The sequence below is a fragment of the Paenibacillus sp. alder61 genome, from assembly GCF_020179875.1.
GTDB classification, from domain to species: Bacteria; Bacillota; Bacilli; order Paenibacillales; family Paenibacillaceae; genus Fontibacillus; species Fontibacillus faecis.
Genome location: NZ_JAIUDG010000003.1, coordinates 115,344 through 173,014, shown reverse-complemented (window position 1 = coordinate 173,014; position 57,671 = coordinate 115,344). Strand labels below are relative to the sequence as shown.

49 protein-coding genes (2 of these 49 cut by a window edge) are annotated in these 57,671 nt (G+C 48.0%); 39 read left to right on the top strand and 10 right to left on the bottom strand.

The annotated features are described in order from the left end of the window. From LBW89_RS04305 to LBW89_RS04290, 4 genes are all read left to right on the top strand, one after another. A protein-coding gene (locus tag LBW89_RS04305; protein WP_225038605.1) for an S-layer homology domain-containing protein crosses the window boundary here: on the top strand, positions 1-112 show its 3' end. Its footprint begins 1,964 nt before the window's first position; the window shows 112 of its 2,076 coding nt (coding positions 1,965-2,076); its start codon lies off the left edge, out of view; the stop codon is at positions 110-112. A 37-nt stretch (positions 113-149) separates the two neighbouring features. Next, positions 150-7,172: an RHS repeat-associated core domain-containing protein gene (locus LBW89_RS04300; protein ID WP_225038604.1), complete on the top strand. Its 7,023-nt coding sequence runs from the start codon at positions 150-152 to the stop codon at positions 7,170-7,172. Between the two features lie 142 nt (positions 7,173-7,314). Further along, positions 7,315-7,839, top strand: a complete 525-nt coding sequence (locus LBW89_RS04295; RefSeq protein WP_225038603.1) for a hypothetical protein — start codon at positions 7,315-7,317, stop codon at positions 7,837-7,839. Positions 7,840-8,236: 397 nt separating this feature from the next. Beyond that, complete coding sequence (locus tag LBW89_RS04290) at positions 8,237-8,578, top strand: DUF3969 family protein (protein ID WP_225038602.1); 342 nt, start codon at positions 8,237-8,239, stop codon at positions 8,576-8,578. Between the two features lie 1,106 nt (positions 8,579-9,684). Here LBW89_RS04290 and LBW89_RS04285 read toward each other — a convergent pair. Beyond that, complete coding sequence (locus tag LBW89_RS04285) at positions 9,685-10,881, bottom strand: acyltransferase family protein (protein ID WP_225038601.1); 1,197 nt, start codon at positions 10,879-10,881, stop codon at positions 9,685-9,687. Positions 10,882-11,773: 892 nt separating this feature from the next. On the opposite strand from LBW89_RS04285, the gene LBW89_RS04280 reads away from it, so the two are divergent. From LBW89_RS04280 to LBW89_RS04265, 4 genes are all read left to right on the top strand, one after another. Next, the gene (locus LBW89_RS04280) at positions 11,774-13,354 is read left to right on the top strand and encodes a limonene hydroxylase (RefSeq protein ID WP_225038600.1); all 1,581 of its coding nucleotides are present in this window, start codon (positions 11,774-11,776) and stop codon (positions 13,352-13,354) included. 218 nt (positions 13,355-13,572) lie between these two features. Then, the gene (locus LBW89_RS04275) at positions 13,573-14,811 is read left to right on the top strand and encodes an RtcB family protein (RefSeq protein WP_225038599.1); all 1,239 of its coding nucleotides are present in this window, start codon (positions 13,573-13,575) and stop codon (positions 14,809-14,811) included. A 152-nt stretch (positions 14,812-14,963) separates the two neighbouring features. After that, the gene (locus LBW89_RS04270; RefSeq protein ID WP_225038598.1) at positions 14,964-15,374 is read left to right on the top strand and encodes a DUF1259 domain-containing protein; all 411 of its coding nucleotides are present in this window, start codon (positions 14,964-14,966) and stop codon (positions 15,372-15,374) included. A 59-nt stretch (positions 15,375-15,433) separates the two neighbouring features. Continuing rightward, on the top strand, positions 15,434-15,853 hold the full coding sequence (locus LBW89_RS04265; RefSeq protein ID WP_148454851.1) for a DUF1259 domain-containing protein: 420 nt from the start codon (positions 15,434-15,436) through the stop codon (positions 15,851-15,853). 218 nt (positions 15,854-16,071) lie between these two features. On the opposite strand, the gene LBW89_RS04260 is transcribed toward LBW89_RS04265, so the two are convergent. Beyond that, positions 16,072-16,965 (bottom strand): AraC family transcriptional regulator, encoded by an 894-nt coding sequence (locus LBW89_RS04260; protein WP_225038597.1) that lies wholly within the window; start codon positions 16,963-16,965, stop codon positions 16,072-16,074. Positions 16,966-17,174: 209 nt separating this feature from the next. Here LBW89_RS04260 and LBW89_RS04255 point away from each other — a divergent pair, with 209 nt between their 5' ends. Genes LBW89_RS04255 through LBW89_RS04225 form a run of 7 tightly spaced genes read left to right on the top strand, consistent with a single transcriptional unit; the run spans position 17,175 to position 23,733 of the window. Further along, positions 17,175-18,359, top strand: a complete 1,185-nt coding sequence (locus LBW89_RS04255; RefSeq protein ID WP_225038596.1) for an acyl-CoA dehydrogenase family protein — start codon at positions 17,175-17,177, stop codon at positions 18,357-18,359. Further along, positions 18,352-19,314, top strand: coding sequence for a methionine ABC transporter ATP-binding protein (locus LBW89_RS04250; protein WP_225038595.1), 963 nt, complete (start codon positions 18,352-18,354; stop codon positions 19,312-19,314). Before LBW89_RS04255 ends, LBW89_RS04250 begins: the two co-directional genes overlap by 8 nt. Before the next feature lies 1 nt (position 19,315). After that, positions 19,316-19,978: a methionine ABC transporter permease gene (locus tag LBW89_RS04245; protein WP_225038594.1), complete on the top strand. Its 663-nt coding sequence runs from the start codon at positions 19,316-19,318 to the stop codon at positions 19,976-19,978. Between the two features lie 41 nt (positions 19,979-20,019). Beyond that, positions 20,020-20,889: a MetQ/NlpA family ABC transporter substrate-binding protein gene (locus LBW89_RS04240; RefSeq protein ID WP_225038593.1), complete on the top strand. Its 870-nt coding sequence runs from the start codon at positions 20,020-20,022 to the stop codon at positions 20,887-20,889. A 47-nt stretch (positions 20,890-20,936) separates the two neighbouring features. Continuing rightward, positions 20,937-21,296: a tautomerase family protein gene (locus LBW89_RS04235; RefSeq protein WP_225038592.1), complete on the top strand. Its 360-nt coding sequence runs from the start codon at positions 20,937-20,939 to the stop codon at positions 21,294-21,296. A gap of 17 nt (positions 21,297-21,313) precedes the next feature. Then, on the top strand, positions 21,314-22,318 hold the full coding sequence (locus tag LBW89_RS04230; protein WP_225038591.1) for an aldo/keto reductase: 1,005 nt from the start codon (positions 21,314-21,316) through the stop codon (positions 22,316-22,318). Beyond that, on the top strand, positions 22,315-23,733 hold the full coding sequence (locus tag LBW89_RS04225; RefSeq protein ID WP_225038590.1) for a Sapep family Mn(2+)-dependent dipeptidase: 1,419 nt from the start codon (positions 22,315-22,317) through the stop codon (positions 23,731-23,733). Before LBW89_RS04230 ends, LBW89_RS04225 begins: the two co-directional genes overlap by 4 nt. A 119-nt stretch (positions 23,734-23,852) precedes the next feature. On the opposite strand, the gene LBW89_RS04220 is transcribed toward LBW89_RS04225, so the two are convergent. Beyond that, positions 23,853-24,401 carry a hypothetical protein gene (locus LBW89_RS04220; protein WP_225038589.1) on the bottom strand — a complete coding sequence of 183 codons (549 nt, stop codon included), beginning with the start codon at positions 24,399-24,401 and terminating at the stop codon, positions 23,853-23,855. Between the two features lie 455 nt (positions 24,402-24,856). Between LBW89_RS04220 and LBW89_RS04215 the strand changes: the two genes are divergently transcribed. The 9 genes from LBW89_RS04215 (at position 24,857) to LBW89_RS04175 (ending at position 38,196) form a co-directional block, all read left to right on the top strand. Next, positions 24,857-25,726, top strand: a complete 870-nt coding sequence (locus tag LBW89_RS04215) for a phosphorothioated DNA-binding restriction endonuclease (RefSeq protein ID WP_225038588.1) — start codon at positions 24,857-24,859, stop codon at positions 25,724-25,726. A 1,305-nt stretch (positions 25,727-27,031) separates the two neighbouring features. After that, a complete protein-coding gene (locus LBW89_RS04210) occupies positions 27,032-29,638 on the top strand; it encodes a DrmE family protein (RefSeq protein WP_225038587.1) in 2,607 nt (868 codons plus the stop codon). A 19-nt stretch (positions 29,639-29,657) separates the two neighbouring features. Then, positions 29,658-33,260: a helicase-related protein gene (locus LBW89_RS04205; RefSeq protein WP_225038586.1), complete on the top strand. Its 3,603-nt coding sequence runs from the start codon at positions 29,658-29,660 to the stop codon at positions 33,258-33,260. 7 nt (positions 33,261-33,267) lie between these two features. Continuing rightward, entirely contained in the window at positions 33,268-35,151 is a 1,884-nt protein-coding gene (drmB, locus tag LBW89_RS04200; protein ID WP_225038585.1) for a DUF1998 domain-containing protein, read from the top strand. Between the two features lie 13 nt (positions 35,152-35,164). Continuing rightward, positions 35,165-36,202, top strand: coding sequence for a DNA cytosine methyltransferase (locus tag LBW89_RS04195; RefSeq protein ID WP_225038584.1), 1,038 nt, complete (start codon positions 35,165-35,167; stop codon positions 36,200-36,202). 222 nt (positions 36,203-36,424) lie between these two features. Beyond that, positions 36,425-36,700, top strand: a complete 276-nt coding sequence (locus tag LBW89_RS04190; RefSeq protein WP_225038583.1) for a DUF6809 family protein — start codon at positions 36,425-36,427, stop codon at positions 36,698-36,700. 247 nt (positions 36,701-36,947) lie between these two features. Continuing rightward, on the top strand, positions 36,948-37,424 hold the full coding sequence (locus LBW89_RS04185; protein WP_225038582.1) for a DUF2975 domain-containing protein: 477 nt from the start codon (positions 36,948-36,950) through the stop codon (positions 37,422-37,424). A gap of 9 nt (positions 37,425-37,433) precedes the next feature. Then, positions 37,434-37,709, top strand: coding sequence for a helix-turn-helix domain-containing protein (locus LBW89_RS04180; protein ID WP_225038581.1), 276 nt, complete (start codon positions 37,434-37,436; stop codon positions 37,707-37,709). Next, positions 37,672-38,196 (top strand): hypothetical protein, encoded by a 525-nt coding sequence (locus LBW89_RS04175; RefSeq protein WP_225038580.1) that lies wholly within the window; start codon positions 37,672-37,674, stop codon positions 38,194-38,196. The genes LBW89_RS04180 and LBW89_RS04175 overlap by 38 nt, the downstream gene beginning before the upstream one ends. A 100-nt stretch (positions 38,197-38,296) precedes the next feature. Here LBW89_RS04175 and LBW89_RS04170 read toward each other — a convergent pair whose 3' ends face one another. Continuing rightward, positions 38,297-38,668 (bottom strand): hypothetical protein, encoded by a 372-nt coding sequence (locus LBW89_RS04170; RefSeq protein WP_225038579.1) that lies wholly within the window; start codon positions 38,666-38,668, stop codon positions 38,297-38,299. A gap of 191 nt (positions 38,669-38,859) precedes the next feature. Between LBW89_RS04170 and LBW89_RS04165 the strand changes: the two genes are divergently transcribed. The 11 genes from LBW89_RS04165 (at position 38,860) to LBW89_RS04115 (ending at position 48,898) form a co-directional block, all read left to right on the top strand. Continuing rightward, positions 38,860-39,441 (top strand): TetR/AcrR family transcriptional regulator, encoded by a 582-nt coding sequence (locus LBW89_RS04165; RefSeq protein WP_225038578.1) that lies wholly within the window; start codon positions 38,860-38,862, stop codon positions 39,439-39,441. Between the two features lies 1 nt (position 39,442). Next, the gene (locus LBW89_RS04160; RefSeq protein WP_225038577.1) at positions 39,443-40,183 is read left to right on the top strand and encodes a CPBP family intramembrane glutamic endopeptidase; all 741 of its coding nucleotides are present in this window, start codon (positions 39,443-39,445) and stop codon (positions 40,181-40,183) included. Positions 40,184-40,259: 76 nt separating this feature from the next. Further along, positions 40,260-41,102, top strand: coding sequence for an aldo/keto reductase (locus LBW89_RS04155; protein WP_225038576.1), 843 nt, complete (start codon positions 40,260-40,262; stop codon positions 41,100-41,102). Positions 41,103-41,447: 345 nt separating this feature from the next. Continuing rightward, positions 41,448-41,999, top strand: a complete 552-nt coding sequence (locus tag LBW89_RS04150) for a DUF6199 family natural product biosynthesis protein (protein ID WP_225038575.1) — start codon at positions 41,448-41,450, stop codon at positions 41,997-41,999. A 53-nt stretch (positions 42,000-42,052) separates the two neighbouring features. After that, complete coding sequence (locus tag LBW89_RS04145; protein ID WP_225038574.1) at positions 42,053-43,135, top strand: SGNH/GDSL hydrolase family protein; 1,083 nt, start codon at positions 42,053-42,055, stop codon at positions 43,133-43,135. Between the two features lie 188 nt (positions 43,136-43,323). Next, complete coding sequence (locus tag LBW89_RS04140; RefSeq protein ID WP_225038573.1) at positions 43,324-45,573, top strand: hypothetical protein; 2,250 nt, start codon at positions 43,324-43,326, stop codon at positions 45,571-45,573. Between the two features lie 15 nt (positions 45,574-45,588). Then, on the top strand, positions 45,589-46,026 hold the full coding sequence (locus LBW89_RS04135; RefSeq protein WP_225038572.1) for a hypothetical protein: 438 nt from the start codon (positions 45,589-45,591) through the stop codon (positions 46,024-46,026). Positions 46,027-46,085: 59 nt separating this feature from the next. After that, entirely contained in the window at positions 46,086-46,403 is a 318-nt protein-coding gene (locus LBW89_RS04130; protein WP_225038571.1) for a hypothetical protein, read from the top strand. A gap of 119 nt (positions 46,404-46,522) precedes the next feature. After that, on the top strand, positions 46,523-46,861 hold the full coding sequence (locus LBW89_RS04125) for a hypothetical protein (protein WP_225038570.1): 339 nt from the start codon (positions 46,523-46,525) through the stop codon (positions 46,859-46,861). A 746-nt stretch (positions 46,862-47,607) separates the two neighbouring features. Continuing rightward, the gene (locus tag LBW89_RS04120; RefSeq protein ID WP_225038569.1) at positions 47,608-48,018 is read left to right on the top strand and encodes a hypothetical protein; all 411 of its coding nucleotides are present in this window, start codon (positions 47,608-47,610) and stop codon (positions 48,016-48,018) included. 379 nt (positions 48,019-48,397) lie between these two features. Further along, positions 48,398-48,898, top strand: a complete 501-nt coding sequence (locus LBW89_RS04115; RefSeq protein WP_225038568.1) for a hypothetical protein — start codon at positions 48,398-48,400, stop codon at positions 48,896-48,898. A gap of 195 nt (positions 48,899-49,093) precedes the next feature. Here LBW89_RS04115 and LBW89_RS04110 read toward each other — a convergent pair whose 3' ends face one another. After that, entirely contained in the window at positions 49,094-50,527 is a 1,434-nt protein-coding gene (locus LBW89_RS04110; protein WP_225038567.1) for a hypothetical protein, read from the bottom strand. A 55-nt stretch (positions 50,528-50,582) separates the two neighbouring features. Further along, a complete protein-coding gene (locus LBW89_RS04105; RefSeq protein ID WP_225038566.1) occupies positions 50,583-51,137 on the bottom strand; it encodes a histidine phosphatase family protein in 555 nt (184 codons plus the stop codon). A 170-nt stretch (positions 51,138-51,307) separates the two neighbouring features. Here LBW89_RS04105 and LBW89_RS04100 point away from each other — a divergent pair, with 170 nt between their 5' ends. Continuing rightward, positions 51,308-52,396, top strand: coding sequence for a hypothetical protein (locus tag LBW89_RS04100; protein ID WP_225038565.1), 1,089 nt, complete (start codon positions 51,308-51,310; stop codon positions 52,394-52,396). A gap of 97 nt (positions 52,397-52,493) precedes the next feature. Continuing rightward, a complete protein-coding gene (gene hemH, locus LBW89_RS04095) occupies positions 52,494-53,510 on the top strand; it encodes a ferrochelatase (RefSeq protein WP_225038564.1) in 1,017 nt (338 codons plus the stop codon). Between the two features lie 93 nt (positions 53,511-53,603). Here hemH and LBW89_RS04090 read toward each other — a convergent pair whose 3' ends face one another. Both LBW89_RS04090 and LBW89_RS04085 read right to left on the bottom strand, forming a co-directional pair. Beyond that, a complete protein-coding gene (locus LBW89_RS04090; protein ID WP_225038563.1) occupies positions 53,604-53,987 on the bottom strand; it encodes a RidA family protein in 384 nt (127 codons plus the stop codon). A gap of 256 nt (positions 53,988-54,243) precedes the next feature. Continuing rightward, positions 54,244-54,909, bottom strand: a complete 666-nt coding sequence (locus LBW89_RS04085) for a DUF2306 domain-containing protein (RefSeq protein ID WP_148454937.1) — start codon at positions 54,907-54,909, stop codon at positions 54,244-54,246. Between the two features lie 320 nt (positions 54,910-55,229). On the opposite strand from LBW89_RS04085, the gene LBW89_RS04080 reads away from it, so the two are divergent. Beyond that, complete coding sequence (locus LBW89_RS04080) at positions 55,230-55,346, top strand: putative holin-like toxin (RefSeq protein ID WP_148454939.1); 117 nt, start codon at positions 55,230-55,232, stop codon at positions 55,344-55,346. 172 nt (positions 55,347-55,518) lie between these two features. Here the strand turns inward: LBW89_RS04080 and LBW89_RS04075 are convergent, their stop codons facing one another. Further along, on the bottom strand, positions 55,519-55,896 hold the full coding sequence (locus LBW89_RS04075) for a DUF1634 domain-containing protein (protein WP_148454941.1): 378 nt from the start codon (positions 55,894-55,896) through the stop codon (positions 55,519-55,521). A gap of 1 nt (position 55,897) precedes the next feature. Continuing rightward, positions 55,898-56,740: a sulfite exporter TauE/SafE family protein gene (locus LBW89_RS04070; protein ID WP_412066987.1), complete on the bottom strand. Its 843-nt coding sequence runs from the start codon at positions 56,738-56,740 to the stop codon at positions 55,898-55,900. A gap of 365 nt (positions 56,741-57,105) precedes the next feature. Between LBW89_RS04070 and LBW89_RS04065 the strand changes: the two genes are divergently transcribed. Further along, positions 57,106-57,671: the 5' portion of an acetoacetate decarboxylase family protein gene (locus tag LBW89_RS04065; RefSeq protein ID WP_225038562.1), read on the top strand. It continues 253 nt past the right edge of the window; 566 of the gene's 819 nt are visible here — the first part of the coding sequence; the start codon lies at positions 57,106-57,108; its stop codon lies off the right edge, out of view.

Sequence of the window (57,671 nt, the reverse complement as noted above, 5' to 3'; positions counted from 1 at the left end):
GTTGCGGCTCGTTGAGGGCAGCGGCGACGCCATAAACGCCCGCGCCACCACCACGAGAGCGGAAGCCGCCGTGGTCATCTATAGATTGCTGGAGCGAATCGGACAATTGTAATTTCATAGATTTTTATGGAATGGAGAGATACAGGTCAATGAATGTAGCGAAGAACTTATTTCAATCATGGCGCGCAGTCCGAGCCAAAGCCGTGCTGATGAGCATGCTGGTCCTCGTACTGCTGGTGACCTCGGTTCCATGGGTTCCGGGCTTGAACATCCCAACGGCGAGCGCTTCGACCAACCTGCGCATCTCGCCGAGCGAGATCAACACGGACCTGGGCGAAAAGACCGTCATCAGCTTCAGCTTCAGCGCCGCGGATAGCGGTAAGGTGGAGCATGAAGTCAACATTAATTTGTGTACGCCCGGCACCAACGGAGGGCCGCCGAAACTCGGTCAGTTGATTGCGAGCGGCAAATACCGCACCAAGAATGCGCAAGGCGAGTATATCGTGCACGAAGTGGAGTGGGACGGGAAAATCGGGGGTGTCCCCCTGCCGGAAGGAAAATACTATATCGCCGTATCTCCGGCCGACTATAACGGAATCGGCGTGTATTACGGTCAGATCGGCAGTTTCGAGATCGTGAACGGCACCCGGCCGAAGCCGCCGGCTTCGATCATGCTGGAAGCGGGCGCTTCCGGATCGACGGTGGTCAAGGGGACGGCCGAAGCCGGAGCAACGGTCAGCCTGGAAATGCGCGACGCAAGCGGCAAGCTGGTGGACAGCCAGACCGGAATTGCGGTGAATGGGCAGGGGCAGTGGAGCAAGGCGGTGAATCTGCCCGCCGGTCAACTGCTTCAAATCGCCGCCCGCAGCCACCGGGGCGGACAAGATTCCAGCTATTCCGAGATCAAGGAAGTGCTGCGCTACACGGTGCCGGGTTTCCCGGTCACCTGGCGGGCACTGGCCGGTTATTACTACAAGGCGGATTCCTCGGCTTCCGTTCATGCCAAAGTACAGGAGATAGCGGCCTGGAACGGGCTGGGTTCCATTAAAGAGGACGACAACGTGTCCGGTTCGTCGATCCTGCTGATTAATCCGCAAACGGCCGGGCAAATCACCCAGGCGGATTTGGCGCAGTTTACGGCTGAAGCGATCCAAAAGCGGCTGCGCATCGTCAATCCATCCTGGAGCGGAGTGGTGGAGCCGGCGCGCGGGGATTTTGCCTATTCCACCGATGTGCTTGAATTGCAGGCGCTCATGCCGCTGAGCTTCGGCTTATCTTATCTAAGCCGTGACCCGTACACCGGGGCGAGCGGCTTGGGCTGGCACCATTCCTATGAATGGCGCCTCACGCCGATCGATGGGAAGCAAGAGTTGATGCAGCCGGACGGAGCGCGCTTTGAATTTGTTCCGTTGGCGGGCGGCAAGTATTTAACTCCGGCGGGAACGGACTGGATTTTGGAGCAAAACGGAAGCGGACATGTCCTCAAGACGCCGCAGGGCCTCAGCTACCAGTTTGACAGTAACGGACTGCTGGCTTCCATTCGGGATTTGAACGGCAATGAGATTACACTGGTGTATCAAAATGAGCTTTTGCAAAACGTGACCACGGACGGAGCGTTCCTCACATTAAGCTATAACGGAATCGGCCAATTGGACTCGGTCACCGATCCTACGGGCCGGAAGCTGGGATACGGGTATGACGGCGCCGGGGATCTGGTTTCTTTTACCGATGTGGACGGTTCGGTGACGAAGTTCGGCTATGACGGGAACCATCATGTGGTGTCGGTATCGGACCCCGCCCAAACGGCGGTCATGAGCGTGACATATGACCCGCATCAACGGGTGACGAGCCTTACCGATTTCTATGGCGCGACGGAGACGGCGGAATACAGCGGGAAAGTCGCTCCGGTGGTGCGCGAAGAGGAGGAGCCGCAGCAGCCGACCGGTCCGGTGTCGATCAACCCGAACAACGGGCGGGATATTCCCGAATCGGACATCGTGATTTTGTCGGGAACAATGCATAATTTGCGCAATGCGCCTCCTTATAAAATCGTAGAGGGTTTGAAGCCTGCCATTACGAGCTACCTGGATGGTTTGGCGGCAGGCATACAGAACAAGGCGGATGCGTTTGAAGCGGCGGCGGGCTCGGGAACCGCAGGGGACATCGACGCCGTGAAGAAGAAAATTTCCGCCGCAAGCGGCGGAAGCGGTCCGGTGATCGTCCGGGCAGGGCAGCTGAATGTGGAAGAAAGCGTGACTTTCGGCAGCTCGAGCAAGCCGGTGATTTTGATCGCGGACGGAATCAACACGAATCAGGATATCACCGTCACCATTTACGGTACGCTGATTTTGAAGCAGGGGCTTAACGCCAATACCAAGCTGAAGCTGAACGCTTATCAAGTGGGCGGGGCTTACGGAAACATTTGGGCGAACGGTACGATTCACTTGAACAATGATTCGGCGTTAAAAGTCGACGATACGCTGTATGCGGGAGTTTTGACGTATAACAGCGGCCAGTTGACGGTTGACGCACAGACCGTGATCGTCCGGGGCGACTTGTCGATCAATACGAAAGTCATCATGAACATCGCCAAGGAGATGACGCTGGGCGGAATTGTCTCCAACAACCAGCTTGCCGATTTGAACATCCCGGGCGGCGATTTGTTCGTCCGCGACAATGTCCATGTCAACAATCAAATGTCCGTCGCCGCGGGCGGGGTGTTCGCCATCGGCGGCGATATGGTGCCTAACCAGACGCCGAAAGTTCGCGTCGGCGTCGGGAGCGGCAAGACGATTTTGACATATCCTGAAACGCCGTCTATGGACGCAGCGGACGGGATGAGTCATGCGAAGGCTAAAGGCGCAAGTATAGGGGCTGTCGCGCCTGCCGGTGTTTCGGCCGCACTCTTGACGGTCGGCGAAACGAAGCGTACGGATGCGCTCGGCCATGCGACGACTTACGTATGGGGAGACCGGTTTCTGCTGTCCGATTTGCGGCTGCCGGACGGTTCCAACTGGCAGTATGAGTATGACGCGGGTCACCGCCTTGCCGCCGTGACCGACGGCAACGGCTATAAGACCACGGCAAACTACGATGCCCGGGGCAACAAGGTGCTGGTCGCCGACGGAAACCGGCAGTCTACGGTGATCCGGTATAATGATTTGAACCTGCCGGTGGAGGTTGCGGATCCGCTTGGCCAAGCCGTGAAGTATACCTATGATGCGTCAGGCAATATGACCGCTGAAGAGGATGCGCTCGGTAATCGTGTCGAGATCGACAGAGATAACCGTGGCGTGCCGACGCAAGTGACGGACAAGCGCGGGAAGACAACCCGGTATACGCTTGACGCGGCCGGATTTGTGGAATCGGTGACGGATCCGTCCGGGTATGTTTTGGAGATCGAGCGAGACGAGCTTCACCGCGTTACGTCAACCCGGGATAGTGAAGGAACGATTGAGGAAGTCACTTATGACGCTAAAGATCGGCTCCAGTCCAGCAAGGACGCGCTGCAGCAACGGGCGGAATGGACGTATGATCACAACGGTAATCTTTTGACTTACAAGGATGAGGCCGGTTCGGAAACGTCCTATGGCTATGAGGTATACCGAATGGCGTCGGTAACCAACCCGCTCGGTCATCTTAGCGAAAACGTGTACGATGCGACCGGAAATGTCGTGGAGGAGAGCGACGGGAACGGCGGTGTCAACCGTTATGAATACGACGGCATGGGCCGGGTCGCCAAAATGACGGATGCCGACGGCAACAGCACTGCCTACACGTATGACGGCAATGGTAATGTGGCCGCCATCACGGATGCCGAAGGCAATACGACGGAGTACACGTATAATCCGCTTGGCCAGGTTTTAACGATCAAGGATGAACTTGGAGCGGTAAAACAGTATAAATACGACGCGGCAGGAAGGCTTATCAAAGAAACCGATGCGCTTGGCAACAGCACTTGGTACAACTATGATGCAGCCGGCCGAATGATCGAGAAGACGGATGCTTTGGGTTACATCACCCAATATGCGTATGACGCCGCCGGGAATCGGGTGGAGACCACGCTGCCGGACGGCAGTACCTGGACGACCCAATATGATGAGCGCGGGTTTGAAAGCGGCACGGTCGATCCTTTGTCCCGTGCAACCTCCGCCGTACGAGACGGCCGCGGGCGGTTAACCTCGTACACGGACGCTGAAGGAAACGCTACGTCTTACGAGTATGACGCGCTTGACCGTACGACCTTGATCCGCAATGCGCTGGGGTATGAAACCAAATATACTTACAACGCGCTCGGACAAGTGGCGGAACTGACGGATGCCAAAGGACAAACGACGAAATTCAGCTATGACGCTTTGGGGCGGCTGACCGAAGTTGCAGACGCGGCAGGCGGCACATCGTCCTATACTTACGATGCGCTGGGCAACCTGCTGACCAAGACGAACCCGCTGGGCGCGGTTACAAGCTACAGTTACAATAAACGTGGATTGGTGGAAAGCACGGTTAACCCGCTGCAGGAAGCTACGTCCATGACTTATGACGGCAACGGCAGCGTAAAATCGGTCATCGCTCCCGACCATACGACAACACAGTACGAGTATGACCGCCGGAACCGGTTAACCGAAATCCGGTACGGGGACGGTCAGCAAGTCACATTCGGCTATGACCTTGCCAATCGCCGTTTGACGATGGATGACACTACAGGCCAGACCCGGTATAACTACGATGCGTTGGGCCGTCTGACGGAAATGATTGACCCGCGCGGCCGCAACGTCCGCTATGAGTGGACGACAACAGGCCAGCGCAGCCGAATCATTTACCCGGACAACACCTCCGTGGTCTATGACTATGACAAGGCGGGCCAGATCACCCAGGTTACGGACGGCCAAGGCCGGAAGACCGGCTATGGCTATAACTTAAACGGCCAGATCACCAGCCGGACCTTGCCGGGCGGGGAGACGAGCAGCTATCAATACGATCCGCTCGGCCAACTGGTCGGAATCGAGCACCGCAACGCCGGAGGACAACTGCTGGAGCAACTCAAATATGTGTATGATCCGGCAGGCAACATCACCCGCAAGGAACGGCAGGAGCAAGGCAAAGATGAAGACCGGCCGCAGGATGAGCCAAAGCCGGCGGACATTGAGGATTACACGTACGATGCTTTGAACCGGTTAATCGAAGTTCAGAATAGGAACGGTTCGACCGTATCTTACACCTATGACGCGGCAGGCAACCGTCTTAAGAAGACGCAGACTGTTCAGGGCGTGCCGCAAGTGGAGAGTTATACGTACGACCTGGCCAACAAACTGACCCGCTGGGAAAAAGGGACCGACTACAAAGACTACACGTATGACTTGCGCGGCAACCTGCTGCAAGTAGAGGGCGTCGATAGCGCCGCGGCGATGATGCGCCTCGCCTCTAAGAGTGTGCAGCAGGATGTTTATGGTAATGGTGACACCAACCCGCTGCTCCCGGCGGATGCTACGGGAAAACCGGACGTGTTGGATACTGTAAATCCATTGGCGGACGCGTTTGTTGACCCGTTCGCAGTAAGCGATACGAACCGGGCTGATTTGAATCCGGACGGGACAAGCCCGGTACATCCTAATCAGGCGGACTCTTATCCGAAGTTGTTGGATCCAACCCCTATCGATCCTGCTTCTATCGATCCGTCGCTGGTGGATCCGACACAGGCCGACTCGACTGAGATGGATCCGGCTCCTTTGGAACCCGATCAGTCCGGCGTAACGGACCAAGTCTACGGACCGGATGTTTTTGACCCGATGACGGCTGCCGCGCTTGCAGGACCCGGCGTACTGGAGACGTATACGTGGGATGCGGCAAACCGCTTGATCGGTCACATCAACCCGGCGGGCGACCAGTCGGCATACCGGTATGACGGGGACAACAACCGGGTATACATGGGCATATCCGTCGGAACCGGCAGCCGGCAAGACCGTTATCCATCCGGCCATCCGGCAGGATCGCGTGGCGGCTGGGAACCGCAATTCAAGAAGCAGCAGAGCGAAGTCTATTTCACCTACGACTTGACCAGTCCATGGCCGGAGCCTTTGTATGCAACAGATACCAGCGGCACGAAATGGGAGCAATCTTACGTTTACGGAGCAGCCGGGGAACGGCTCAGCATGAGCTATCTGCCGAGTGCGGACGGCAAAACCGACTGGGAGCCAACTCCTGGGGCAAGTGGAGCCGCACCGAACACGGCGCCTGAAACTTTGTACTATCTGAACGATATGCTGGGCAGCCCGCTAGCCTTGCTGAACCGAAGTGGAGAGGTAGCGCTTCGCTATCATTACGACGAGTTCGGCACACCGAAAGAACCGGAGAAGTTCGACCTGAACTATCCGGGACCGGACAACCTGTTCGGCTACACGGGGCTCGGCTATGATGCCGCGGGCGGTCTTTCTTTCGCGCGGGCGAGATATTTTAACCCGAGTCTTGGACGGTTTGTGAGTCAGGATACGTATGAAGGGGATATAAACAATCCGCAGAGCCTGAATTTGTATACGTATGTGGAGAATAATCCGCTGAGGTATATTGATCCGAGTGGACATAAGGTTTGGTTGATTCATGGTACTTTTTCAGATGGAGATACGTGGACTCCGGATTTTGTGAAGTATGTGGAGGGTCTGTTTAATGAATCAAGTGACAAGCTAGAATGGTCAGGAAAGAATAGTAAAGGTGCCCGTTCTGATGCGGCTGAATACTTCGTAAACACAGTATATGAATGGCATAAGAAACATCCTAATGAACCTATTAGACTGGTTGGTCATAGTCATGGAGGAAACGTAGCAATTTTGTTGTCCAACTTGTTGGCTAAGAAGGGAATGAAAGTGGAAACCTTAATTACTGTCGCAACTCCTGTAAGGGAATATAAACTCAAAACAGAGGTAGGGCAACATATTCATATGTATAATAATAGGGATATTGTCCAAGGCGATTTGGGAGGAAGTTGGTGGTGGGCAGGATCTACATTCACAAGGAAATTTAAGGGTGCAGATAATGTGCGTGCAAAAGATGGCGAGACTGGCACGAAAATTCAAGCTCATTCGACCATGCACAGCAATGTAGACATTTGGAAAAAATACATTGAGCCGATATTACAATTAGACGATCGTTCGCATTCGGGTGGTAGAGGATCATTTTAGTTGAGATAATGAAAGTTCAAACAATCCAAAGGGGGAGAATATGCAAATATGGTTACGGCTTCTGCTAATAATGCTAATTATTTTTAGTGCCTCATCATTTGTTTGGTTTCTTCTAGGTTCTACGGCATATTTTCAACGAGGGATGGATATTAAAGGAACTACCTATTTGTGGGGGGCAGGTATTCCAGTTCTATTGTTCGTTATATTATTTACTACACTACTTATCAAAGGATGGGCTCCAACGAGTGGAATAGACTATGTTGGAATTTGTGTAGGGCTAGTATTAACAACACTAATTTCTGCTGCTCTGATTCAAAGCGTTAACACCCACGGTTGGGCAACCGAAAAGATAAGGGGTGACTCATTAAAGATTACAGCTGATGAAAAATATGAATATCAAATTGAATTGATTAATTTATTTCAAAGGAACAGTAGTGCACGACTCCATCTAAAGGATGTTGGCTCGGGAAAGGAACTTTACATCCCAATTGATATTCAGACACGTCAGATTGTGGGGCTTAGGGTTAGTGAGGTTAATCACTGGGTGAAACTTGAACCAACGGACCATCCATCCCAGTATATTCTGTATACTACAAAAGATCTTGGCATAACTGAAGAAAAGTTCATAATCGACATCACTGCAGGAACATCGAGTAGGGCGAATTAAGCAAAATTATTCTAACCACCGGCGCCCTGATATGCTCCCCATACGGTAGACAAGTGAGATATTAAAACTGTTACTGTAAGGGGAGTATTTTATGCCGACAGTCCATATAGTTAAATTACATGATGGGGAGCGAACTACAGAAGTTAGAATAAACAAGGGACACGGTTACCAACCATCACGGATTTAATGAACTGGCTAGAAATTGAAGGCTTCGTGTTTTCGATTCCATATAACGGCAATGGTTACAGAGTGATAGCACAAGATGAGAGTGGAAAGAAATATAAAGGGAAGGGCGGCACTTTACCGTATGCCTTAACTTCAATCATTGAAAAATTGCTACTAAATCGAAAGGCATAATAGGGGACCAAGACTTCAAGGTCTTTTTAGGAGGGGTGCATTGAGTTTACATATTGAATTGAAGCATTCGGACGAAATTCAGAAGTTTCTATGTATTTTAAATCTTGGCATGCTTGATTCCTTGCTTGAAGGGGCATTAACGTTTGAGGATGCATATGCGTATCTATACCGTCCTTATGTAGCACAACTTCTAAAACAAAATAATGCCAACAGGGAAATAATTGAAATGTTTGAAGAATTATGTATGTTGGAGGACATCCGAGATCTAGCTCCCGAAAAGCTACAAGATGCACTAAAACTGAAAAAGAGAGAAACATTAGATTTACTTAAAGGTTTGTCCAGTATATCCCCGAAGTATTGGCTCAACAAATTCGACGATTGATTAAATAGACCTTTGGGCTTTGTCTTGGGATTTCACGTAGTTAAAAAAAGGCCAGATAGAGTGAATACGCAGCAAAAGAAACTGAAGGTGTACTCAGTGGATTGGGGGACTGATAGATATAGACTTTTCTTATCGAGTAACAAAATATGACCCTAATAACCGAAATAATATTGGAAACTATTGTGGCGATGATTGGACTTCAATATCGGATGTTGGGAAAGTCTATCAGGGGAAGTTATTCACTATTGAGGAGTATCTTCGTGTTGAGAATCTGTACGTTGGGGCTATAAAAAAATATATGGAATATAATGATATTCCGTACCTAGAAATTGAATCATTAGACAAGTGGGAGGATTGTCTAGAAACGGGACGATTTTCAGATTATTATACTGCCGAAATGGAAAACGTATATGTAACTATTCGAGAAGGTGATATTGTTAAGTCACCTAACATCGAGCATCTTATTCGGTTAATACTAAGGGAGAACATTTGGTGTAAGTTCAAATATTCTTCTGATTTTTATCTTCATTTTGGGTACGATTATTATATGTACCTTGGTGGTTCTAGGGATTGTACAAAGGTTATTAAAGATATTGCTAACATCGGTTTGTATGTTGAACCCTACGAGTCACCGTATTGGGATGAAGAATAATTCACTTTCCGTGAGGTTGCTATTCCTCAAGGCATTTTTCAAACGTTGACGAATGATTCAGGCCAGCCTCAAGGTCTTTCTCGGACGGCAGCAAAAAGCTAGATTTACGAACGCTTAAGATTTTTACGGGAGTTGAAGTATTAATTATCAATAGCTGCACCCAAGAGCTGAATCTGACCGAGATCGGAGGGTTAACCTCCGTCAAGCACATCGATTTTATTTTTTCCGAAGCTGGAGTCCTTGCATATCTCAGGGATGAAGAAGGATTATGGTTTGCAATTAAAACAGTTAAATCCTGATGTTCGGATCACAAGCAGATCGTTTGAGCTTTAGTTCAATAACCTTCTGGAAGCTTGTATTCAAAAGACAAGTGATCTATGCAAAGAGACCTTGAAGAACGATTCTTCAAGGTCTCTTTTTTTATCCATCGGCAACGATCTAAACTACCTTCACTTCACTGTGCCAAGTTACGAAATTCGTTCCCTTCCTCTATCGGCCTACTACGAGGTTTCCGCTTGAACAAACGGCTGCTCCATCTACTTAGAAGCTTAACCGTGGTGTCATCTATATAGCGATACATGAGGTGACTTACACCGAAGATGACGATCAGCGTCACTGACATCACAATAGCCAGATCGGCTCCGTAGGACAAGCTGCTGGATAATCGCATGAACAGATAACTTCCAAAAGAACAAATGATAGTAAAGTGTACGAGATACATCGAGAATGATATTTTGCCCAAATAGGCAAATGGTTTGCTGCCGAACAGGGCCTGCATCCATTTTGAATTGAGCGCGGCCAGCAGGATGAAGAACGATCCGACGACATGATAGAATACAAAAAACGAGAATCCCGATGCGTTCCAGACCAGGATGGAATAAACCGTATCGTCAGGAGCGACGTAAGGATAGGATCCTACGTAAATGCCCGCGACGACCAGCAGCAGATTGACCCAAGGACGGTTGATCAGCTCGAGCCAATTGCGGCCGCTATTATGCAGATCGCTAAGCAGTAAGCCTAGGACGAACCCCAGATAATAAGAGTCCAGGAAGAAGTAAATCAAAATCGGATAGGCGATATAACGAATCCAGTGCTTACCCATCAGGAGCAGGAAGCCGAAAATCAGAAACGACCCGAATAACTCGTACGTCATCGTCCAAAGGACCGGATTATATTGACTCCCGTATGTGAAGAACGTATGGAAAAGCCCTTCTTTGAGCATGGCCCAAATGTTAGGGTCGGCGGCAAAAGGATCGCGCATGGAAGACTGCGTGATTGGTTTGATACTGTTGAAATAACCGAATCCGAAACGCATTAGAGCAAAGGCGAATATAACGGAAACAAATGCCGGAATCGCTAACCGAAGGTACCTTCGGACAGCGCTGGAGTAGATAATCGAGTTCTCCTTGTCCCGAAAAAAACGATAACTTAGCACATACCCGCTTAAGATAAAGAACAATGTCACCGAAAAATTTCCATTAAACAGCAGGTTGATCGGCGTTTTGGCAGCCGGTGCTTCAAAAGCGAAATGCATGATATCCGCGTTACCTTCAAAAACGGAAGGCAAGAAGACTTGGAAGAAGTGGGAAAGCACCACAATAAACGCGGCCGCTCCCCGGATTCCTTCCAAATAAATAACTTTTTGTTTCAAAAGATGGTCCACCTCTTTCATGCCAGTAGGGCACTGCCACTGCCGCTTGGCGGCTGACGAATAACGTAATAACCCCAGTCTACATGCTAGCATATTTCGAGAACAATCGACAAAATTGTGTTTACTGACCAGCGTGATGATATGCAATTAAATGTTTGGTTTGAATTAAAGGGAATTCTTCCCGTTAATTTGGTACGAATGCGGCTGCAGAGGCGAATTAGCTGGAAAATCTCCCGTTAATTTGCCTGGAAATTGTGTATATCGGCATAGGGCCGCGAAATAGATGGAGTTTTTCCAGCTAAATTTGATCCAAAAGCCAAAGGCGGGATATTAACAGGAAATTTTCCCGTTAATTAATTTGTAGACTCCGGCGGTGGGACTTTATATCTACAATTAGTTCAACCTATATAGCTTGATTTCTCTAGCTTTTGATAAGTGCCAGTCTGTAAACCACAAATGTAATCAGGGCGTAGACCATACCATAGATTATCCAAGCATCCACATTCACTTTAAGGGTCTGAAAGTCAGTAGCTATGAAAATAAGAGGCAGCAACAAAGCGATAATTAACCCCAAATAGATTATTCCACGGAAGCGCGCAGAACATGCTCCGATCAAGATGGCCAGAATAGGACAGATTAGGAATGATGGCAAAAGGGGATTCAGCCCCGGAAACAACCAATAGATCGTGGTAATCCCTCCTACTAAAAGGTGTTTAATCCAAGTATACCATTTTGCGAACCCCTTATCGGCATAATGAAGATCCCCTTCGTAATACTTTCACCATGTTCCTTCCGACCGGATTAAGCGATGATAGGATCTGTGAGAAACACGGACTTATGGGCTGGGCTTTCGGTTCATGCTAAATCAGGTTATAAAAAAGGTGATGCAAACATGGTGATTTTCTTGGATAAAGCGGTTCGTCCTCTGTGGGAGGGCAAGACTTCCATCTATTCGTACATTCGAAAGCAGGGGGAGGCCGTGGATGGCTCTCTGCCGGATGATGAGGAGTTTTGGGCAGGCAGCAAATTCAGATGGGTAGCCGGTGGCCTGGATGGAGCTTTGGGGCATCATGCCATGCCGAGTGAAAAGAAGGAGAAGGCGCAGGAACTGGCCCGGCGGCTGGCGAAACATTCCCGAAAGCCGAAAAACGCCACCCGCAAGCTGCTGTATGCGGAGCTGGTGGGGACGGATATCCGCGGTATGATCGACGATATTTTGGCGGAGGTGCGCCAGATGCCAGGGATCCGGCCGGGTGCCGTATTTGATGAGGCGGTCTGGCTGGCGGAGCATGGGGCGCATCGGAACGCCGTTAAATTCGGCATCGCTTTGCTGGGTCTTTTTCAGAACGAAGATGTGAAGGATCTGCTCCTGACGTTGGGAAGACACGATGAATTTACGCTATATGCCGCGGTGGCGATCCAAAATGGTATGGAGGACAGCAACGAGGTTCTTTTTGAGCTGGCTAAGCAGGTTCATGGCTGGGGAAAAATCCACCTAGTGGAGCGGTTGGAGCCGGCAAGCGAGGAAATCCGGGACTGGCTGCTGCGCCAGGGCTGCCAAAACAGCGTCATGAACGAATATTTGGCCTGCATTTGCGCCCGGAACGGCGGGCTGCATGAGGCGCTCGCGGCCGATCGGGTCGATGCCGCCTTGTTCGACGGGGCGACCGACATCATCGAAGCGTTGCTGAGCGGCGGGCCGGCGGAGGACATCGATGATTATGAGCATGCGCCGCAGGTGCTGTCCGACTATGTCAGACTGGCCCGGGAGATGAGTACCACCGTGCGGCATTTGTCCGTTATGCTCGGGATTTGCGACTTTTTGGCGTTGGCGGACGAGGAGGACAAGTGGGCGGCGCGGATGTCGGCGGGATGGACCGGAGGGCTGCGTGCGGACCTTCGGGAGGCGGCTCAATCCATTGCGGCCGACAGCAAGTGGGCGAGCCTTGTGATCGAAGCCGTCCGTTCTGGCGGCACGTCGGAACGTTATTATGGGGCCGCTTGTGCGGAGAAGCTGGGGATCGAGGTTTGGGATGTTTTTTATGAGCAGCTTGCCGCAAATCCCTTGCAGGACTATCATTTCTATCAACTGATGAAATCGGAGGATCCGGAGCGGATTCGGAAGCTGGTCGAGTTCGCGGTCCAACACCTCCCCCTCGAGCAAATCGCCACGGGGCCGGCCGACGAGATGGGGCTGGGCGAGAAATATGCGGCCCACAGCTGTCTCGATCATATTTTGCAGCGTTTGGACCAGTATGAGGGACTCGGCGGAGAATTGATTCTTACCGGACTGAACAGCCCCGTGGTCCGAAACCGGAACATGGCGCTTCGGGCGCTGGAGGGTTGGAGCGTGGCTTCCTGGGGAGAGCGGCTGGTGGAGGCCGTGATTCACTTGTCACAGACGGAACCTGACGACTCGGTCAAGGAAAGTCTGCATCAGCTGCGGGAGGCCAAAGGGATCTATATAAGTTGAACTTAAGAATTACCAATAGGCAAGAGTGTGAAATGATTCTGGAGAAGCGGAGCGTTCGCCTTTGTGACCGGATTTCTACCTTATAAATTTAATTAGGAAAACCGGGAGCAACAGCGATCGGAAGAACATTTCACACGGCTGCCGTACGGGTAAATCAATAGTTCAACTTATATAGAATCGGGGAATGCACTCGTATTATTTTCACATTATTGTAGGAGTTGAAAGAGCGAACGGCTTATTTAGAGATCGACGGCGTGCGGGTCTGGGGAAATCCGGACGCCGGGGCGCTGGCTCAAGCGAAAACGTGCGCGGCAACCGGCCACGTGGTTCAAACGTTGCTGATGGCGGATCATCATAAAGGGTACAGTCAGCCGATCGGCGGGGTGGTGGTCTATGACGGGCAAATCTCCCCTTCCGGCGTTGGCTATGATATTGCGTGCGGAAATAAGGCGGTGCGAACGAATTTGTTCGCCAAAGACATCCAGCCGACATTGTCGAAACTGATGGATGAAATCGCCCGGAAAATTTCCTTCGGGATGGGGCGTGTGAATCAGGAGAGGGTGGACCATCCGCTTTTTGATGACCCCGATTGGGCGGTGTACAAGGCGATTGGCAAGCAGGAGCACGACAAGTTGAAGGGGTTGGCGCAAAGCCAGCTCGGCACGGTCGGCAGCGGCAACCATTTCGTGGACTTGCTGGAGGAAAAGGGGACCGGACGCTTGTGGATCGCCAATCATTTTGGGAGCCGGGGGTTCGGACATAAAACGGCAAGCGGCTTCATCAACCTGGCCGCCGGGAGAGAGTTCCTCGCCAGCGCGCCGGGCGAGAAAATGGATCAGCCGCCGGTGCTGCTGGATTTGAGCAGTGAAGTCGGCGATATGTATTATCGGGCGATGAAGCTGGCCGGACGGTACGCTTACGCGGGAAGGGACTATGTGATCGGGCAAGTGTTGGCCATCCTGGGAGCGGAAGCGGACCTGGAAGTGCATAACCATCACAACTATGCCTGGAAAGAGACGCATCACGGAAAAGAAGTTGTCGTCGTCCGTAAAGGAGCGACCCCGTCCGCGCCCGGTCAAATGGGCTTCATCGGCGGCAGCATGGGCGATATCTCGGTAATCGTGAAGGGGAAAGACAGCCTGGAGAACCGGGACGCCTACTACAGCACCGTGCACGGAGCGGGACGAATCATGAGCCGGACCCAGGCGGCCGGCAAAATGAACTGGAAGACGCGCACCCGCAGCGGCGGCCAAATCAGCACCGAGCAAATGCTGGCGGCCGTCCGGGATTTCGGCGTGGAGCTGCGCGGCGCGGGCACGGACGAGAGCCCTTTTGTATACCGCAAGCTCCAGGAAGTGCTGGACGCGCACGCGGAAACGATCGAGGTGATGCACGTGCTGAAACCGATCGGCGTTTGCATGGCCGGAGCGGATGAGTTTGATCCGTATAAGGATTGAGGGGTTTTCCTCAGCCTAGAAGACCACATCCTCATGAGGGTGTGGTCTTTTTTGGGTCCGCCCGATTTTATTGCGATTTACTGGGTATCCGCCTTGTTCCCTTTTCCGCTTTAGTCATAGGATGTTGTGAAATCGATTAAAGGAGGATTTACATGGCAAAGGTAAGCCCGCAATTTAAACGGCTGTGCGCCCAATTCGGTAAGATCCTGGGAGGCGAGTCCGAAATTGAAGAAGGCCCGGTTTGTTTTGTCACGCGGATGACGAATCTGAGCGAGACGATTCTGGGTAGAAGAACGCGTTCCCCTTTGGTTCAAATGCAAATGTTTTCGTTCGAGTCGCTCGATAAGTCGGGCCGCGCGCTTTGTTTGGGCGAGACGGCCGTGCATCAGAATCAGGTGAATCGCCTGATTTCGAATCTCTGCAAACGGGGGATCAAGGTAACCGCCCTTCATAATCACTGGCTGAACGAAAATCCGCGCTTAATGTATATGCACTGGGAAGCCATTGAGAATCCCGTCGTGTTTGCCAGAAAAACCAAGGAATCGATCTCATTTCTGGGCTGATGCGGACCGGTAGTGCAGTTGCATTTTAATACTACGACTTGAAAGGATGAACCCCACTGATGGAACAAGTGAAAGCAAGCCCTCGTTTCAGAAGACTATGTAACCAATTCTCCACGATTTTAGGCGGAACGGAACATGAAATCACCAAAGGCCCGGTTTGTTTTGTAAGCCGAAACAGAAAAATAAATGCGACCATTCTGGGGAGAAAAACCACGTCCCCCTTGATCCGTTATCAGCTGTTCTCGTTCGAATCGCTGGACAGTTCAGGCCGCGCGCTTTGTTTAGGGGAAACGGCCCTTTTCCAGGATCAGGTCAACCGTTTGCTGACGAATCTTCGCAATAACGGAATTAAAGTAACGGCGGTTCACAACCACTGGCTGTTCGAGAAACCGCGGCTCATGTATGTCCACTGGGAGTCGATCGATAAACCGCTTGATTTCGCCAAAAAAGTAAAGCGTTCTATTGCTTTCTTGGGTTAGCATGGAGGTCCAAATGTAGGATAGCGTGAATGCGCGACGGCGAATTGTGGAGTTGGCCTACCACGAGTCGCCTACATAGGTGGTCGGTGTTTATTTGTGCGGATCGAATGACGGACATAAAGAAGAAGACCGAGGACCGGGCAGTCTTCGGCCTGGGTATGCCGTGTTAATCCGCAGGGTGGGTTTGTTTATGCGTCGTTTATTTTTCTAGCGCAGGTTCATTTTGTATTTCGCAATACATGCCAGTTCGCGGCGGCGCGATATTCGGCGGGGGAAATGCCGGTATTTTTCTTGAAAGCTTTTGAAAATGAGAAAATATCGACATACCCGACGGACGGAGCGATGGCGGCAAGGCTTAAATCCGTAGTTTCGAGCAGTTTTTTTGCGGCATTGATCCGGATGTTCTGCAAGTATTTTAACGGCGTGATTCCATAGGCTGTTTTGAATTTTCTTGAAAAATAAGAACGCTCGATCCCCACATACCTCGCGATGGTTTCGATGCTTATATCCTCCGAATAATGCAGTTCCATGTGTTCCCGCCCCCGCTCCAGCCATTCGTCCGAGCAGTCGATATTGCGGATTTCGTCCGGAACATGCCGGGACAGCGAGCGGAACAGCTGAAGGAAGGTGCTTAAGCGCATCAGATCCCGGTCGCGATCTCCCGTGTTTTCCGCTTGTACGATGAGTTCGCGAAGATGCGATAGCGCTGACGAGGTGTATCCGTTGACCTTGAAAGGCGTGCAGCGTTTGATCCCGATTCTTTCCAGCAATTGAACCGACTGCGATCCCTCGAAGGTCAGGCGTATATAGTGCATGGGATCGCACTCGAAACTGAAATATTCATGGGGGACTTGGGGGAACACGCCGAATAAATCGTTCTCTTTTAGCTGGTATTTTTTACCCTTTTGGATAAATATCCCTTTGCCGTCCAGGATGAAAATCAGGTTGTAATGCGGCTCGATGCGCGGACTCTTGAAAGCGGGACGACGGAACTTGGCTTCGCTGATCCCGATCCTGATCGGCCAGGCGCCGCTCGATTTTTCGAAGGATGTCGGAGTAAAGAAATACTTATTTGGTACATTGAGGATAGGTTCATCACCTTTTGTCGACATATGAAATACACCTCCCGAGTGAGATTCAAGTATGACTTTTGCCTTATTATAAGATGAACTTTCGCTTAAAACCAAGTAAATATATATGAATAATAAAAATAAGTCACATTTGGACAATGCGTGAATCGCTTTTGGACATTCAATTTCGGAATCCCGGCTGTTATAGTTTTAAAAAAAGTTTAACCAACGCATACAAGGGGGTGCAGCCAATGCCGTTAGAACGGCAGCAACTGGGAACCACAGACAAACAGCAGGAATGGCTTGCCCGATTGGATGCCATATTGGAACAGCACGCGGCGGGGACTGAAAAGGCGGATGCCGAAAACGACTTGAATTACGGGTTGATCTCCGATTTGAAAAGAATCGGTTACCCGGCCTTGGCGGTGCCGTCCGATTTTGGGGGCGGGGGCATTTCTTTGACCGATTTCCTCGCGTTCCAGGAGCGCATCGCGCAAGCCGATGGCGCTACAGCGCTGGCGATCGGTTGGCATATGAGCACCGTGCTGCAGTTGGGAGCCGTTCGCCCCTGGAGGGCAGCGGATTTTGAAGCGCTGTGCGGGGAGATCCTTGGCAGCGGCGCTTTGATCAACCGGGCCGACTCGGAAGGGGCAACCGGAAGCCCTTCGCGCGGCGGAGTTCCGCAAACTACGGCACAGCGCACGCCGGACGGATATATCATTACCGGGACGAAGCGGTTTACTTCGCTTGCGCCCGTTCTGGATTATTTCATCGTCTCGGCCTTCGAACCGGAAACGGGAGGAGTATCCGATTTTCTGATCCCGAAAGGGACGCAGGGATTGTCCATTGACCGAACCTGGAATACGGTCGGCATGAGGGGGACGGGCAGTCACGATTTGGTGCTGCGGGATGTGAACGTGCCGTTTGCCGCGAAGGTCATTGAAAGGAACCATTCCAGGGTGTTCCAGCCTAATCCGTACATTTTGTTTATTCCGGCGGTATATCTGGGGATTGCCGAAGCGGCACGAGATGAAGCCGTGCGGTTTGCCCGAAGCTATCAGCCGAACAGCTTGAAGCATCCGATCGCGAGTCTTCCGAATATTCAGCAAACGTTGGGGCAGATCGAGCTGGAAATTTTGTCGGCCAGACACTTTTTATATTCGGTCGCCAGGCAATACGAGAATCAGGAGTTTGATTCCGTACAGGGGTGGGACGGTGATTTTGGCGCCGCCAAAATATTGGTGGTCCAGAACACGCTGTCGGTCGTTGACAAAGCGATGCGGATCGTCGGCATCCACGGCTTGTCGTTATCGCATCCGCTGCAACGGATGTACCGCGACGTCCGGTTCGGGCTTCATAATCCGCCGATGGAGGACGCGGTTCTAAGACAACTCGCCGTTCGGGTACTCGAAGGCAAGGGGAATGTCCATGATTGAAATTAAAAATCTATCCAAAACGTATGACGGAAAGCCGCCGGTGCTTCAGGGCATCCAACTCCGGATCGAAGCCGGAGATATTTACGGCCTGGTCGGCATCAGCGGGGCCGGTAAGTCCACTCTGCTGCGGTGTATCAACGGCCTTGAGGGGTTTGACTCCGGCTCGGTGACGGTCGACGGCACCGATATTCAAGCGTTGAACAAGAAGCAGCTACGGCTGCTTCGAAGCCGGATCGGCATGGTCTTTCAACAATTCAGCTTGCTGGAGCGAAAGACCGTGTATGAAAATATACGGTTTCCGGTCAAATGCCTGCACTATAAAGTCAAAGACTTGGACCAAAAAATTCGCGAGGTCCTGGAATTGGTGGAGCTTTCGGATAAGATTCACGCGCTTCCGCGAAGTTTGAGCGGAGGGCAGAAGCAAAGGGTAGCGATTGCGCGCGCCTTGATCACGAATCCGAAAATTCTGCTGTGCGACGAGGCTACCTCCGCGCTGGATCCGAACATCACGCAGTCGATTTTGGCCTTATTGCGAAAAATCAATCAGGAGCTCGGCATTACGATCGTCGTCGTTACGCACCAGATGTCCGTCGTGAAGCAGATCTGTAACCGAATGGGGGTACTGAGCGAAGGAAAGTTGAAGGTGGCCGGCGACGTGCAGGATATTTTCCTGAACAAACGGGACATGCTGGATGATTTTATGGGCGAAGAGAGCAACGGCAGCCGCTCGGAGCGGCAAACCCATCTGGAAATCATTCAGCGGGTTGGCGAAAACGAGGATATCCTCTCGGATCTTGCGATTCAGTCGGGAGTGAAATTTGAGGTGGTTTGGGGAGGCCTCAACAAGTACCGCGATACGGTGGCCGGATCATTTACAATCCGGGTCAGCGATGAAGACTTCCCTGTCGTCGAGCGGCACTTGCACAATCGCGGCGTGGAATGGAGGAAGATATAGGATGTATGAGTATGACTGGCAGACCATGCTGATGAAAATCATATTGCCGGGCCTGCGCGAAACGATCTTCATGCTGGTGGGTTCGTTCGTCGCCAGCGTCATTTTCGGATTTCTTCTGTCGCTGGTCCTGATCACGACCGATCCGAAAGGACTTCGCCCGAACCGGGCCATTTATGAGACGATCAGCGTCGTGATCAACGTCCTCCGTTCCATTCCGTTCGTCATTCTTATCATCGCCATCATCCCTCTGACGCGTCTGATCTGCGGTACGTCGATCGGGATCGGGCCCGCTATTTTTTCCATTGCCGTAGCGGGGTCGCCCTTGATCGCCAGATTGTTCGAAAACTGCTTCAAGGAAATCAATCCGAGTTTGGTCGAGGCCGCGAAATCGTTCGGCGCTTCGGACTGGCAGATTACGTACCATGTGATCGTGAAGGAGTCCATTCCGCTTGTCGTCTCGCAAATGACGTTTGCCGTCGTTTCGATCCTGGGATTTACGGCGATCGCCGGAACGGTCGGATCGGGCGGATTGGGGGCTGTCGCGTTAACCTACGGCTACCAAAACTTCAACGATCAGATCATGTACAGCACCTTGTTGATTCTGATTCTGATCGTCGAAATTTTGCAAATTTCAGGAAATGTACTCTATAAGAAAATCAAATGAATGGATCTCCAACTACAACACGATGGAAAGGAATCGACCCGATGAAAAAACATACAACGATTATTCTGCTTGTCACAGCTTTGATATGGAGCGCTGTTCTGACCGGCTGCTCCAATAGCGGCACAAAGAACGCGGCGGCGTCTTCTTCCGGTGAAGCTTCCTCCGGCCAGGAATCGAATAAGCCGGATCACAAGAAAATCGTCATTGGCCTCCTTGCGCGAGAGCAGCCGGATGTTCAATTTGTGGCCGACAAGCTGAAGGCGGAGGGGTATGACATCGAAACAAAGGTATTTAACGACAACATCGCCCTGAATACGGCTACCGAGGATGGCAGCTTGGACGCCAACTTTTTTCAGAATAAGCCTTACTTGAAAAGCTTCAACGAGAGCAAAAACACGCACCTGGCGGCGTATGGCCCGGAAATCTTCACTACGCCTGTCCTGTTCGTCTCGAAGAAATATAAATCCATCGATGAGCTTCCTGAGGGAGCCAAGGTAGGTATCGCCAACGATTCGGTGAACCGGGCAAGGGAACTGCAATTGCTTGATGCCAATGGGCTCATCAAATTGAAAGAGGGCGTCGACCTGCCGACCCTGCTGGACATTGAGGAGAATCCGAAAAAGCTGAATTTTGTGGAAACGGACCCTCGAAACCGCGTCGGTATTTTCCCGGACCTGGATGCGATGACGGCGCCTGCGATTACGGTCTATCAAATGAACGATCCGGAAGTGGTGAAGTTGTTCGAGGAAACGAAGGAAGTCTACAGCAATTACGGCGGCGTTGTTTTCGTCGTGAAAGAAGGATATGAGAATACGGAGTGGCTGGACAAAACGATTGCCCTCATGACGTCGCAAGAATACGCCGACTGGCTGCTGGAAACCTATCACGGGGTTAAGCAACCACTGAACTAATAGACGTGCACGCATCATCCAACAATAACACTCAGGAGGAATATAAAATGGCAACTGTAATTGGCGTTTCCAACACGGAATTGGCAGGAGAGCAGCTGGAACAATTTATCGAGGTGATCGGCAACGCCGTAACCACTTCGCTGGGGCTCCCGGATCATTTGAAGAGCGTGTCGCTTCATCAGCTTCCCAAGGCCTACGCTACGAAAAGGTCGTACGAGGAAATCACCTTCTTCGTGTATACGGCTCCCAAACCGGTTGAAGCGAAGCGGGCGCTGGTCCAAAATATTCAGGCGGCGGCGGACGCGTTTTTTTCGGGGAGTTCTTATACGACGATCGTCATCGTTAAAGAACATGCTGACGAAAACGTCGGCGTGGGCGGTGTTCTCCGATTGGACAAGCAGGCTTAAGGAAGGGGGCGTTTCGATTGGAATATAGGGAGATTGGGCGTTCCGGCATCAAGGCTTCCGCGGTCACCTTGGGAGCATGGGGGATAGGCGGAGGTTTTCAGTTTCCGGATACCGACGACAACGAGTCGATCCGCACGATACACGCCGCGCTGGACGCGGGAGTCAATATTATCGATACGGCGCCAGTTTACGGTTTTGGGCATAGCGAGGAAGTTGTAGGCAAAGCGATCCGGGGAAGACGCGACCGGACCATCCTCTCGACCAAATGCGGGTTATGGTGGGGCGATGAGGAAGGAAGTTATCGTTTTACTTGGGACGGCCACCGGGTAAAACGCAATCTCAGTCCCCGCACCATCCGCGTGGAGGTGGAAGAGAGTTTAAGACGGCTGAATACCGACTATATCGATATCTATTATACGCATAATCCGGCGGTCGAGCCGTTTCTGACGCCGATCGAAGAAACGATTGGAGTCTTGACGGATTTGAAAAAGGAAGGCAAGATCCGGGCGATCGGGGCTTCCAACTGCGAGCCGCATCACATCAACAGTTATTTGGAGCTCGGTGAAATCTCTATGGTACAGCGGCGCTACCACATGCTGTCGCGTGAAGTGGAGGCGGAAATCCTGCCGCTTTGCCAAGCCAACGGCATCGGCTTTCACGCCTATTCCCCGCTGGCCAATGGGCTGCTAACAGGGAAATACGACAGGAATTATAAGGCACCGGAAGGCAGCTCCCGCGCAGGCGATCCCTTGTGGGGACCGGAACTGTACCCCGCCGTGTTGGAATTTGTGGACGGTTTGGAGGATATCGTCACGGGGCTGAATTGCAGCCGTACCAGCCTGGCGGTCGCCTATTTGCTGGCCAAAGGGGAGCATATTAACGTTATTTTCGGAGCCCGCAAAGAAAAGCACCTTCAGGATCATCTACGCGGTGCCGAGCTCAAGCTGTCCGGCGAACTCGTGACGGAAATCGACCGCCGCATCGACGCCTTCTACGCCCATGCACAGGGGATCGCAAGATGACCGGGCCCCATGAAGCCGTTACCGACGCCCTCGTGGACGAGTGGATTCTTGCTCATCAGGCGGAGATGCTGGAAGCGATGAAACGTTTGGTGCGCATCCGTAGTGTGGGGGAAGGCTTCTTCCCCGAACAAGCCCATCCGTTCGGCGAAGGCTGTGCGCAGGCGGTGGATCTGGCGCGCGAACTGATCACGCTGGCCGGCCTTCAGGCCAAAGAGCATGACTATTACGGTATTTCCGCAGTTTATCCGGGGAATAGCGAGCGTACGATCAGTTTTTTCTCCCATCTCGACGTTGTGCCGGAAGGCAGCGGCTGGTCTTTTGACCCCTATGATCCGTTCGTAAAGGATGGATACCTGTTCGGCCGAGGCGCTGCGGACAATAAAGGGGCCGTGATCGGCGTGCTTTATGCCTTGAAATTTCTGCGAGACCATAACCTCCGGCTGAACCATACGGTAACCGCGTTTTTTGGGTGCAACGAAGAGTCCGGCATGCGCGATGTCGAGCATTATTTGCGGTCGGATACGCCTTCCTTTTCGGCGGTGTCCGATGGTTTCTTCCCGCTGGGGAACGGGGAAAAAGGCATATTGACCGCGGACTTTGTCGCGGATGTATCCGGCAGCAATTTGCTGTCGTTCACGGCCGGCGAATTATCGAATGTCGTTCCCCATTCGGCTTCGGCGGTCATCCAGGGCTTCCCGGCTTTGGAGGTGCAGGCCGCGCTCGGCGATGACTTTGCGGTCACGGAATCCGCGGACGGACTTTTAGTCCGGACGGAGGGGATAGGAGGGCATGCGGCTTTTCCGGAAGGGACGATCAACCCGATCCCCAAGCTGGCGAAGGCGCTGCTGGAATGCGGGTTGTTGACGGGGAAGGCCAGGACGGCGGCCGCCTTTATCGCCTCCGCCTTTGCCGACTATTACGGCCACGGACTTCATGTGGATGCCGAAGACGAAGTATCGGGGAAAACGACGCATACGACAGGCCTTGTCCGTTTAACGGAGGGCAAACTGGTCGTTAACGTCAACCTCCGGTATCCGGTGTCGGCCAATGCTCAGACGTTGATCGATCGTATGCGGGAGAAAGGGGCGGCGTATGGATTTTCGTTAGCGAATATCGAGGATAACCCGCCTTTCTATATTCCCGAAACGGACCCGATCGTTCGCAGCCTCGCCGATTTGGCCAATCAACGGCTGAAGACCGACCTGCCGACCTATGTCATGGGAGGCGCCACGCACGCGCGCAAACTCCCCCATGCCGTCTCGTTCGGCCCCAGCCGCTCCGATATCGGAAATCCCTTCCCCGCCGGAAGAGGGAGGCCCCATCAGCCGGATGAAGCCCTGCGGTTGCAGGATATTTGGGACGGTATCAAGATCTATATCGATGCTGTGCTTTTGTTGGATAAGATGGTCGATTGAATGAAGAGAGCCCTTTCCGCGCGGTTGGGTAACCGGTGGGAAGGGCTTTTTTTGCTGATGGGGAGGAAGTAGTGGGCCTCATGTTGGGAACAAGCAGGAGTACAATGAAAGTACATGCATCATTCCAAAACAACCGTTCGGTCACCATGTAAGGTATGGAAAATAACCGTAGTTTCATTAACCCAAGTAGGACTTTTAACATTAAGCACTTCAAGATCACCCTTCTCCCGAGAATCCCGAATCATGATTTCAAAATCCATGCCATCCAGTTTCTTGACGATCAACCCCATGAAAGAGCTTTTGTAAAATTCATAATAATAGGTGGTTTCCCCTAAAGTAGCCGATCGGTGAGCAATCGTAAGCCTTTCTTGGCCTAGTGGAGAGCGAATAGAATCATGCTGCCAAGACACTACAGAATTCAAGATAAAAATCCAAACGAAATATATACCCAGCACAAAAGCAAGGATGGAAGGCAAAATATACATCCACCACTTACCGAAACGAAGGGCAATATACATTAAAAAGCCTACATTTAATAGCAGCGGAATAAAATACCCCGTTCCTTTAAATAAAATAAATTCATAACTATGGGAATACACCAAATATAAAAGAATATCGAAAACTACTAAAAATACAGCGGCAATCAACAGGTAGTGATTTTTCCTCATAAGTTGGCGTTCCCTTTAGAAGCAGCCCCAAAATACCTCATACCAAACAGTCTCCTATTCTCCCTTGGAGGAAATATTATACATTGATTATAACGTGCCTTGTTTATTTTTGTTGCTCACTGGAGAGGAAGACGAGGGAGATGGGCCAGGGACGTGAGGTCTTTGGCCCTTTATATGCTGCACATTCGAACAAAAAGTGGGGGGAACTAGAAATTTCGCCGAATTCTGCTTAACGAAATGAAGGAGGCCGCATTAAGCGATCAAGATGACAGCAATGAGAAGTGTAAAGTATTTTAACATAATGTAATTTATTTTATTTATAACCGTTCGTGTTGTTGTTCGAAAATGACCCACAGTATGACGAAAATGCTCTATTTATTTATAATTGAAATCGGAACTACGCAGGAGAGACTCTCAATGAGGCGGTTAATTTAGAATATATGAGGGAGAAATCAATGGAAGCGTCTGAATTAATAGAAAAATTATCCAACCTATCGATTTGGAAGAAGAATGGGCAGCGGGCCCCGCATAAGCCTTTATTGATTCTTCTTGCGTTCGCTCAGTTGCAGCAAAATAATAGGAGTTTGTTATATGAACTTGTCCGAGGGAAACTGAAGAGGCTGCTGATCGAATTCGGTCCGTCTAGGAAGTCATATCATCCTGAAGAGCCTTTCGTTCGGCTAACTACTGACGGGATTTGGAGATTATCCGAGACCATTGATAAAAGGCATTTTTCGGACAAAAAGCTTGTAAAGGACCGAGTTGAGGGTGGATTTAATCAAGAGGTGCTGTCACTTCTTCAAAACAATGATTCTCTCATTCAGGAATTATCTGAACTACTATTGAATGAACATTTTCCGGAGACAATCCATCAGGACATTCTTGATGAAATTGGACTTGATTTTCCTGTAAAGAAAAAGCGGAAGCGTGACCCTGATTTTAGAAATAGGATATTAAAAGCTTACGAGTACAGCTGTGCAGTTTGCGGCTTTAATGTCAGACTGGGGCATAATTTAGTGGCTGTTGACGCGGCTCACATTCAATGGCATCAAGCCGGCGGACCCGATACGGAGGAGAATGGGATAGCACTATGTTCTTTGCATCATAAATTGTTTGACCGCGGTGTTTTTACCATAACGGAGGAGCGGGAGCTACTCGTGGCAGAACAGGCCTACGGAACGCATGGGTTTGAGGAGTGGCTCATGCGTTTTCACGGTAAAAAGGTACGTTCTCCAATAAATCCGCTATACATACCGGAAGAAAAATATATCAGTTGGCATGTTCGTGAGGTATTTAGAGGGCCAGCAAGGTACCGTGTTATATGAGGAGCATAATAAGGGATAAGAAAGATTTAATCTGGGAAGCAGTATTTGATGAGGGGTGAGATATTGCTATATATCGATAAGCAATGTTTGGCGAGATTAAATAAAGCGGGTTATGTTAAACCTTACCAAGGTAATGGTCCTTCCCCTTTCCCACTATGATTTTTATGACTTCAATGGGATTGAGTGGTCTTTAGGTGGTCAACTGACGAATGAAGGTACTATTCTAACCCCACGAGAAGTTTATGAACGAGGGACGTTACTACCAATTATTACAGATTTAATGAATTGGCTAGAAGTTGAAGGATTTAAGTTCTCCATTACATATAACGTAACGGCAATGGTTACAGAGTGATAGCACAAGATAAAAGTGGTAAGGAGTATAAAGGTAAGGGGGGACTTTACCATATGCCTTAACTTCAATCGTCGAAAAATTATTACTAAGTAGAATGACATAATTAGGGGGATCTTGTGGGCAAAAGCCTTCAAGGTCTTTTCTTTACCTCCATTGCCTAAGTTGTCGTCTTTATGTTATACAAATCAGGCAGGATTTTCCTGAAATTTGTCGAATATAAACCTTTAGCACTAGATCTCTGGGCATGGGGAAATGTTTAGCAATGCGAGTCTCATCAAGTCTGGCTGTTTCGAGACGTCCTTAGTCTATCGTGGTCTCAAGGTTGAAGATTATGATTGGGGAGATCAGAGAGGTTTGAAAGGGGAACGGTATTCTTGCAGCCACTGCATCGCAAACACCGCCAACTCTTTTATCATAACATGTCCTAAGAGGCTGGTATTTGATTATGGATTATGCCCATTCCAAACGTGTCCCTCACCGAAAGCTGTTACCCAAGTCAGAGTGGCATTTGCTTGATCGTTATCACCAAGATACTGAGGATCGGCAGCCGAATTTTCCGTCTATTGCGGTTACTCCAGCCTTGGACGAATAAAAAACCACGACTACGGCAAAGCAAAGCCGTAGTCCAGATGAGATTGTATGGTGCGCTCACGCCTTTTGATCACAAGGCGGCCGGACATTGCTAGTATACCGACTAATCTTATTCCTTATGGACTAATGTTGTTCCTATGCCATTTTTATCCATCATGGGAGTCTGCCTAATCATATATCTGTCTTAAGTAACGAGACCTTTGGGGTTTATTTCCTATAAAAGTTCGTTTGGTGTGATAGTATGTCTACAAAAAGAGGAGTTATTTGTAATTTGAAGTGAAGTAGAAAGTTTCAACGTTGTTTGGTTACGTCTCACTGAATATTTCTTTAGGGCTTTAAATAGTAAAATGGAGTTGATTAACATGTCTGAAATTGGTTCAATCCTTAGATCTGCTTACGATAAAACTTCGTTTATTTTAGATGAAAAGTACCTGAAAAAAAATGAGTTTATATCACACTATATAGAAGTGATAATAGGTTTGCTTTCAAATTCTAATAGAGAGAGAGGAGTTGTATTACATCAAGGCACAAGAGTCCCCCTTTATTTTGCAATTGTTCTTGCTGGGTTTAAAGCATATTTATCTGACGATAGTGATAACACTGCTTTCCTAGATGACCTTAATATAGGCGATTTAGTCTTATATGAGAACAAAAGGGGGATCTATCAGGGGAGAGATCCTAATGGAAATATTATTATTGTAAATAAAGATAGGGGTGGCATTTCAACTACTAATTATGTTCCCATAACTCTAGCAAATAAAGTACAGCCCTATTATGGTGATGGGAAGGTTTTAGACGGTCGTGGCATTAAGAGACAACGAAATGTTTCAGGGATTATTTCAGAGTTGTTTGGAATTAAAAAACAGGAGATTAAGAGTGTTATAAATAAAGGGGTTGTAATAGTTTGTGATAGATTTGAAGCTGATGAGATATTTGGGAAAATGGGCATCCTTATAAATGGAAAACAAGTTAAAATGTGCGAATTGTTCCCAGCTGCATACATTACAACGAATGAAGTATACCATTATCCAGGTAATGTTGCAAAGGCCGATCCTGTAATTCGTTTTGTAAACAAAATTTCATTGGCTAGGGAATTGGTACTGGAGGATAAAGGTATTTGCACGCTTATCGTTTCCGATTTAAGGTATTTTTTTAATAGTACATCCGAACTTGCTAGTATATATGAACGCAGTTCACTAAAGAGTATTATCTTGCTTGGAGAGATATGTAAAGGGGTAGGCTCACAGGTTATTAATGAGTTAGATAATCTAAAGCCTTTTATCTGGACCAGGGACGTATTAGCAAATTATGAAAATGGATATATTCAGGAAGAATATATTCATGATGAGAGTAAGCAATTACAACGAATAATAAACAATCACATTAATCTTGAACAAGAAGTTATTCAAATTGAGGGACCTTTTTCAGCTGAGGAATTTCTCCAATCTAAGAAAAACTTGCTACAACTATCTAAGCAACCTGACGAAAGCGGATTACTAGTTAATATAGTGAAAAGGGCCTATTGGTTGATTAATCTCCTCGAAAGATCTTTTTTTCCTATTTCTGTTATGGAGCAAATGATTTCCGAAGGTCAAATAAATGCACCGTCACCAAACTCAGAATTTGTTGGACTAGAATTGAGCCAAAAACAATATCTTGGAACAAATATAGCACCTCAATTAAAAATTATCATAGAAGAAATTAGTCGTAAAATGTCCGAGATGAATTATAAAAATCCAAAGTTTGATTATTTGCTTGAAAAAATAATTAACAGTAAGTTTGATCAAAAAAAAATATCAATTATTTGCGCAAAAGCATACTACCAAAGGATTTTTATTGAAGCTGCACCTTGGCATCTAAGAGACATTATTCAAAAAATTGATTTTTTTACTCCTAATAAATATGATTCATCAAAACTTTATCATAATGTTTATGTTGTTGGGGTATGGGACTGGTCGCGCTTAAATCCGCTCTTAATTAGTAATACTAGATCAGTATCATTTATATTATATGCTAATGAACTCAATAGATATCATCAAGCTGATAAGCACACAAAAAATAGACTTGCTGAACTCAACAGCAAGAATTCAGTGCTTAGAGATAATTCAGGTAGCTCAGTTTATAACTATGAAATTCTGGCAAACTCCGATTCCGAGTTTGAAGAAAAATATATTGAAGATCAATTGCAGACATTAACTGAAGCCTTTTCTTTATCCATTTTTAGTGAGGAGTATGCAACCTCTTCAAGTACAGTCGGGCAGTCGTCAGAAATAGTAAAAATAGCCTTTTTAGAAACTGGAGAGAAAATACTCTTTACGAGGTTTTATACAGCATATATTTATAATATTGATAGACAATTAGTACAAGAGACGGATGTTAACTCATTAAATGAAGGGGACTTATTAGTTTTTACTAGTTACGATAGTGGTACACGGGATATTGTCGAAAAAATAATGGATATTATTCTGGAGAGCGATAGTTGCAGCGAGAAGTTTAGAGAAGCTTATCGAAAATCTAAACAGTGGAAAATCTTACTTAGAGAATATATTAATAAAAGACATGTAAGCTACAAGCAGTTGTCAGACATAATGGAAAAACTAGGGGCAACAAAACATGAAGTTACTCTTAGAGCATGGTTAGATGAAGAGAGTCATATTATTGGGCCGAGAGACATCGACTCGTACAGAATTATAGCAAAAATATTACAGGATCCTGAGATGCTATCGAGTCCCGAGACCTTTTTCCAATCAAGCAGAGAGGTAAGATCTATGAGGGTAAGAGTTTTAAAATATCTTGGAAAAAATATTATAAAAACGCATAACAAAAAAGAAGATGTTTATGATGAAATATTAAGTTTGTTACCAATTGATCTTACAAAAATGTCTAGAATAGTTCAAATAGAAAAAATCATTGATACAGAAAATCTACTAGTACCATCTCATTTGGCTAATAGACCAGTCCAAATCTAAAATTAGGGAGTTGTCATCTATGGAAGAATTGTTAACAACGAGGACTCAGTTAATAAACGAACTAAGGAAAGAAATATTGGGGCCAGGTTCTGAATATTCAATTCCTTATGAAGATTATGAAATTATAACCGATTTACCCGAGACTAGGTATAGTGTAGGTGTACTGTTTCCGCAAAAAAATCTAATAAATGCTGAGAATAGTAATGAATTTGTACCTAAAATACCCAAGCAATTTGAAATTGATCAAGACAATGATATTCCGGTAATTCCTGTTTTTGATGAAGATATTAAAGAAGAACAGAGTTACTTTGGAAATGTTGCTGATGAGTCGGATAATTCTTTGGATGAAGATATAAGTTTATCGATGCAAAACATGCCTTCTTCAATGGGAATTACCTTTTTTGTAGAAAGTCATGTAAAGGAAATGATCGTTAACATATCTTTTGGAACTTATAGAAATGCAGTATTAGAAGATTGCAAGATTCCATTCTACCCGGAAGGTGGAGATCAATATGTCCTTCCGAATAAAGTGAATTTTTTAGTTGAATATGATCGTGACAACAAATTACTCATACTAAAAAACCGATTGACCCCAAAGGAAGTTACTCAAATAAAACAGAGTGAAGAGATTCATGATGAATATCTAATTGATTGCCTTTACAGATTAAGCGACCAATTTACCAAGGGGTTTGTTAGGGTCCCACATAGTTTACCTGTTACAATTGATTTTTCAGACAATGGGTATTTTGAAACAAATAAGTTGGATAATGAAGAAATTAAATGTGTAGCTCTTAGAAAGGTTACCCCTGACGGAATACAAGCAATAACTATTTTATTAGTTAACATGAATACGGGCGGGTATAACGGCACTAATTCTTTCTTTCAACCCAAGATTCTCATTGATTCTAAAATAAACAAGGGGCTCAAATTTGAATGTTACTCCAACCGTGAGTATTCCGACAACGGCGATTTGGAGGAAAAGGGATTAGATCTTCTGTATCGCAATAAAAAGGTATATGCAACCGGACATGGAGTATCTACTGATTGGAAGGTAACTGACACTGGTGAAGGGGAGATTTGGTCCGATTTTATGCCAATTTATGAAGTGCCTCAAATGGATTTTAATATAAAGGATACAAGGGTCGATTCCAGTACATTCTCAATGAAGTTTTTATCAGATTTAGATAAAACGGAAAAATCAAAGAAAATTAGTTTAATGAAAAATCTAGTTGAAGCCTACTCTTCTTGGATAACAGAAATTGAAAAAACGGGCTTATCACTTGACAAAAGGTATAGAGAGGCAGTGATACACCATATTAAGGAATGTAGAGAATCTTGCGAACGAATGTATTATGGTCTGGAGTTATTGGGGAAAAGTGATGCAGTTTATAATGCATTCCAACTAGCTAACAGGGCTATGTTTATGCAACGAATCCACTCCGCTTTTCAGAGAGAAGATCATTACCCTAACGATGAAAAATTACATAATAAATTGACCGAATTAAATTATTATAATGAGGACGATAAAAATCACAAATGGCGTCCATTTCAGTTGGCCTTTCTTTTAATGAGTTTAAGGTCTATTGTAGAAGAAAATTGTTCCGAAAGAGATTTAATTGATTTGATTTGGTTTCCTACAGGTGGAGGGAAGACTGAAGCTTATTTAGGACTTACCGCATTTACAATCTTCTATCGACGCCTCATTCATCTTTCAAGTTCTGCCGGGACTACGGTTATAATGAGATACACTTTAAGGCTTCTGGCAGCCCAACAATTTTTGCGGGCTAGTACTCTTATTTGTGCTTGTGAATCAATTAGAAAAGACTGTTATGGTAATAAATCCCAGTATCCAATGTATAAGCTCGGCAATGAAAAAATTACTATTGGCCTTTGGATTGGAGGTTCTCATACTCCAAATAAAAATGAAGATGCTAAAAAGTGTCTTAATGAACTTCTCAAAGCCAATAGCAGTAATCTTCGAGAAGTAAAAGATAAGCATAATAAATTTCAATTATTAAAATGTCCTTGGTGTGGTACTAAACTTGTTAAAGATCATGATAAAACTGGAAAGAATTTAATTGGCAGTTGGGGTTATTTAATGAAAGATAAGAAACGGTTTTTAATGTTCTGCCCACAGGAAGGTTGTGAATTTGAAGCAACGCTACCAATTCAAGTTGTGGACGAGGAGCTATACGAAAATCCACCGACTCTACTATTCGGTACAGTAGATAAGTTTGCAATGTTACCTTGGAAAAGTAACGCTGGAAGTTTTTTTGCTTCAACAGATAAGAACAGAACACCTGAATTGATTATTCAAGATGAACTACATTTAATTTCCGGACCATTAGGAACAATGGTTGGGTTATACGAAACAGCAATAGATGCTTTGAATAGCGCAAAAGGTGTGAGGCCTAAAATTATTGCATCCACGGCTACGATACGTCGAGCTAAAGATCAATGCTCTAATTTATTTAATCGCGATGTCAAACAGTTCCCTTCTCCGGGAATTAATTCAGATGATTCTTTTTTTGCTCGAGAAGCTAATATCAAAGAGAAGCCTGGGCGAATTTATATTGGAATAATGCCCTCCGGAAAGACTAAAGCGATGATGGAAGTTAGATCAATCGCCGCGATACTCCAGCGTGTTCATATGATGAATGTTCCTTATGAAGTTAAGGACAAATATTGGACGTTGGCTGTTTACTTTAATAGTCTACGTGACTTAAGTAAATGCTCAACGCTAGTCGATGATGACGTCAAAGACTTCATAAGAAGGACTGCACAGCGCTTTGGAAACAGGAAATTAGCTAGACCCACTGGAGCGGCATATGAATTAACAAGTAGAATCTCAACATCTCAATTGAACGAAACCCTTGAGAAGCTTGAACAAGTTGTTTATAGCGAAGAAAACCAAAAAGATAAGAAATATCCAATAAACGTATTACTTGCGACAAATATGATTTCGGTGGGTGTTGACGTTGCTAGATTAAATATAATGTTACTTGTTGGGCAGCCGAAATTAACAAGTGAATACATCCAGGCTTCTAGTCGTATTGGAAGAACTCACCCTGGGGCGGCATTTGTATTATACGATGGTGCTAAAAGTAGAGATAGATCACACTATGAGCAATTTAGAAGTTACCATGAATCGTTCTATAAATTTGTAGAACCAACAGGTGCAACTCCCTTCTCAAAACCCGCTCGTGATCGAGCCCTCCATGCGGTTATGGTGACCTTAATGAGACATAAATATAATCTCACCTCTGATAATGCGGCTGCTTATTTTCAAAGGGACGACAAAGCTATAAATGAGATCGAAGAATTTATAATTTCACGAGTCAATGAGATAAGAAGCCGGGCCGAGATTCATTTAAGGGATGAGAGCAGTGTTATTTTTGAGGAAATGGAAGAATTTTGGGATGAATGGGAAGACCGTATTAGTCGATCTGTAGGTAATAACTTTTATTATGGGGATAGATATTTATTGCAGGACCCTCCATCAGATACAAAGAGGCTACTAAAAGCGTTTGGAAATAATAGTTCGGATTTTGCTAAAGAAACTCTTACATCAATGCGGAATGTTGATAAGAATGTTACAGCAGGTTTAATTATTTGGGAGTGATAATTATATGTCAAAACTTGGGAAGCAAAGGGATATACAGAGATTGAATTTGATTACTCATAGCATTAGGAGCGCACAAGCGATCCTACAATATGGTGTTGGTGCAATGGTTGACTTTCCAGACCAAACTTTAATGACAGCAGCTCCTGAATTCTGGGAAACAAAAGTTATTCGAATTCATGATGAAAGGTTAGAGAAAGCGTTAAATGTAGATTACTTTGGCATGCCGGGAGGCCAAAGCAAATATGATTGGGGAATTGCTTATTCCCGGTTCCCAGAGTGGTATTTTTGCCCAAAATGTCGAATATTTAAACCGTTGAAACTTTGGGTTAAGGAGTATCTTAAAAAAGCTACTTCCAAACAAAAAGAATTTGATCCATACATGAAAAAGCCACGTTGCATGGAATGTAGACAAGGATTGATTCCCAGTCGTATTGTAGTGGCTTGTAACAAAGGGCATATTGATGACTTTCCTTGGGTGCTTTGGGCACACGGAAAAAAGGAAAGTGGAATTTGCAATAACCCCATCTTAACATTTGAAACAGGTGCAACAGCTTCTGCCGGGTTAGAAGGAATAAATATTAGATGCAAAAACTGCAATTCTCGTGCTACCTTAAAGGGTGCATTTGATAAAGATGCACTTGAGAAGATAGGTTTTATATGTACAGGAAAGATGCCATGGAAAAATCATTCTGTTGATTGTGCAGATTCCCCTAGAGCTATGCAACGAGGGGCCTCTTCCTTATATTATCCAAAGGTTGTAAGTTCACTTGTAATTCCTCCGTATTCAGAAAGAATAAATGAGCGTATTGTTAATTCTGTTGGTTATAATGATGTACTAAGGATAATAAGTGATTATGAAGAAGATGAAAGAATAGACAGAATTAATAAGCGAATAGAAAAGTGGGCGGAAGACATAGCGAGAGAACTTTCTGCTGACATTACTGTGGTTAAGAATATATTGTCAAGACGTCTGCTTAATGTTGGTGAAGGAGAAATACCTAATGCAAACGGAATGAGGTACCGCATTGAAGAATTTGAAGCACTTTCAGGAAAAATATCAAGTAATGATCTAAATGGTAATGATTTTGTAAGGGAAGAGACCGATATAGACATGTATTCTATACCTTATATTAAAGGTATATCTCTTATTCACAAAATTAGAGAGGTACGGGCATTAACAGGGTTTACACGATTAGCCCCCCCAGATGCTCATGCACCTGAAGAAAATATTCGTGGCTTTGTCTCTTCTAAAGAACCGGAAACAAGATGGTACCCTGGTTACGAAGTTCGTGGAGAAGGAATTTTTATTGAATTCGACAATTCCGAGATAAAGAAATGGATTGAAGGAAAAAATAAAGAAAAGATTAGTCAGCGGGCACGAATTATTAATAGTCATTACCAGTCTTCATACCAAGGGGATATAACAAGTAGGGATGTTACACCTAAGTTTATTTTACTACACACAATATCCCACTTACTTATTAGACAATTGAGCTTTGAATGCGGATATACAGCCGCATCTTTGAGAGAGAGGCTTTATTGCGGTGAAGAAGATGATGGGCTCGAAATGTCAGGAATTCTTATTTATACTGCAAGTGGAGATTCTGAAGGTACGCTTGGTGGACTAGTTAGGCAAGGATACTGGGATTGTTTTCCTCGAATATTTAGAAAAGCAATCGAATTTGGAGAAATATGTTCTAACGACCCGGTGTGTATAAATAGTAAAGGGCAAGGCAGGGATGCATTAAATCTAGCCGCGTGTCACTCTTGTGGTCTACTGCCAGAAACAAGTTGCGAAGAATTTAATGTCTTCTTAGATCGTGCTCTTGTTGTGGGGACGTTTGAAGAAAGGGATTTAGGACTTTATAGTAATTGGTTGAATGGTTAAGATGGGTGAGTTGATGAAAATGAATAAAAACTTTACTGCAATAGATTTATTTGCAGGATGCGGGGGCCTATCCGAAGGACTTCGTCAAGCGGGGTTTAATGTAATTGCAGCTGTTGAAATTAATAAATACGCAGCAGAGACATATGCTGCTAATCATAAAGAAACTTTGGTATTTGATGAAGATATTCGTAAGTTCAATTTGAAACAGATTAATGAGATGTTAAATGGGGAAACGCTATATCTTTTAGCTGGATGCCCTCCTTGTCAAGGCTTTTCCTCTATGAGAAGACTTAACCGTAAGGAACCAGTTGATGACCCTAGGAATGATCTAATTTTGGAGTATTTAAGGTTTGTGAAGGAACTCATGCCACTTACTCTAATGATGGAGAATGTCCCTTCAATAATAAATTATGATCTATTTAAGTATGTTGTAAAAGAGCTTAAGGCTAGGGGGTACAATATTGATTTTGAAGTTGTGAATGTTTCGAAATACGGTGTTCCCCAAAGAAGAAAGAGATTTGTTATGGTGGGTTCACGCATTGGGGAAATAAAAGTATCACCGGGGAACGATGAAAGAAGAACAGTAAGAGACGTAATTGGTGACTTGGAGAGTGCATATAATTCTTCTGATCCAGTACACAGAATTTTTCCTAAGCATAATACCAGGATAGAAGAGTTGATTAGTAAAATTCCCAAGAATGGTGGCAGTAGAACAGATCTTCCTGAAGAGTTTGTTCTTGAGTGCCACAAGAGGGAAAATGTGGGTTTTAGGGATGTATATGGAAGACTTAGGTGGGATGATGTTTCCTCTACAATTACAGGTGGATGCCTGAATCCATCAAAAGGGAGGTTTCTTCACCCTGAAGAGAATAGATGTATTTCAGCTAGAGAAGCTTCTCTATTACAAACGTTTCCCTCTGATTATATATTCCCACTACATATTCCTAAAGCGTCATTGGCTCTAATGATTGGAAATGCATTGCCGCCAATGTTTAGTAAAATTCAAAGTTCGAATATATTCACTCATATAGAAGAATATTTTAGACCTTAAGAGTAAAAGTGATTTACCAGATAGGATCCAAACAGTATGCCTCTATAACTATTAACAAATGTATCGGTTCTGTTTAAAAGACATAGACTCAGTTTTCATCAAAAAATTTGTAATAAGCACCCACGAGGTGCTTTTTTACTTGTTAACTCTAACTATACGCATACACGTACCACACCCTCACCCCACCTTTGTTACTATAAAAAGAAAACGGAGGTGCTTCCCATGCCAATCCTCGAATCCCTATACTACGGCAACTTAATCCCCCATGAAACGGCCGTCCCCCAAGATCCGAAGTATCGCCAATTGGGCCGGCAAATATCCGAGTCCATGGAGGCTTGGGAGGAAAAACTATCCGACGAGGACTTCAAGGAACTCGAGGCGTTGCTCGATCTGTACCAACAGATTCAGGGGATGGAGCTGGCGGCTTCTTTTTCGCAGGGATTTAGGATCGGGGCGGCGATGGTGTTTGAGGTGTATGCGGAGAGGATGGATACATAGTCGAAAAAGACCCCGTTCGCGAAAAAGAGGACGGCTTCATCCAACGACGGGGCGAAACCAGCCCGAGGCCCTTCTATTAAAATTGAAAAATGCACCCCTTAGGTTCTCTCGTTGCCATCTAAAGGGTGTATTTTTATTGCCTTTTAAGGTATATCGTTATTTATTTAACGTTAATTAATAACTATTTATTGAAAAACGATAAATTCTGTGTATAATCAAATTATCGTAATTTCAAGCGAGGTGCTTTTTGGTGAAGCGAGAAACGCTGTTTTTAAAGGCCGTTGTGGTTCTGATCGGACTTCCGGTTCTTGCGTTGTGCATATTGGTGCTGCCTAGGATCGTGGGCGGGGCGGCGCAGTATTTTTCCCCTTATTGGGTGTATCCGGTGTTTATCTTGATCTACGTCTCGGTGATCCCGTTCTACTTCGCTTTGTTCCAGGCGTTCCGGCTACTCGGCTATATTGACCGGAATCAGGCTTTCTCGGAGCTGGCGGTCAGCACTTTGAAAAATATCAAATACTGCGCGTTCGCCATCAGCATTCTGTTTGCGGGAAGCGAGCCTTTTCTCTATTTGATGGCCGAGAAAGACGACGCGCCGGGGCTGATTGTGATCGGGCTGGTCATTACTTTTGCCTCGTTCGTGATTGCGGTCTTTGCGGCGGTGCTGCAGAAGCTGTTGAAGAACGCCCTTGATATCAAAGCCGAAAATGACCTCACGGTCTGAGGTGGGCCCATGGCGATTGTAATCAATCTGGACGTCATGCTGGCTAAACGGAAAATGAGCGTAACGGAGCTGTCGGAACGGGTCGGAATCACGATGGTGAACCTTTCGATCCTGAAGAACGGCAAGGCCAAGGCGATCCGCTTTTCCACGTTGGAGGCGATTTGTCAGGCTTTGGATTGTCAGCCCGGCGATATTTTGGAATACCGAGGTGAGGATGTTGAGCGGAGAACCCAGGATCTATCTCCTTTTGACGGATACGGGGACGATGTTAAACCGGATGATTAAGTCTTATACCGGACAACCTTATAATCATGCCTCCATCGCGTTTGATGCCGAATTGAGCGAGGTTTACAGCTTTGGGAGGAAGACGGCCAACAACCCCTTTATAGGGGGATTCGTCCGGGAGAATCTTCGCTCCGTCCTGTTTTGGCAGGCGGAATGCGCGATCTACGCTTTAACCGTAAGACGCAGCGAGTATTGGAGAATGTATCGATATATTGAGGGAATTGCCGCGCAAAAAGAGCGCTACCGCTACAATTTCATCGGATTATTTGGCGTGATGCTGCAAAGGCCGATCCCGAGGAAGCACGCTTTCTTCTGCTCCCAGTTCGTGGCCTCTGTGCTGAAGGAGGGGGAGGTCCTTCCTTCCGGCAAGGACCCTGCGTTGGTTGAACCCGCCGAGCTGCCCCATTTTGCCGATTTTCAATTGATCTATGAAGGAAGGGTGCAGGATTATCAGGTGAGTCTTGAGAAGAGGTATGCTTATTCTTGAAGGGTCGGGAGATTTCCTCCGGCTGCAAACAGACCCCGGCCAAACTCGCCGGCCCCATTGGTGGGGAGTAACGAAAGCCAACAACTCCAGTGCTGGAGTGTCAAGGGTTCTGGAAATCACTTCTTATCTCCTGAACTTCTTTCTCCGTAAGTTGCTGGGCATGATAGATCGCTTCAAGCTGTTTTTCTATGTTTTTCAATTGGAGCTGGGTCTCCAGGTGGGTTTTTTGGGCAGCTTTTTGCGCTTTGGTGTTATCCACTAATACGCAAATGGTAACGCCCGCACTGAAGATCGTCAGGCCCCGGGCTAATTGATCCACATCCAGTTGGTTTAATGACATCAGGCAGTCGGCAACCCCGGCCCCGATCAGGATTCCTCCGATGATCATCACCGTGTTCAAAACCCACTTTTTCTCCGTTAACGTGTTCATATCCGATTTACCGCTTATCCAGTTTGATAGCTTGCGCCTCATGGTGTGCTCCTTCCTCGCTTTCGTGAAAACTCCATCAGAAGACATTCGACAAAAAGAGACACTTTTCCTTTGCGGCACGATCAGACAATGTAAGGCTCGGGTTCATTCCAAAAAGCTGTTGATTAAATAACGCGCATAATATAACATACGTTATACAACAATAGTTACTTATTTACGAGGAGGAATTTCTTATGCCCCCCAAGCCGAAGGTAACGCGGGACATCGTTTTGGAAGCGGCACTAGGGCTGTTGCGCGAAGAGGGGATGGATGCCATCAACGCGCGCAACGTCGCGAAGAAGCTGGGCACTTCCACACAGCCGATCTTCAGCCATTTTGCTTCGATGGAGGAATTGAGGGAAGCGATCTGCGCTTATGCCGAACACCTTTACAACACGGCGATGCTGGAGGCGATGCAGGGCGGCGGGAACGGGTTTTTGGAGATGGGCCTCGCTTATATCCGGTTTGCGCGCACGGAAAAAAAGCTGTTCCAGCTTCTGTTCATGTCCAGCCGGCTTCAACAGGAGAAGGTGTCCGATATTGCGGGCTCCACCGAGGGCGACGACCAGGTGATTGCGATGATCGGAAGCATGACCGGCCTATCGGCGGATCAAGCGCGCAAATTATATTCCGGGATCTGGTTCACAACGCATGGCATTGCCTCACTGGTCGCAACCAATGGCAGCACGATGGACGACACGGAGGCGCGAGCCGTATTGGGCAGCGTATTTAAAGGTTTGTTAGCTGTACTCCAAAAAGAAGGCGAGGCGCTTTAACATGTCCACGAATTTTATTCGCAAGCATCCTTACATCGCCGTACTCATCGCGGCATTGATCTGCACCTTTCTGACCGCTGTCGGCTCCGCGGCGGCTCAAATGGCCGAATTGGCGGAGATTCCCGCGCATCTCGTCATGACGGCGTCCGTGAGCCTCTCCGCTTTGGCGGGAATGTGGTTGCTGCGCCGTTCCGGACTTTCGGCTAAAGAGGCCGGTTTCCGCAGCCCTGCTTCCGGCACGGTGCGCTCCATTTGGTTTTGCGTGCCGCTGCTGCTAATGGAGGTGATTCCGTTTGTGGCTTACGGCCCCGCGTTTACCCGTCCTGGGGCGGAATACGCGGCGCTGGCTCTGTTCACCATCGTGGTGGGCTTTAACGAAGAGCTTTATTTTCGGGGGCTGGCTTTCTCCTTCCTGGCGAAAAAAAGCCGCAAGCAAGCCGTGATCGGCTCGGCTGTCATCTTTGGCGTGCTGCATGCAGCAAACGCCCTGAGCGGAACAAATCCGGCCGAAGTGCTGCTGCAGATCGCCTTTGCTTTTTTCGCGGGTCTTGTGCTTGCCCTCATCGTCAGTATTACCCGCAGCCTTTGGATCGGCATTGTGTGGCATACGGTACATAATTTTCTCTCCTTCAGCACGGAAGTGGCCTTCGACCGGACGGCGCTGGCCGTGTTGTCGGCCCAGGTCTTGATTTTGCTGATCTTCACGATCGGTTTATGGAAACGCGGAACGGAGGCGGCCTGAACGGGTAATAACTCTTGAACATCATTTATAATAGAAGGAGTTAAGATTCCATTACTTCTGTAAGGAGGCTGTTCAAATGAATCGGAAGATCCCGGAACATACGCTGAACGATGGCTTAAAGGTCCCCGCGATCGGGCTCGGCACGTATAGCCTGAAGGGGGAAGAGGGCGTGAAAGCGATGGCCGCCGCGATGGATGCGGGGTATCGGTTGATTGACTCGGCTTTTAACTATGAGAACGAGGGGGCTGTCGGGAAGGCGATCCAGCGGAGTTCCGTTCCCCGGGATGAGCTGCTGATTTGTTCCAAGCTGCCGGGACGCCGCCACGCCTACAAAGAGGCGCTCGCGACCATCGAGGAATCGCTGTACCGGGCCGGCCTGGATTACTATGACCTCTATCTGATCCATTGGCCTAATCCCAAGACGGATCGGTACGTGGAAGCTTGGCAGGCGATGATCGAGGCCCGCAAGCGCGGCTATATCCGATCGATCGGGGTCAGCAACTTCCTTCCCGAGCATTTGGAGCGCCTGATTCAAGAAACCGGCGTAACGCCGAGCATGAATCAGGTGGAGCTGCATCCGTTCTTCGACCAGGCCGATCAGCGGCGGAAGCATGCCGAGCTTGGCATCGTGACGGAATCCTGGAGCCCGCTCGGGCGCGGGAATGATATTGTGGAGCACGAGAAAATCGTCCGGATCGGACAAGCCCACGGAAAAACGGGGGCCCAGGTGATTTTGCGCTGGCACACCCAGCTTGGGGCGATTCCGATCCCGAAATCGGGCTCCCTGGAGCATCAGCAGGCGAATCTCGATATTTTCGATTTCGAGCTGTCGGCGGAAGAGATGGACGCCATCTCGTCCTTCAGCCGCGAAGACGGACGGTTATGGGGACAGGATCCGAGCGAGTACGAGGAGTTTTGATCCTAGGACTAACTAAACTCGAAAGAGTATGAGAATTCCTTGATGGAGAGGATCCGGAAGAATTTTTCCGGGTCCTTCTTTGGATGTTATGATGAAAAAGGGTTTGGTTCGAATTAACGGGAATTCTTCCCGTTAATTGGGTACGTATGCGCTTGCAGAGGCGAATTAGCTGGAAAACCTCCCGTTATTTCGCCTGAAATTGGGTATATCGGCAATAGGGCCGCGAAATAGATGGAGTTTTTCCAGTTAAATTTGATCGAGGGGCCAAGAGCGGTACATTAACGGGAAATTTTCCCGTTAATGATGCGGACTCCGACGGCGGGACTTTATAGGGGGAGTGCTTATATGGCAGGATTTTTTGGATTTTTGTTCATTATAATGGGGCTTATAGCCGCAATACGGCCTTATTCCGTATGGTATCTGCAACTTGGATGGAAGTTTAAAGACGCGGAGCCCAGTGATTTAGCGTTACGTAGGGAACGTTTTGCGGGGTTTATCCTGGTGATGGTCGGCGTCATCCTGCTTGTTTCGAGCTGCTCCGGATCCGTGGGATCTTCGGATGGATGGCCGGCGCGCTTTAAAGACAAGCTTTCCGCGGATCGGGTGTTAGAAATCAATATCGGGATGACCCGCCCCGCAACCTTAACCCAAGAGGAGACAAACGCGGTCATTGAAATGATACAAGCGGCGGAGCTAAGCCCCTTCGAGCCGGGCAATGCCTATGGTGCGAGCAATACCGGCGAGATTTTGTTCAAAGATCATACGAGGGTGAAACTTTTGTTTTTTGGCCCATCCGGTGGCATCGAATTGCATCCGGAACATTCCGAGAAAAAGTATGTGATCATGAGCGAGAATTTAATAAAATGGTATCGTGCACATCATTTTGACGATCTATAGAGCAAATTAATCGGCATACAGCCACGGTCTAAAATAGAGGGGGAAGGTTCAATATGAGCACCAATGTCGGGGGCGTTCAAATGTTTAAAGCCACGGGAAAGCAGGTCAAAAGGCTGGGGCGGACTTATGAGTACAACGATGCGCTATGGCTGGCTTTGTCCGGGGGAGGCGTGGAATTCACGTTTTATGGCAAAAGAGCGGAAGTGACGATCCAGGGCGATAACATCGCCTCAGGCGGGGAGAATCTGGCCCGAATCGGTATCGAGGTGAATGGAGGGCGGGTTGTCGATGATCTGGTGAGTCAACCTTTGAAAACGTATACCTTGTTCCAAAGTGATGTGGAGCGGCAGGTTACGGTAAGGATCGTGAAGCTGTCGGAGGCGGCGATGTCCACGGTGGGGATTCGGGAGATTGCGGTGGAAGCCGCGGAGGGGATCAAGCCCACCCCGGAACAGGCGCGCAAAATCGAGTTTATCGGCGATTCGATCACCTGTGGCTATGGCGTGGATGATGAGCGGGTGGACTCGGTTTTTTCCACGGCGACGGAAGATGTGACGAAAATCTACGCTTATCAAACCGCCCAGGCCCTTCAGGCGGACTACAGCATGGTATCGTATAGCGGGTATGGGATTATTTCGGGCTTTACGGATAACGATCAAAAACTGCTGACGCATCTTTTGCCGGATTATTACGACTTGGTGGCCAAGTCCGAAGGGCGATTGGACGGTGTTTTGAATCCTGCGTCGCTTCGCTGGGATTTTCGGCAGTTTGTCCCCGATCTAATCGTCATTAACCTTGGAACGAATGATGATACCTATGCGAAGGACGATGCCGACAGACAGGCGGAATACGCCGGACAATACGTCGAATTCCTGAAACGGGTCAGGGCTCGGAATGCGGGCGCGACGATTCTTTGTACGCTCGGGATCATGGGGGACCGGTTGTATCCCAAGGTGGAACAAGCGGTTCGCGAGTACACGAAACAAACGGGAGATACCCGCATCTCCGCAATGAAGTTTGACGTGCAGTCGGCCGAGGATGGATACACCGTCAACTATCATCCCTCGCATGCGACGCATACCAAAGCGGCGAAAAAGCTGGTGACCTACATAAGAAGCCTCATGAACTGGGAATGAACGGAGTCGCCTCCCCTCGAAGGGCCTGTGTTACGGTCGGTTGCCGGGCTTAGGCGTTTAGGCGCCGCGTTATAACCCATTATACCTACTCCCGCCCCAACCCACCGACACTTTATTCCTATTCCTTCCAATACAGGTTTTTGGTAAAATATCCTGAATTCGGTGTATGAAATGTTGAGGCGAGTGGGATGCAAAAAACGGATACCCAAAAGGTGGAGCAATTATCAAGCGATTTGAGCCGGTTGAGGCAGAACTTGGAGCATGCATTGACCCATATGTCCGGGAAGTTAAGCAGCCTGATCAGTCAGGTGGAAACTTCCTATCCTGAACCCTCGGTCCGCGACGCGGCGCGTGAAGTGACGGCACAGCTTAGCGAGATGATGAGGTTGGCGAAGCAGTTGGACGATCGGCTGTACGACAAGGTGCGAGCGCTGGGCGAGGCGGCTAGCGCGTACCTGCAAACGGAACGCGAAGTCTTTGCGCTTGCGCAGGCGAAGCGAGGGGCCGCCTTTACGTTAAAAAGCTTTGCGCTAGGTTTGGCAAGCCGCTTCGATCAGCATAGCCGGAACAATGTGGCCGAAGGGCGGAACACCCCGCTATCCTTGCTGCAGACTTTGAAGGGAGCGCTTCTGGAGGTCCGTGACATTTCCCTGAAGGGGCGTTTAAGCCCGGCCCAAGCCGACAAGCGCATCGGGTCTCTGCTGGACATGCTGGATTACGGCTCACCCGAAGCGCAGCGGTGGGCACGGGGCGAATTGGAGCACATCGCCGGCGCGCTTGAGGGAATCGCCCGCGACAAGTCGGCCTATCGCATTTATGAAACCTATCAGAATGAGAAGTACATGGCGTACATACATAAACGGATGGAGCAGCAGCGCAGCCGATTGGCCGATCTGGGCGTAGCGGAGGAGTGGTACGGCGAAGGGAGGAGTTTGTCCTCTTTTTATAAAGGTTCGCCGTTAAACGCCTGTGACTATAACCCGCTAAAAAATGATTCCTCCCGCATGCCCGTGGAAACCGAATTGAGATTTGTCATCGCGGCCGGGTTGTATAACCCCGCGTATCGTAAGTGGGCTGCCTTGCATTATCCTCAAATTGAGGCGGCGGTACGTAAGGGAGTCGAGCAGCGCAAGCGGATAGAGCAGATTCTGGAGCAATACAATAAAGAAGCTTCGGCCAAGGATATCCGCAAAATGCAGGAATATCTGAACAAGATGAACCTCTACCATGGGGAGATTACCGGGAAATATAATCTGGAGTTTCTAGTCGCTGTTGCGGGCTATCAGCATATCGGTAATACCGTTAGTTCTGTGGCTGCCGTCCGGCGGGACATGTTTCATTTAGACCGCTATCAGTTCGAGGTAAACGGGAAAATCACGCAGGAACTGCTGGATTTGGCGGCTGCGGAAAGAGGGCTGGGCATCTGGAATAACCCGGATGTGAAAGCCGGCGGGCTCGCGGCTTCCGTGACGCTAGTAGGGGTAGGCGATGGGATTGCCAGCCAGCTCCTCACCGATACCTGGGATACGATCCAATTCGCGTATAAGACGAACCCCGTAACTCTCCAATACTGGACGGAAACCGTTCCCGCGTATTACGATTTTGGTAAAGCGGTTTATAGCGGCGATATGACCTTCGAAGACATCAAGGCTGCGATTGGCGAGGCGGCGGCCGCGGAATTTGTCGTGCCGTTTCGGGATATCCGGGAGCTGTACGATAAAGTTCTGAGCGGGAAGGCCTCCTACGAGGAAAGTCAGCGTTTTGGGCGGGCGCTGGCCAAAGCGGTGGAAGTTGCCGCCCTGGTTAAGGCGGCGGCCCAGGCCGGCGCGAAAGTCTCCTCCAAAGTAACCAAACAGGTGGACAAAACATTGTCCCAACTCGAGGAACCCCTGAAACCTCCAACCCTGAACCCGGAGCGTACCGGCGATTTAACGGTGCCCAAGGTGGATGACCTTGGACCGCAGCGGGAGAGGGAGCTTGGGGATGGTCGGGGAGCGGGACAAGGTATAACTGAGCCAACACTTCCTGAAGGTGGAAAACCCAGAGGTAAGTATGAAACGCCTGATCCTAATGATCCGAATCCAATAATTCTACAAAATGAAGCGGCAGATCTATTAGCCAGCAAGGGTTACGATATAGAAATGCTACCGAACAAAAAGGGTGGAAATGGAAAAGGTATTAAAACCACATCAAATCCCGACTTTTCAATAAATGGAAATATATTTGATTGCTATTCGCCGGAAACGCCCAAGGTGAGGAATATATGGAAGACGGTTGTTGTAAAAACTGAGGAACAAGCAAGTCGAATTGTACTGAACTTGGATAAGTATAAAGGTTCAATGGATGAATTATATGAACAGTTTATGGATTATGAAATTCCAACATTAGAAGAGTTAATCATAATCAAAGACGGACAAATTACAAGATGGAAACCATAGTAGCGGGAGGTAATTATGTTTTGTTCTTTTTATTTTGGAGGTAACTCTGATTTTAGTGACTTCAAAAAAACGATAATAAGGTTACTTCAAGATGCTGTGACAATAGACACTGGTGACAATCTTACTTTGTCTAGTGAAGGGTTTACACTATCTATAAAAGAAGGCGGACATGGTGTGATGTTCGCGAGTGAAGACTATGGTATTAAAGTAAAATTTAGTTTTTATATTGACATTATAGCTTCCTACAGCAATTGGGCCTATGAATTAATGGCTTTTATCGGTAAATTACTTAATTGTTTGGATGGGGATTGTATTTTTGAATTGAATGATAAACCGATACTTTTGCGAAAGGATAATATAGTAATTGTAGATGACAAGAAACTGTGTGGGACAGAGGAATTTCCTTTTCATGCCCTTCATTTGGATTATCAAACAGGTGATATTGATGGATAGTAAATTCTATTTATTTTGAACGCGAATGAATGATTGCTTTTACATGTAACAGATCGGTTATGGGCAGATATCACCATAAATCGATCTGTTTTCTGTTATGCCCAGGCGAGGCGGCGGCCGCGGAATTTGTCGTACCGTTTCGGGAGATCCGGGAGCTGTACGATAAAGTCCTGAGCGGGAAGGCCTCCTACGAGGAAAGTCAGCGTTTTGGGCGGGCGCTGGCCAAAGCGGTGGAAGTTGCCGCCCTGGTTAAGGCGGCGGCCCAGGCCGGCGCGAAAGTCTCCTCCAAAGTAACCAAACAGGTGGACAAAACATTGTCCCAACTGGAGGAACCCCTGAAACCTCCAGCCCTGAACCCGAGCGTACCGGCGATTTAACGGTGCCCAAGGTGGATGACCTTGGACCGCAGCGGGAGAGGGAGCTTGGGGATGGTCGGGGGGCGGGGGAAGTTCTAGAACTACACCGTCGAACAGCCAACGTTGGAGAGTTTAGTCATTTGGAAGTTCCTATGCAGTTAAGAGAAGTTAAGCGCTTAGCTGAACAGGCAGGTGTTGGATTGGATGGTGTGAAAATAAAAATAATTAGGGATCCTGAAATGCTAGATGTTCCCTTTGGAGGTTGGGCTAATCCAAACGGTAGGGAAATTCAGTTATATCCTAATGCATTTATTAATGAGGAACAATTAATTAAAACTTTAGCACACGAGAGGACGCATATTTTTCAAGTAAGGATCTATGGGCATGCAGCAGATAATTCGATGTTGCGCTTATTCGAAGATGGAGCATACGGCATTGAAGATACTTTCTGGGAGTATTTTAAGAAGAAAGGAAACTGAATATGGTTAATCCTAAATTTAAACAATGGTTGAGGCTATCAGCAGTAGTTCAAGAGACTGTTCCTGATGTCCCCAAGATTAACTGTCCAAGTTGCTCCAGTTCAAATATTAGTTTTGAATATATTGGAGATAGTGAAAGGAGGCAGGGGTATTTTTTATTATGGTGTAATCATTGTTTGGAAGGGATTCATATTTCAAGGATTCAGATTCCTGAAACCGCAAATGTAATCCCATTTAATGGACCAGCCGAACAAATAGCACACATACCAAATTTCACGAAGATTACTCCGTAAGACGAGTGTACAACTCCAGCAGGAGATGTTCCCTCAATCATATAGGTATGATTATTAGCCCTGAAGTTTTTTCTTTAGGGCATTCTTCTCCGTTACATTAAGCAGGTCGATTAAGGTCAGTTATTACCATGATTGACCTGTTTTTTGTTAGCGTTGTTTTCTTGCAATTTCTTGGCAAATCTGCCGATACGATACCTCGATAAATTTTGAGAGCATCGTAAACAAGTCGCGGATGATGTTATATTGAGCAGCATAACGGAACTGAACTAGCAGGCTGGCTTTCCTCAATGTAGTTCCTACTTTGTCCCTTCAGGGAACTGATGAAATCAGGTTCCTGGCAGTCATAAAGAAAATGCTAGAAAACGGTTGTGAAGTTCTGAATAGTACTGGGTAAATTACCGAATTTAGAGAACCTAAATTGTAATGGAAAATCCATTTTATCGGAGTGATGGTATGGTCGCATTGAACATAAATAAAACCTTGTTTAAGAAACACCTGTTGCAAACCTTGAATGAAATTTCTATATGTCAAAATATTATGATCGACGAAACGTGTAAGTTCATAGTTGTGCCTAAAATGGAGCATGGAAAAAGACTTAATTCTACCGATGATACTCTACATCGTTGGATGTTAAATGATGAAAACTTAAGTGGGAGAGAATTTGACTTAGAAACCGTTATTAATATGCTCGGGTGTAAGATTCCATTTTGCCCGGTTTGGATTAATGTAGTACTGAGAGAAGTTAGAGATGAAGTACCCATTATCGAATTACAAACAAGTTTAAGATTTCGTAAACCTAGTTTGTTGCACAATCAAGACACGGGTCATCCCCCGTTTAAAGCCATTGTTCCAACCACCAGATAATATGTCTTTTGGTGAAGCTGTCGGTGCGGATGAGCCTATGATTCGATAAAATTCCTGCATATCTGCATGTTTTTTTCTTGTTCGGATCCATAATTTTAAAATACCTGCAAATCTGCAGGAATTTTCGACGAAACCGGCTCGTTTTTCTAAAATCGCTTGAAAAGCCTGCAGATTTGCATCTTTTTTCGAAATCCATAGGGGGTCAGCTTAAAATACCTGCAGATTTGCATCTTTTTGGAATCGGAAGGGTTGGAAAATACGCCTAGGACTTTGATCGCCGTGGCCGTAGGCTAAATACGATTGGGATGTCCCTGGTCGGATAAACTATCAGTCATTGAAGGTCACCAAGTTCTTAGAACGTCCCGGAGGTATACCTAAAATGGATTTTTCATTAAACATTGGTTTTGATTTGCCTAAAGAAGGATTGGGGAAGTTGCTCTACAATATGATGTTCGAGGTATTATTTGTAGAATTAATTGATTACGAGGCGGAAGTATGGAATCACTCTTATGGTCAAGAAGTAAGTGTCGGGTGCACCTATTTTTCAATGAGCATTGATTTAGAGGATGAGGATGATTATATGGAGCGTTATCGGCAGGCCAATCTAGAGGCGTATGGGGTGGATACGAATGTTTTTATTAGTATTCAATTTAAATCGTACATCTTTGAGATCGGATGGGTAAAATTTCTCGAAGTCATTGAAAAGCTGTTGCGCTTAAACAATCTGGATTTGCTTGTTTTGGACCATACCTCGTATCCTTTATTCAAAAGAGTTCAAGGGCGTTTGCTGATAAATAATCATTTAGATTATCGGACATGGTTTGTGACAAAGGAAAACCTGGCGCTGCTGAATTATCCTTATGAAGAAGAGGCTTTCTAGAGAGGGTGAGTCATATCCATTCGCAAAATGGACTCGGCCTGTTCCTCACGGGCATCATCACTGACCATCTTCCTTCAATGCCTCCAACCTACTTTTCCCCCGTTGTTTATTCACCTAAGCAAAAAACCAGCCTAAGCTGGTTTTTTCTTCACCTGACAGCATCGAGGCTAGAACTGGCTCTCCTTTTCTCCGATGCTACACATAAAGCTGCACTTCCTTCTGCGCTTCAATGACGGGAATATATGCGAAGTGTCTGAAAATATCCCCAGGGTGCGGGACGATCAACGGGCCCCACGAAGGGTTGGCATCATGCATCATTTTCAGCAGGGTGACCATCCGTTGGAAGACGATTTCCGGATTCGCGTTTTTGGATAGAGCTTCTGTAACGGCGGCCGCGATGACATGCGCCGCATAGAAGCCATCTCTATATAGAGTGGGAAGCGGCGTGCCCGTGGTTTGTAATAAAGAGCGTAAAGCAAGGGTGATTTGCTCATCCCGGTCTCTCCAGTTTTGAATCTGGCTGAGGCTGGTATGCTCCAGGCTTCTGAGCTTGCTCTTCATGATCGTTTCCGCCACAATCCGGGCCGATTCCCTGGCTGCGTTCGCGTCGACGGCGCGATTCTCCAGGCGAATCGAGGCCAGGTCTTTGTCGGCTTCCGCGAGAATCACGCGCTGCCACTCCTGGGCCCCGGAGAACTCCAAAAGACCGGTCGCATAGGCTCCCAAATACCCCCTTAGAATGTCGGCGGGGTGGGGGTCATCGGTCGGCCCGATGTTTCTAAGCGCCGCTTTTCCCGTAAACGCGGCATTCATCCCCCGAAAATAACCGACCAGCCCGATGGCGGCGGCGGGTCCGGCGTTTAATACGCCGAGCACGTCCGATGCGGTTTCGTCGATCCGGGACGCCCAATAATCGGGCAGATTGTGGCCGACGTTAGCCCGGTTCAGTTCATTCCAAACCGTCTGTGAAAGTTCCTCCAGCAAGCCGATATCCGCATGAAGAATGTCGTGGCCGCATACCTCATGAGGCAGGCTGGGCCAGGAGAGGACCCCGGCATTGGCGTGGATGGGCGGCAGGCTGACGATGGCGGCTTGCAGGTCAAAGACCGAAGTGGCGTCGACCGGCCAGGTGTAGGGACCGCTTTCCGGGCTTCCCCATTTCACAAGCGCCGGAATGACGCTTAGGTCCGGCGGCTTCACGCCTACACGGTCGGCGGCGCTCAGGAATCCGTCGTACAGGTCGCTGACGACCTCTTGAAAAGCATCCGTAGCCAGCGGGAAATAACCTTCGCCGTGCTGAAGAATGGCTTGGGCGATATCCAGCATCAATCGGGCGTTGGAATTCCGTTCGGGATCGCGGATCAGAATGTCTACGAAGCCCCGTGGCCCCAGCTCGTCCAATTTTCGCAGGAAGGGCTTGACCGCCGTTTCCTGATAAAGCTTGGGCAGCTTGTCCTTGACCGCTTCCAATCGGCCCCGAAGCTCGTGAAAGTCGGTTGGCGGCTCAGGGGACTGAAGCGGGGTCAACACCGCCCTTCTGACGTCCTCGATGCAAACGGCCAAATTGGAAATGTCCACGGTCGTGACGGCGATCCGGTTTGTCACATTTTTATTGAATAACTCTTGCAAACCAATACCTCCTTTGAGTTCATTGGGAATCGGAAGTATTTTTTGCCAAGAGACTTTACAATATGCGTTTCACATGATGGCGGCCATCGCTGTTGTGAGTGATGGAATAAGCTGCGGAGTTTGCGAGCGCCATCATCTGGTCGAATGAAAAAGTGGGCTCATACTGCCGGATCAACAACGCCATCGTAATCCGGTGGGTAATGAGCAGGAATCCTTCATGGAGACCCAACAATTCCCGGGTCAGTTCAAGCACCCTTGAGGCCGCTTCCCGGTTGGATTCCCCGTTAGGGAACCTCAAATCCATATTTTCATCGTGCTTGCGCAATTCGTCCAGCAGGACGCTCCGGTCCTCAGGGGCATTGCCCAAATTGCGCTCCACCAATCGCGGGTCCGTTATCATTTCCTTTTCCAATCTCCGTGCCAAAAGAACGGCGGTTTGTCCCGCACGCATGTAAGGGCTGGCAACGATCCGGCTAAAGTCGGTGAGACCTTGTTGAATCAGTAAATCTACCAAGTGCTCCACTTGTTCGATTCCTTTAAGCGTCAACGGAGCTTCGGGTTCGTTGCCGGAAGCTTCACCATGGCGAATTACATAGAAAGTTTGGGACACAATCGACACTCCTTCAGCGGGAAAATAACTTTTTTTCTAAAGATTCGTAGTATGTACCAATGGATAAATGAGTATCCGGTTATAGGAATTGCAATAAGAATACTATTGGATGGTTTGTCATTATTTGCTATTATGTCGTTATTACAATCGTGAATCAGGAGGCCTATTTTATGACATTTAGAAAAAGCATTTTAACAGTCTCGTTATTGATGTTGGCCAGTCTTTTGTTATTACCCGGGCTCTCTTCCGCTGCGCCTAAAGCCTTCTCGAAAGGTATCTTTGAGGAGGAAAGCAACATATACCGAGTAAACGACCAGAAAGTTGTCGCTCAAGTAGGGAATGAGGTCGAGTTGATTGACCTTGTTCAAGGGAAGCTTGTTAAGACATTAAGCACCGATCAAAAGGTCTTGGACATAAGTATTTTAAACCAACCTACGAAGATTATCATTTTAACTTCTACCCGTACCCATAAAATCCAAAAGCACATTTTTAATGATCAGGGTGTTGAATTAAGTCAGGTTCAATACCCGCTGACCCTCCCCAAAGACGCACAAGTGAAATGGTCAGCTCCCGCGAACAAAGTAAATGAACGGTTGATGGTGAGACAAGGAAATCATTTTTCTCTCTACGAAAGTACCAGGAAAGCGCCTATCCTTAAATTTGATGCTACTGTGGACAAAGGAATCTATGAATATATGAATATCGTGGATTGGGATTTTGACAAATTCCCGTATTTAGTCATTAAGTATTCGGGTGAACGAACGATGGCGATTGACTATATGGTCAAAATTTTTAACTTGAATAATAAACAAGCTATAGATGTAGGGAATCTGGAGACCGACACCCATTTGAAAATAAATCAGCAAAATAGGCTGGAACTATGGAATTCCTATACTTACTCCGACATCACGCCTCCTAATGCGGTTCAACCTGACCCGCTTAAAGAGCAAACTTTTCACGCGTTGTACAGTTTAGAAACCGGTAAACCTCTTCTTTCCAACCAACTGAAATTTGATCAGGTAACCGGCCAACCTTCCGGATGGGAGACGCAGGTGGTAGGACAGTATGTATTCGTTCAAGACTTAAGTACACGTGCATGGAGTTTGTATCAATCGAACGGAACCCTATTAGCTGCCCAAAAGAGTGGGCTGGAGGCGGAGGCGAAATTTTTAAATTACAACAGCACGAATCAAACGGCCTACTTTTTAGTTTCCGATGGTAAATCGTCGGCCCTCCGGCTTAAGCCGGTGAAACTTTAACAATAAGCTCCATGGGTTATTTGTGAGCAAACGAATAGCCTGAGAGATCCGGATGGTGGAAAATAAGGCAAAATACGATACGAAGGAGTTGTTGTCTTTGCCAACCCATCCATCGATCGGTGTTATTCTGGCCCAAATTGGAACGCCGGCTAGGCCTGAAGCGAAGGCGGTGCGCTCTTATTTGCGGCGATTTTTGTCGGACCGGAGAATCGTTGACCGGAGTCCCTGGCTGTGGCAGCCGATCCTCCAGGGAATTATCCTTCGGACGCGGCCCCGAAAGTCGGCCCGATTGTACCGGCAAATTTGGACGGAGGAGGGGTCCCCGTTGTTGGTGCACTCCTTCCGCCAACAATCCGCTTTACAGGACAGATTAGGGCCGAAGTTTCAAGTGGAGCTGGGATTGGCATACAGTGAACATAGCATAGAGCGGGCCATGCTGCGCATGGAGCAAGCGGGAATCGGCCGCGTTCTCGTGGTCCCGCTGTTTCCCCAGTATTCTTCAACGACAACGGCTTCCGTCTATGATCAGGCCTGTTTTGCCGCGCTTGGCCGTACGGGTTCCAAAGCGTCGGCCCTCAAGCGGTATGTTCCGGCGCTCCGGTTTGTGGAGCCCTATTACAACGACCCGGAATATATTTCTGCGATGAAGGCGCATTTGCTCCGCCATATGGAGCGGTTGAATCGGGAGCCGGATCGGGTCGTGCTGTCTTTTCACGGAATTCCCAAACGTTATGCGGACACGGGTGATCCTTACCCCGAACATTGCATGGAGACGGCGCGGCTGCTCGCTGAAGCGATGGGCTGGTGCGAGAACCGGTGGCAGGTGGCGTTTCAATCCCGGTTCGGCCCGGAGGCGTGGGTGGGACCTTCCACGGACGACGTGATCGGAAGTTTGGCGGAACGCGGAGTCGCCCCTCTTCTGATTTTTGCCCCCGGCTTTGCGGCCGATTGCTTGGAGACGCTGCATGAGCTGGATATCGAAGGGCGGGATCACTTTTGTGCTTCCGGCGGGCGGACTGAACAGTTTCATTACGCCCCCTGCCTGAATGACCAGCCGGAATGGCTGGATTTCTTGGCGGGGCTGGTTGAGCGGAATGTCGGGGGATGGGAGTGACGGGGGTGACGTGAAAATCACCGCAATATAGCGGCCGCACTTTTTCCGAAAAGTACGACCGCTCCCCCCGCACAACCCTTGGGGCTGGACGAGTTAGTCTGTGTGTGCTATAGCGCTGATTTCGATCAACTGCTCGGGGAACGCCAGGTAGGTTACCCCGATGAGACTGCCGGCCGGCCGGTGTTGTCCCATGTATTCCTTAAACAGCCGGATGACCGGCTCAGTATGCGCTTCCGCGTTGGTCAGATAAACCTCCACATAAGCGAGGTTCGCTCGGTTTACGCCGAATTCCCTCAGCACGCGATCAAGGTTCTCTAGGGTTTGTCTCGTTTGGGCCTCGATGTCGCCCTCGCCAACGAAGACTCCTTTCGTATCGTGGGCAAATTGCCCCGAAATGTAGATTGTTCCGTTGACGCTATAGCCCTGGGAGATGCCGTGATCCCAAAGGTCGTGATTGTACGTTTTTACTTGCGCCATTTTGTTCGCTCCTTTTATCTGAAATTAAGCTCAGTATAAAAGGGGAGCACAGACAAAAGAAGTACGCACTTTTGGGATAGCTACTTTCAGAAAGGATAGTGCGAATGCGGAGAAAGGCTGATGATAAAGGGTTTTTGGAGGGGATGGGATGAAAAATGTTTTTGAAGCGGACCATCACCGGAAGGCTTCATTGACCTTTCGATTAGAATAGGAGTTGCAGGATGAAGACCACCTATCCAGGTGGTCTTTCCGCATTTTAATGTGGGATGGATGCGACGAAACTCTTGTTTGACAGGAAACGGGCAATGATCCATTCGGCGAAGATCAGATTGGGAATCCAGCAGAGCCAGGCGATCGCGCGGTAATAAGTGTTAAAGTCTTTGAATCCAAATAAAAGCATGCATATCGGCAGGTAGATTCGCAGTGTCACCGCTGCCAAGGTTAGGGCGTAATTGCGGAGCATCCACCGCTCGTGGCGCTGCGGATCGCGTTTCACCACAATAGATTGAAGCGCCATGATCAGGGTGTAGATCCAGGATAGCGACAATAACAGGAAGGCCAGGGTCGAAATCCAGCCGCCTGTGGCTTTGAAAGCCACGAAGATACCAAACAACCCCGAAAAGAGAACGCAACCACTATACACTTTGCCGATGATGCGATGCCATCCTATGTGTTTTTTTCTGAAGGATGCAATGAACTGGAACCAGCCGGTCGCCAAAGCGATAATCCCGGTAGCGATGTGTAGGTAGAGCAGTATGTAGTAGATGTTGGACAAGTGTATATGTTGGCTGATTTTGTTTATAATGAGCCCTGCCGAGGAGGCCCCCATTATAAAATATTGAATCCCTAAATATGTACTTACGCCCAAAGCAAGCACTGCTGTAATAATGATCCAAGTGCGCATGGATTGTGTTCGAAACATGAGTTTCCTCCTAGTGTCGTTTTAAGTTTACCGGCGTTTATGATTATAACGGAAACCACCCCGGCAGGAACTGGACCCCAGGTGGGGGGAACGCCAGTCGGAGGGTGGGTTTCCTTGTTAAAGAGCTTATTCGAATCATAGTTTTAAGGCAAAGTTGTTTAGTCAGCTTGTCTGAGGCAATCTTAACTAAGCAGGATGACTACAACAAATTAGTTGATCGCACAACCCAAAGAAGTCACAGATGGGTCCTGTATGTTATAATTTGGATGTACAACTCATTGGCTAATAAGGGCGGTCGGCTAGTCTCCCGAGGGGAGGTGATGCCTGTGGAGGTAAAGGACGCTTTGACACTGATGGTTGATTTCGGAATGTTCATTATCGGACTTCTGACGTTGATCGTTGGAATCATTGCGCTGACCCAAAGCAAAAAGAAATAGACCGCCCACAGGAAGGTTCGGTCTATTTCTGTTCCAGCTTTCCGCAGCCGGCCGCTCTTAAAAGCGGTGTTGTGCAGAGGGATCGTGTTAGCCGCACGATCCCTTATTTCTATTCTTATCTTATCATACCCCGTTTTAGTCCTCAATCCAACCTATATTTACGCTCTTCGCCTCAACCGGCTTTGCCGAGCAGGAAGCTGGCGATCAGAATGACGAAGACGACCGCGGTGATGAGGACAAAGCGGTAGTCTTTTTCCGCCCAAAAGACAAACAGCGAGACGAACACGCGAAATACCGGGGTCAAGATCAGCAGGAGCAGTCCCGTCTGAATGATGGCGACTGATTTCATGGCCAACAATCCTGTCACGATGTCCCCGAAGTTGGTAGGGAAGGTATCTCCCGGATAGCCGCTGTCTCCCGTCACCAAGAACAGCACCAGGCCGGTGATGATGACCGCGGCCGCCACGAGGACGCCGATTCGCAGCATTTTGCTGATCACGAGTTCCACCGCGAAGGCGCGTTGATTTTCTGCCGGATGGCCTTCGTTCATGTTAACCCCTCCATCCCTGATAGATCATTTGGCAGGCGATATACACCATGACCGGAACGAACAGCTTGCGTATGGTTTTGCTTTTCAGACGCTGCATGATTCGCGACCCGACGGTCGCTCCGACGAGAACGCCCAGCGCTACCGGAGCGGAAATGACCGGAATGATGTCTCCGCGCAGCAAATAAATGCCCGCGCTGGCCGCCGCCGTGACCCCCATCATAAAATTGCTGGTGGCCGTGGACACTTTCAGCGGCATTTTCATAAACACGTCCATCGCCATCACTTTAAAGCTGCCGCTGCCGATGCCCAGTAAGCCGGAAACGACGCCCGCTCCGTACATGACGCCGAAACCTTCGTAAACCCGGTCGACGTTATAGGCTACGTTCTTGCCGACCGCCTTGTCGTAATACTCTCCCTGCAGTCCAAGCTTCTCCGCGACGGGATGTAGCGGGACGCCCACCGGGATTTCTTCCTTGCCCTTTTTGATCATGGCGTAGGCCGAATAAAGCAGCAGCAGCGCAAAGATGAAATATAAAAACTGCGGCGCGATCAGCGCCCCGAGAAAGGCGCCCGTTATGGCCCCTACGGTTGTGGCGATTTCCAGAAACATGCCGACCCTTAAATTGGTGATCCGGTCGCGCAGGTACGCCACGGCCGAACCGCTTGACGTGGCGATGACGGAGATAATGCTCGCTCCGATCGCATGATTGATGTCGACGCCAAACAGCAGCGTGAGCGCAGGCGTAACGATAATGCCTCCCCCGAGCCCCAGAATCGATCCCACGATTCCCGCCAATATGGCGATCATAAAAATTTCGATGACGGTTGTAGTCAAAAACTGCATCCCCTTTCTTCGTGCGATAAGCAGAAAAGTCATGATTTCACAAGCTTTTCTGCCAATTGCAAAAATAACGGCCCGTTCCTTTCAACAGTTTCCAAGTATAACACTTTACATTTCGGACTTCACCCTGAAATTCCGAAAAGATCTGCCGATTTTTTGAAGAGCGGGCAACCGCATGAAACGTCTCCGCGTTAGTCTAACCCCTATTCCGCGTTTCATTGAAATATACAATTTCCAAACACTGTATATTTTTTAAACAATCGTTCCCAATTGTACATATACTTTGTTATTTATTTACAGTATTCTGAAATCGCATCGGCGTCTTGGCAGTTTCGATTGAATCCGTGAAAAGCAAAGGAGGCACTAGGATGGGAAGTTTTGTGAAAGACCCGAAGGCGATTAGGAAGTTCCAGGAACGGCCGAAAACTTTTTATGCGGCGGAGGTTCTCACGGTTTATTGGGAGACCCGGCGGGAGATCGTTGAGCGAATCCTTCCGGCACCTTTAAAAGCGGCGCAACAGCCGCTGGTCCATGCTTTCGTCGCGCATTATCCCAGAACCAGCTTCTCGCTTCCCTACCGAGAAGCGGCGTTATTCGTACTCGCCGACTATCGTGGGGAGCTTGGAACCTACTGCTTATCCATGCTCGTGGATGACGATATGGCGATGGGGCTCGGAAGGGAGATCTGCGGGTTCCCCAAGAAAATCGCGAGTATGGAGTTGAGCAAGAACGGGAACCTCGTCGAAGGAACGGTGAGGCGGCATGGAATCGATATTTTTCGGGTGCAGGTGAATTTGGACGGGAAGATGAACGCGGCAGACGGACAGAGAATGATTGAGGATTACTATGGCCAGGATTTGCCGGTTTTTAATATAAAATACACCCAGGCCATCGATGGCAGCGGATTTGATTTGAAACCGACGCTGGTCAAGCA

Excerpts from the sequence above, each read along its gene's own strand:
- LBW89_RS04300 (WP_225038604.1), top strand. The coding sequence starts at position 150 with ATGAATGTAGCGAAGAACTTATTTCAATCATGGCGCGCAGTCCGAGCC.
- LBW89_RS04295 (WP_225038603.1), top strand. The coding sequence starts at position 7,315 with ATGGATATTAAAGGAACTACCTATTTGTGGGGGGCAGGTATTCCAGTT.
- LBW89_RS04280 (WP_225038600.1), top strand. The coding sequence starts at position 11,774 with ATGGTGATTTTCTTGGATAAAGCGGTTCGTCCTCTGTGGGAGGGCAAG.
- LBW89_RS04270 (WP_225038598.1), top strand. The coding sequence starts at position 14,964 with ATGGCAAAGGTAAGCCCGCAATTTAAACGGCTGTGCGCCCAATTCGGT.
- LBW89_RS04265 (WP_148454851.1), top strand. The coding sequence starts at position 15,434 with ATGGAACAAGTGAAAGCAAGCCCTCGTTTCAGAAGACTATGTAACCAA.
- LBW89_RS04260 (WP_225038597.1), bottom strand. The coding sequence starts at position 16,965 with ATGTCGACAAAAGGTGATGAACCTATCCTCAATGTACCAAATAAGTAT.
- LBW89_RS04255 (WP_225038596.1), top strand. The coding sequence starts at position 17,175 with ATGCCGTTAGAACGGCAGCAACTGGGAACCACAGACAAACAGCAGGAA.
- LBW89_RS04250 (WP_225038595.1), top strand. The coding sequence starts at position 18,352 with ATGATTGAAATTAAAAATCTATCCAAAACGTATGACGGAAAGCCGCCG.
- LBW89_RS04245 (WP_225038594.1), top strand. The coding sequence starts at position 19,316 with ATGTATGAGTATGACTGGCAGACCATGCTGATGAAAATCATATTGCCG.
- LBW89_RS04240 (WP_225038593.1), top strand. The coding sequence starts at position 20,020 with ATGAAAAAACATACAACGATTATTCTGCTTGTCACAGCTTTGATATGG.
- LBW89_RS04235 (WP_225038592.1), top strand. The coding sequence starts at position 20,937 with ATGGCAACTGTAATTGGCGTTTCCAACACGGAATTGGCAGGAGAGCAG.
- LBW89_RS04225 (WP_225038590.1), top strand. The coding sequence starts at position 22,315 with ATGACCGGGCCCCATGAAGCCGTTACCGACGCCCTCGTGGACGAGTGG.
- LBW89_RS04220 (WP_225038589.1), bottom strand. The coding sequence starts at position 24,401 with ATGAGGAAAAATCACTACCTGTTGATTGCCGCTGTATTTTTAGTAGTT.
- LBW89_RS04215 (WP_225038588.1), top strand. The coding sequence starts at position 24,857 with ATGGAAGCGTCTGAATTAATAGAAAAATTATCCAACCTATCGATTTGG.
- LBW89_RS04210 (WP_225038587.1), top strand. The coding sequence starts at position 27,032 with ATGTCTGAAATTGGTTCAATCCTTAGATCTGCTTACGATAAAACTTCG.
- LBW89_RS04205 (WP_225038586.1), top strand. The coding sequence starts at position 29,658 with ATGGAAGAATTGTTAACAACGAGGACTCAGTTAATAAACGAACTAAGG.
- drmB (WP_225038585.1), top strand. The coding sequence starts at position 33,268 with ATGTCAAAACTTGGGAAGCAAAGGGATATACAGAGATTGAATTTGATT.
- LBW89_RS04195 (WP_225038584.1), top strand. The coding sequence starts at position 35,165 with ATGAAAATGAATAAAAACTTTACTGCAATAGATTTATTTGCAGGATGC.
- LBW89_RS04190 (WP_225038583.1), top strand. The coding sequence starts at position 36,425 with ATGCCAATCCTCGAATCCCTATACTACGGCAACTTAATCCCCCATGAA.
- LBW89_RS04180 (WP_225038581.1), top strand. The coding sequence starts at position 37,434 with ATGGCGATTGTAATCAATCTGGACGTCATGCTGGCTAAACGGAAAATG.
- LBW89_RS04170 (WP_225038579.1), bottom strand. The coding sequence starts at position 38,668 with ATGAGGCGCAAGCTATCAAACTGGATAAGCGGTAAATCGGATATGAAC.
- LBW89_RS04165 (WP_225038578.1), top strand. The coding sequence starts at position 38,860 with ATGCCCCCCAAGCCGAAGGTAACGCGGGACATCGTTTTGGAAGCGGCA.
- LBW89_RS04160 (WP_225038577.1), top strand. The coding sequence starts at position 39,443 with ATGTCCACGAATTTTATTCGCAAGCATCCTTACATCGCCGTACTCATC.
- LBW89_RS04155 (WP_225038576.1), top strand. The coding sequence starts at position 40,260 with ATGAATCGGAAGATCCCGGAACATACGCTGAACGATGGCTTAAAGGTC.
- LBW89_RS04150 (WP_225038575.1), top strand. The coding sequence starts at position 41,448 with ATGGCAGGATTTTTTGGATTTTTGTTCATTATAATGGGGCTTATAGCC.
- LBW89_RS04145 (WP_225038574.1), top strand. The coding sequence starts at position 42,053 with ATGAGCACCAATGTCGGGGGCGTTCAAATGTTTAAAGCCACGGGAAAG.
- LBW89_RS04140 (WP_225038573.1), top strand. The coding sequence starts at position 43,324 with ATGCAAAAAACGGATACCCAAAAGGTGGAGCAATTATCAAGCGATTTG.
- LBW89_RS04135 (WP_225038572.1), top strand. The coding sequence starts at position 45,589 with ATGTTTTGTTCTTTTTATTTTGGAGGTAACTCTGATTTTAGTGACTTC.
- LBW89_RS04130 (WP_225038571.1), top strand. The coding sequence starts at position 46,086 with ATGGGCAGATATCACCATAAATCGATCTGTTTTCTGTTATGCCCAGGC.
- LBW89_RS04120 (WP_225038569.1), top strand. The coding sequence starts at position 47,608 with ATGGTCGCATTGAACATAAATAAAACCTTGTTTAAGAAACACCTGTTG.
- LBW89_RS04115 (WP_225038568.1), top strand. The coding sequence starts at position 48,398 with ATGGATTTTTCATTAAACATTGGTTTTGATTTGCCTAAAGAAGGATTG.
- LBW89_RS04100 (WP_225038565.1), top strand. The coding sequence starts at position 51,308 with ATGACATTTAGAAAAAGCATTTTAACAGTCTCGTTATTGATGTTGGCC.
- LBW89_RS04090 (WP_225038563.1), bottom strand. The coding sequence starts at position 53,987 with ATGGCGCAAGTAAAAACGTACAATCACGACCTTTGGGATCACGGCATC.
- LBW89_RS04085 (WP_148454937.1), bottom strand. The coding sequence starts at position 54,909 with ATGTTTCGAACACAATCCATGCGCACTTGGATCATTATTACAGCAGTG.
- LBW89_RS04080 (WP_148454939.1), top strand. The coding sequence starts at position 55,230 with ATGCCTGTGGAGGTAAAGGACGCTTTGACACTGATGGTTGATTTCGGA.
- LBW89_RS04075 (WP_148454941.1), bottom strand. The coding sequence starts at position 55,896 with ATGAACGAAGGCCATCCGGCAGAAAATCAACGCGCCTTCGCGGTGGAA.
- LBW89_RS04070 (WP_412066987.1), bottom strand. The coding sequence starts at position 56,740 with ATGCAGTTTTTGACTACAACCGTCATCGAAATTTTTATGATCGCCATA.